General features: G+C 67.0%; 52 protein-coding genes and 1 tRNA gene (1 of these 53 cut by a window edge). 30 read left to right on the top strand and 23 right to left on the bottom strand.

Annotation, left to right across the window (positions count from 1 at the left end; translation table 11 throughout):
- From SB751_RS01555 to pbpG, 4 genes are all read left to right on the top strand, one after another.
- Positions 1-656, top strand: partial view of a histone deacetylase gene (locus SB751_RS01555; protein WP_144195813.1) — the 3' portion only. 280 nt of this gene lie to the left of the window's left edge; only the last 656 of its 936 coding nucleotides appear in the window; the start codon falls outside the window, past its left edge; it ends in the stop codon at positions 654-656.
- 35 nt (positions 657-691) lie between these two features.
- Positions 692-1,135, top strand: coding sequence for an acyl-CoA thioesterase (locus SB751_RS01550; protein ID WP_144195811.1), 444 nt, complete (start codon positions 692-694; stop codon positions 1,133-1,135).
- A gap of 34 nt (positions 1,136-1,169) precedes the next feature.
- A complete protein-coding gene (locus tag SB751_RS01545; protein WP_244844770.1) occupies positions 1,170-1,925 on the top strand; it encodes a nitroreductase in 756 nt (251 codons plus the stop codon).
- A 289-nt stretch (positions 1,926-2,214) separates the two neighbouring features.
- Complete coding sequence (pbpG, locus tag SB751_RS01540; protein ID WP_144195809.1) at positions 2,215-3,405, top strand: D-alanyl-D-alanine endopeptidase; 1,191 nt, start codon at positions 2,215-2,217, stop codon at positions 3,403-3,405.
- Between the two features lie 133 nt (positions 3,406-3,538).
- On the opposite strand, the gene SB751_RS01535 is transcribed toward pbpG, so the two are convergent.
- Entirely contained in the window at positions 3,539-4,327 is a 789-nt protein-coding gene (locus SB751_RS01535; protein ID WP_144195807.1) for an IclR family transcriptional regulator, read from the bottom strand.
- A 229-nt stretch (positions 4,328-4,556) separates the two neighbouring features.
- On the opposite strand from SB751_RS01535, the gene SB751_RS01530 reads away from it, so the two are divergent.
- The 3 genes from SB751_RS01530 to SB751_RS01520 are packed head-to-tail and all read left to right on the top strand — an operon-like array spanning position 4,557 to position 6,991.
- Entirely contained in the window at positions 4,557-5,282 is a 726-nt protein-coding gene (locus SB751_RS01530; protein WP_144195805.1) for a (Fe-S)-binding protein, read from the top strand.
- Positions 5,283-5,306: 24 nt separating this feature from the next.
- Positions 5,307-6,719, top strand: coding sequence for a LutB/LldF family L-lactate oxidation iron-sulfur protein (locus tag SB751_RS01525; RefSeq protein WP_410747739.1), 1,413 nt, complete (start codon positions 5,307-5,309; stop codon positions 6,717-6,719).
- Positions 6,716-6,991, top strand: a complete 276-nt coding sequence (locus SB751_RS01520) for a hypothetical protein (protein WP_144195801.1) — start codon at positions 6,716-6,718, stop codon at positions 6,989-6,991. Before SB751_RS01525 ends, SB751_RS01520 begins: the two co-directional genes overlap by 4 nt.
- A gap of 76 nt (positions 6,992-7,067) precedes the next feature.
- On the opposite strand, the gene SB751_RS01515 is transcribed toward SB751_RS01520, so the two are convergent.
- The 9 genes from SB751_RS01515 to SB751_RS01475 form a co-directional block, all read right to left on the bottom strand.
- Positions 7,068-7,862: an ABC transporter ATP-binding protein gene (locus SB751_RS01515; protein WP_144195799.1), complete on the bottom strand. Its 795-nt coding sequence runs from the start codon at positions 7,860-7,862 to the stop codon at positions 7,068-7,070.
- Position 7,863: 1 nt separating this feature from the next.
- Entirely contained in the window at positions 7,864-8,760 is an 897-nt protein-coding gene (locus SB751_RS01510; RefSeq protein ID WP_250025190.1) for an ABC transporter permease, read from the bottom strand.
- 160 nt (positions 8,761-8,920) lie between these two features.
- Complete coding sequence (locus SB751_RS01505; RefSeq protein WP_211943339.1) at positions 8,921-9,904, bottom strand: ABC transporter substrate-binding protein; 984 nt, start codon at positions 9,902-9,904, stop codon at positions 8,921-8,923.
- A gap of 189 nt (positions 9,905-10,093) precedes the next feature.
- Entirely contained in the window at positions 10,094-11,140 is a 1,047-nt protein-coding gene (locus SB751_RS01500; protein WP_144195793.1) for a quinone-dependent dihydroorotate dehydrogenase, read from the bottom strand.
- A 68-nt stretch (positions 11,141-11,208) separates the two neighbouring features.
- On the bottom strand, positions 11,209-12,048 hold the full coding sequence (locus SB751_RS01495; RefSeq protein WP_244844772.1) for an arginyltransferase: 840 nt from the start codon (positions 12,046-12,048) through the stop codon (positions 11,209-11,211).
- Between the two features lie 202 nt (positions 12,049-12,250).
- Positions 12,251-12,763 carry a hypothetical protein gene (locus SB751_RS01490; protein ID WP_144195792.1) on the bottom strand — a complete coding sequence of 171 codons (513 nt, stop codon included), beginning with the start codon at positions 12,761-12,763 and terminating at the stop codon, positions 12,251-12,253.
- 73 nt (positions 12,764-12,836) lie between these two features.
- On the bottom strand, positions 12,837-13,574 hold the full coding sequence (aat, locus tag SB751_RS01485) for a leucyl/phenylalanyl-tRNA--protein transferase (RefSeq protein WP_211943341.1): 738 nt from the start codon (positions 13,572-13,574) through the stop codon (positions 12,837-12,839).
- Positions 13,575-13,598: 24 nt separating this feature from the next.
- Positions 13,599-14,240, bottom strand: coding sequence for an NUDIX hydrolase (locus tag SB751_RS01480; protein ID WP_144195788.1), 642 nt, complete (start codon positions 14,238-14,240; stop codon positions 13,599-13,601).
- Positions 14,241-14,348: 108 nt separating this feature from the next.
- Complete coding sequence (locus tag SB751_RS01475; protein ID WP_410747738.1) at positions 14,349-14,651, bottom strand: hypothetical protein; 303 nt, start codon at positions 14,649-14,651, stop codon at positions 14,349-14,351.
- 212 nt (positions 14,652-14,863) lie between these two features.
- On the opposite strand from SB751_RS01475, the gene SB751_RS01470 reads away from it, so the two are divergent.
- Complete coding sequence (locus tag SB751_RS01470; protein WP_244844774.1) at positions 14,864-16,498, top strand: hypothetical protein; 1,635 nt, start codon at positions 14,864-14,866, stop codon at positions 16,496-16,498.
- 73 nt (positions 16,499-16,571) lie between these two features.
- Here SB751_RS01470 and SB751_RS01465 read toward each other — a convergent pair.
- From SB751_RS01465 to SB751_RS01435, 7 genes are all read right to left on the bottom strand, one after another.
- Positions 16,572-16,648: transfer RNA gene (locus tag SB751_RS01465), tRNA-Met, on the bottom strand.
- Between the two features lie 124 nt (positions 16,649-16,772).
- Entirely contained in the window at positions 16,773-17,522 is a 750-nt protein-coding gene (locus SB751_RS01460) for an RES family NAD+ phosphorylase (RefSeq protein ID WP_250025191.1), read from the bottom strand.
- Positions 17,482-17,871: an MbcA/ParS/Xre antitoxin family protein gene (locus SB751_RS01455; protein WP_144195784.1), complete on the bottom strand. Its 390-nt coding sequence runs from the start codon at positions 17,869-17,871 to the stop codon at positions 17,482-17,484. Before SB751_RS01455 ends, SB751_RS01460 begins: the two co-directional genes overlap by 41 nt.
- Before the next feature lie 78 nt (positions 17,872-17,949).
- Positions 17,950-19,218: a benzoyl-CoA 2,3-epoxidase subunit BoxA gene (gene boxA, locus SB751_RS01450; protein WP_144195782.1), complete on the bottom strand. Its 1,269-nt coding sequence runs from the start codon at positions 19,216-19,218 to the stop codon at positions 17,950-17,952.
- A 21-nt stretch (positions 19,219-19,239) separates the two neighbouring features.
- Positions 19,240-20,664 carry a benzoyl-CoA 2,3-epoxidase subunit BoxB gene (gene boxB / locus SB751_RS01445; protein WP_092292894.1) on the bottom strand — a complete coding sequence of 475 codons (1,425 nt, stop codon included), beginning with the start codon at positions 20,662-20,664 and terminating at the stop codon, positions 19,240-19,242.
- Positions 20,665-20,711: 47 nt separating this feature from the next.
- Entirely contained in the window at positions 20,712-22,370 is a 1,659-nt protein-coding gene (gene boxC, locus SB751_RS01440) for a 2,3-epoxybenzoyl-CoA dihydrolase (RefSeq protein ID WP_144195780.1), read from the bottom strand.
- Between the two features lie 119 nt (positions 22,371-22,489).
- Positions 22,490-23,458 (bottom strand): helix-turn-helix transcriptional regulator, encoded by a 969-nt coding sequence (locus tag SB751_RS01435; protein ID WP_144195778.1) that lies wholly within the window; start codon positions 23,456-23,458, stop codon positions 22,490-22,492.
- Between the two features lie 245 nt (positions 23,459-23,703).
- Between SB751_RS01435 and SB751_RS01430 the strand changes: the two genes are divergently transcribed.
- The 9 genes from SB751_RS01430 (at position 23,704) to SB751_RS01390 (ending at position 34,814) form a co-directional block, all read left to right on the top strand.
- Positions 23,704-25,305, top strand: coding sequence for a benzoate-CoA ligase family protein (locus tag SB751_RS01430; RefSeq protein ID WP_410747737.1), 1,602 nt, complete (start codon positions 23,704-23,706; stop codon positions 25,303-25,305).
- Between the two features lie 10 nt (positions 25,306-25,315).
- The gene (locus SB751_RS01425) at positions 25,316-26,143 is read left to right on the top strand and encodes an alpha/beta fold hydrolase (RefSeq protein WP_144195775.1); all 828 of its coding nucleotides are present in this window, start codon (positions 25,316-25,318) and stop codon (positions 26,141-26,143) included.
- Positions 26,144-26,166: 23 nt separating this feature from the next.
- Positions 26,167-27,384 (top strand): ABC transporter substrate-binding protein, encoded by a 1,218-nt coding sequence (locus SB751_RS01420; RefSeq protein WP_144195773.1) that lies wholly within the window; start codon positions 26,167-26,169, stop codon positions 27,382-27,384.
- Between the two features lie 36 nt (positions 27,385-27,420).
- Positions 27,421-28,287 carry a branched-chain amino acid ABC transporter permease gene (locus SB751_RS01415; protein WP_144195771.1) on the top strand — a complete coding sequence of 289 codons (867 nt, stop codon included), beginning with the start codon at positions 27,421-27,423 and terminating at the stop codon, positions 28,285-28,287.
- A 16-nt stretch (positions 28,288-28,303) separates the two neighbouring features.
- Positions 28,304-29,389, top strand: a complete 1,086-nt coding sequence (locus SB751_RS01410; protein WP_144195769.1) for a branched-chain amino acid ABC transporter permease — start codon at positions 28,304-28,306, stop codon at positions 29,387-29,389.
- The gene (locus SB751_RS01405) at positions 29,386-30,153 is read left to right on the top strand and encodes an ABC transporter ATP-binding protein (RefSeq protein WP_144195767.1); all 768 of its coding nucleotides are present in this window, start codon (positions 29,386-29,388) and stop codon (positions 30,151-30,153) included. Before SB751_RS01410 ends, SB751_RS01405 begins: the two co-directional genes overlap by 4 nt.
- The gene (locus SB751_RS01400) at positions 30,150-30,872 is read left to right on the top strand and encodes an ABC transporter ATP-binding protein (RefSeq protein WP_144195766.1); all 723 of its coding nucleotides are present in this window, start codon (positions 30,150-30,152) and stop codon (positions 30,870-30,872) included. Before SB751_RS01405 ends, SB751_RS01400 begins: the two co-directional genes overlap by 4 nt.
- A gap of 357 nt (positions 30,873-31,229) precedes the next feature.
- On the top strand, positions 31,230-33,128 hold the full coding sequence (locus SB751_RS01395; RefSeq protein ID WP_144195764.1) for a potassium transporter Kup: 1,899 nt from the start codon (positions 31,230-31,232) through the stop codon (positions 33,126-33,128).
- Positions 33,129-33,221: 93 nt separating this feature from the next.
- Complete coding sequence (locus tag SB751_RS01390) at positions 33,222-34,814, top strand: hypothetical protein (protein WP_144195762.1); 1,593 nt, start codon at positions 33,222-33,224, stop codon at positions 34,812-34,814.
- A gap of 73 nt (positions 34,815-34,887) precedes the next feature.
- Here SB751_RS01390 and SB751_RS01385 read toward each other — a convergent pair whose 3' ends face one another.
- The gene (locus tag SB751_RS01385) at positions 34,888-37,269 is read right to left on the bottom strand and encodes a Tex family protein (RefSeq protein WP_144195760.1); all 2,382 of its coding nucleotides are present in this window, start codon (positions 37,267-37,269) and stop codon (positions 34,888-34,890) included.
- A gap of 233 nt (positions 37,270-37,502) precedes the next feature.
- Here SB751_RS01385 and SB751_RS01380 point away from each other — a divergent pair, with 233 nt between their 5' ends.
- Genes SB751_RS01380 through SB751_RS01370 form a run of 3 tightly spaced genes read left to right on the top strand, consistent with a single transcriptional unit; the run spans position 37,503 to position 40,769 of the window.
- Positions 37,503-38,222 carry a hypothetical protein gene (locus SB751_RS01380; RefSeq protein ID WP_144195758.1) on the top strand — a complete coding sequence of 240 codons (720 nt, stop codon included), beginning with the start codon at positions 37,503-37,505 and terminating at the stop codon, positions 38,220-38,222.
- 57 nt (positions 38,223-38,279) lie between these two features.
- Positions 38,280-38,483 (top strand): DUF465 domain-containing protein, encoded by a 204-nt coding sequence (locus SB751_RS01375; RefSeq protein WP_092292923.1) that lies wholly within the window; start codon positions 38,280-38,282, stop codon positions 38,481-38,483.
- 48 nt (positions 38,484-38,531) lie between these two features.
- Positions 38,532-40,769: an ATP-dependent DNA helicase gene (locus SB751_RS01370; protein ID WP_410747736.1), complete on the top strand. Its 2,238-nt coding sequence runs from the start codon at positions 38,532-38,534 to the stop codon at positions 40,767-40,769.
- Positions 40,770-40,824: 55 nt separating this feature from the next.
- On the opposite strand, the gene SB751_RS01365 is transcribed toward SB751_RS01370, so the two are convergent.
- Entirely contained in the window at positions 40,825-41,655 is an 831-nt protein-coding gene (locus tag SB751_RS01365; protein ID WP_144195754.1) for an outer membrane protein assembly factor BamD, read from the bottom strand.
- 17 nt (positions 41,656-41,672) lie between these two features.
- Here SB751_RS01365 and SB751_RS01360 point away from each other — a divergent pair, with 17 nt between their 5' ends.
- Together SB751_RS01360 and pgeF are read left to right on the top strand one after the other, a co-directional pair.
- Positions 41,673-42,908: an RluA family pseudouridine synthase gene (locus SB751_RS01360; protein WP_144195752.1), complete on the top strand. Its 1,236-nt coding sequence runs from the start codon at positions 41,673-41,675 to the stop codon at positions 42,906-42,908.
- Positions 42,898-43,698: a peptidoglycan editing factor PgeF gene (gene pgeF, locus SB751_RS01355; protein WP_144196273.1), complete on the top strand. Its 801-nt coding sequence runs from the start codon at positions 42,898-42,900 to the stop codon at positions 43,696-43,698. Before SB751_RS01360 ends, pgeF begins: the two co-directional genes overlap by 11 nt.
- Here pgeF and SB751_RS01350 read toward each other — a convergent pair.
- Positions 43,687-43,950, bottom strand: coding sequence for a hypothetical protein (locus SB751_RS01350; protein ID WP_144195750.1), 264 nt, complete (start codon positions 43,948-43,950; stop codon positions 43,687-43,689). The two genes, pgeF and SB751_RS01350, sit on opposite strands and share 12 nt — an antisense overlap.
- A 378-nt stretch (positions 43,951-44,328) precedes the next feature.
- Between SB751_RS01350 and phaC the strand changes: the two genes are divergently transcribed.
- The 8 genes from phaC (at position 44,329) to SB751_RS01310 (ending at position 54,088) form a co-directional block, all read left to right on the top strand.
- The gene (gene phaC / locus SB751_RS01345; RefSeq protein ID WP_144195748.1) at positions 44,329-46,215 is read left to right on the top strand and encodes a class I poly(R)-hydroxyalkanoic acid synthase; all 1,887 of its coding nucleotides are present in this window, start codon (positions 44,329-44,331) and stop codon (positions 46,213-46,215) included.
- 83 nt (positions 46,216-46,298) lie between these two features.
- On the top strand, positions 46,299-47,480 hold the full coding sequence (locus SB751_RS01340) for an acetyl-CoA C-acetyltransferase (protein WP_092292934.1): 1,182 nt from the start codon (positions 46,299-46,301) through the stop codon (positions 47,478-47,480).
- A gap of 138 nt (positions 47,481-47,618) precedes the next feature.
- Positions 47,619-48,359 carry a 3-ketoacyl-ACP reductase gene (locus tag SB751_RS01335; RefSeq protein WP_144195744.1) on the top strand — a complete coding sequence of 247 codons (741 nt, stop codon included), beginning with the start codon at positions 47,619-47,621 and terminating at the stop codon, positions 48,357-48,359.
- A gap of 331 nt (positions 48,360-48,690) precedes the next feature.
- Positions 48,691-49,242 (top strand): polyhydroxyalkanoate synthesis repressor PhaR, encoded by a 552-nt coding sequence (gene phaR / locus SB751_RS01330; protein WP_144195742.1) that lies wholly within the window; start codon positions 48,691-48,693, stop codon positions 49,240-49,242.
- A gap of 212 nt (positions 49,243-49,454) precedes the next feature.
- Positions 49,455-50,846 carry a 30S ribosomal protein S12 methylthiotransferase RimO gene (gene rimO / locus SB751_RS01325; protein ID WP_313816700.1) on the top strand — a complete coding sequence of 464 codons (1,392 nt, stop codon included), beginning with the start codon at positions 49,455-49,457 and terminating at the stop codon, positions 50,844-50,846.
- A gap of 103 nt (positions 50,847-50,949) precedes the next feature.
- Positions 50,950-52,134, top strand: coding sequence for a beta-ketothiolase BktB (gene bktB, locus SB751_RS01320; protein WP_211943347.1), 1,185 nt, complete (start codon positions 50,950-50,952; stop codon positions 52,132-52,134).
- Positions 52,135-52,166: 32 nt separating this feature from the next.
- Positions 52,167-52,778: a hypothetical protein gene (locus tag SB751_RS01315; protein WP_410747735.1), complete on the top strand. Its 612-nt coding sequence runs from the start codon at positions 52,167-52,169 to the stop codon at positions 52,776-52,778.
- 98 nt (positions 52,779-52,876) lie between these two features.
- The gene (locus tag SB751_RS01310) at positions 52,877-54,088 is read left to right on the top strand and encodes a cystathionine beta-lyase (RefSeq protein ID WP_144195736.1); all 1,212 of its coding nucleotides are present in this window, start codon (positions 52,877-52,879) and stop codon (positions 54,086-54,088) included.
- Between the two features lie 48 nt (positions 54,089-54,136).
- Here SB751_RS01310 and SB751_RS01305 read toward each other — a convergent pair whose 3' ends face one another.
- The 3 genes from SB751_RS01305 to SB751_RS01295 are packed head-to-tail and all read right to left on the bottom strand — an operon-like array spanning position 54,137 to position 56,374.
- Positions 54,137-55,768: a PepSY-associated TM helix domain-containing protein gene (locus SB751_RS01305; RefSeq protein WP_250025195.1), complete on the bottom strand. Its 1,632-nt coding sequence runs from the start codon at positions 55,766-55,768 to the stop codon at positions 54,137-54,139.
- A gap of 10 nt (positions 55,769-55,778) precedes the next feature.
- The gene (locus SB751_RS01300; RefSeq protein ID WP_144195732.1) at positions 55,779-56,069 is read right to left on the bottom strand and encodes a DUF4175 domain-containing protein; all 291 of its coding nucleotides are present in this window, start codon (positions 56,067-56,069) and stop codon (positions 55,779-55,781) included.
- Positions 56,066-56,374 carry a hypothetical protein gene (locus SB751_RS01295; RefSeq protein WP_144195730.1) on the bottom strand — a complete coding sequence of 103 codons (309 nt, stop codon included), beginning with the start codon at positions 56,372-56,374 and terminating at the stop codon, positions 56,066-56,068. Before SB751_RS01295 ends, SB751_RS01300 begins: the two co-directional genes overlap by 4 nt.
- Between the last annotated feature and the right edge of the window lie 37 nt (positions 56,375-56,411).

Here is a 56,411-nt window from a genome sequence, read left to right as displayed (position 1 = left end):
CGACGATGGCCGCCTGCCGTACGGCGATGACGGAAGGGATCGCGGTCAACCTCGCCGGCGGCACCCATCATGCCTATGCCGACAAGGGCGGCGGCTTCTGCGTGTTCAACGATGCCGCCATCGCCGCGCGCCAGATGCAGCGCGAAGGGCGCGTGCGCCGCGTGGCTGTGATCGACCTCGACGTGCATCAGGGCAACGGCACGGCGTCGATCCTGCGCGACGACCCCAGCGTGTTCACGCTGTCGCTCCATGGCGAGAAGAACTATCCGTTCCGGAAGGAGGCGAGTGACCTCGACGTCGGCCTGCCGGACGGCTGCGATGACGATACCTACGCGGCGGCGCTGGCTGGCGCGCTGGATACGCTCTACGCACGCTTCGATCCCGAACTGCTGATTTACCTCGCCGGCGCCGATCCCCATGAGGGCGACCGCCTGGGCCGGCTGCGCCTGACGCTGGCCGGCCTGGCCCGACGCGACACGCTGGTGTTCGAATCCGCCCTCGCACGGCGCCTGCCGATGGCCGTGGCCATGGCCGGCGGCTACGGCAACCAGATCGAGGACACCGTGGCCGTGCACACCCAGACCGTGCGGCTGGCCGCGCGCCACCACCAGCGCTACGGCGCCGGGGCGACCGCCGCTGCGGCGGCAGCTTATTGAGATCGCAACACATCACAACAAAAACGCCGATGCCGATGAAGCCACAACCGGACACCCGCAGCGCCTACGCGCATTTCCAGCCAATCACCACGCGCTGGATGGACAACGATGTCTATGGCCACGTGAACAACGTTGTTTACTACAGTTACTTCGATACCGTCGTGAACACCTACCTGATCCGGGCGGGCGTGCTGGACATCGAGGCGGGCGAGACCATCGGGCTGGTGATCGAGACGCAATGCAACTATTTCTCGTCGCTCTCGTTCCCGGACACCGTCGTGGCCGGTCTGCGCGTGGCCCGACTGGGCAACTCGAGCGTGCGCTACGAGGTGGGCCTGTTCCGCAACGACGACGAGGTGGCTGCCGCGCAGGGCCATTTCGTCCATGTCTATGTGGATCGTGCAACACGCCGCCCCGCAGCGCTGCCGCCCGCATTGCGTCTGGCGCTGACACCGCTGGTGCGGCCAAGTGCAGAGTGATCAATAACACACAATAACCCGGAGACCCCCAAGCATGTCCAAGCCCGGCGCCGCCCCCCGCGACACCCTTGAAGTCACTTCCGCCACCGGCGATACGAGCCTGACCGATTCCGCGGCGATCGTCGACCGCGCCATCACCACGCGCCGCTCGATCCGGGCGTTCCTGGATACCCCGGTCTCGCGCGAGACCATCGAGGACATCCTCGCCGTGGCCAGCCGCGCACCGTCCGGCACCAACACCCAGCCGTGGCGGGTCTACGTGCTCTCGGGCGACGCCAAGGCGCGGCTCTGCGCCGATGTGCTGGCCGCCTACCATGACCCCGAGCGCGACACCAAGTACCGCGAGGAATACCCGTACTATCCGCGCGAGTGGGTCAACCCGTACCTGGCGCGCCGCCGCAAGGTGGGCTGGGACCTGTACGGCCTGCTGGAGATCAGTCGCGAGGACAAGGCGCGCATGCACGAGCAGCACGCCCGCAACTTCCGCTTCTTCGATGCGCCGGTCGGCCTGATCTTCACGATCGACCGGATCATGGAGCAGGGCAGCTGGCTCGACTACGGCATGTTCCTGCAAAGCATCATGGTGGCAGCGCGGGCCCGCGGGCTCGATACCTGCCCCCAGGCGGCGTTCACGCAATTCCACAGCATCCTGGCCAGCCAGCTGCGGCTGACCGAGAACGAGATGGTGGTGTGCGGCATGTCGCTGGGCTACGCGGACCCGGAGGCGACGGCCAACCAATTGGTCACGGAGCGTGAACCGGTGAGCGAGTTCGCGCGTTTCCTCTCATGACTTTGCGCCGGATTGAGGTTTCCCCTGATGAGGATTTCACGAAAGCCGCCGATATTGTTGTTAGGGAAGCGGTTTCTTATATAGGTGCGAAGCATTGTGCGCAGTTGTCGACATACGAATGCGCACGACCATCACGGGCGCTAAAAATGGCGAATACGCCATATTTTCCGCAATATGGAATTGTTTGCGAATCGAACTTTAAAGAGCCTTCGTAAGTCTTTAATCTTGCTAACAATTTCTTTATTTCCTAAACTAGCGCCATTCCACCAAATGCCGCGCTGAACAGATCATGTTCCGGTCCAAATCCTTTATTTCCCGACTCTTCAGCATGCCCCTGACCGCCATCGCCACCTCGGCGCTGGTGTCGGTGTCCATGCTGGCCGCGCCGGTGACGTACGCAGCGACGAAGTCGACTGTGACGAAAGCCTCGGCTAAAAAGCAGGCAACTGCTACCAAATCCACTAAAAAGGTCGCTTCTGCGAAGGAGCGGTCATCGTCTTCGCGGAAGGTGATCGTGCTGCGGCACGGCAAGAAGGCCGTGATGGCCAGCCGTGCACAGCCGGTTCGCGCGGCCTTCGTACCGTCGAAACCGACGCTCGCCGAGGCCATGGGCCTGCGCGATACGGAAGATGCGCTCGCGCTGCGTTCCTCCGTGGCGCTGGTGTTGGACCAGAACACGAACGAAGTCCTGTTTCAGAAAAATCCGACGGCGGTGCTGCCGATCGCTTCGATCACCAAGCTGATGACCGCGCTGGTGGTCATGGATTCCCGCCTGCCGATGGACGAAGTGCTGACGGTGAGCGAGGAAGACCGCGACACCGAGAAGCACAGCAGCTCGCGCCTGCGCTTTGGCACGCAGCTGACCCGCCATGAAATGATGCTGCTGGCGCTGATGTCGTCGGAAAACCGTGCCGCTTCGGTGCTGGGCCGCAGCTATCCGGGCGGCCTGCCGGCGTTTGTGAGCGCGATGAACCGCAAGGCGCGCGAACTCGGCATGAACGACAGCCACTTTGTCGATTCGAGCGGTCTTTCCAGCAGCAATGTGTCGAGTGCGATGGACCTGGCCCGCCTGGTCAATGCCGCTTACCGCAACCCGACCATCCGCGAATTCTCGACCCAGACCGAGCATGAAGTGAACGTGCTGGGCCGTCCGCTCCATTACGTGAGCACCAACCGCCTCGTGCGCGGCGGCAACTGGGAGATCGGCCTGCAGAAGACCGGTTTCATCTCGGAAGCCGGCCAATGCCTGGTGATGCAGGCCCGCGTGAACGACCGCAACGTGGTGATGGTGTTCCTCGACTCCGTGGGCAAGCTGTCGCGCTTTGCCGATGCCACGCGCGTGCGCACGTGGCTTGAGCACCAGCCGTCGGTGCAGGGCCCGCAACGGCCGTTCCCGGCCTCCCCAAACCTTACGCAGGGTCCTAGCGCGCCGCACGCGGCGCACGCGATCCTGGCCTCGCAGCAGGCACGCGGCACCTGATCCAGGTAGCCGCCGCCAATTGAAAACGCGCCGCGGGGCAGCCCGTCGGCGCGTTTCTTTTTGGGGGGAGTGCGCGGGGGCGCTCAGGGGTGCTCAGGCCCAATCAGGCCCAATCAGGCCCAATCAGGCCCAATCAGGCCGACACGGCGTCCGCCACGTAGCCCATGCCGCGCGAAATCTGCAGCGCGGTGTCCTTGAGGTTCTGCAGCCAGCTGTCCTGCAGGCGGTCTGCCGGCGCGGACAGCGACAGCCCGGCCACCAGCCGGCGCGAGTCGTCGTAGATGCCAGCCGCAATGCAGCGCACGCCCAGCTCCAGTTCCTCGTTGTCGCGCGCATAGCCGTTGGTGCGCACCCAGCTCAGTTCGCGCTCCAGCTTGGCGATGTCCGTGATCGACGTCCCCGTATGCCCGGCCAGCCCGGTGCGCGTGGCATAGCTGCGCACGCGCCCGGCCTCGTCGGCGGCCAGGAACAGCTTGCCGACCGAGGTCAGGTGCAGGGGGGCGCGGCCACCGATGGCGCGCACCACCTGCATGCCCGAGCGCTCGCTGTAGGCGCGCTCGATATAGACGATTTCATCGCCCTGACGCACCGAGAGGTTCACGGTCTGCCCGGTGACGCGGTGCAGCGCACGCATCGGTGCGAGTGCCGCATCGCGCACGGACAGCCGTGCCTTCACGAGGTTGCCGAGTTCCAGCAGCCGCATGCCGAGCCGATAGCTGCCAGGGTCCGAGCGATCCACGAAACGGCACGCCACCATGTCATTGAGAATGCGGTGTGCCGTGGACGGATGCAGGCCGGTGGCCAGCGACAACTCCTTGAGACTGACGGGGTCCGCGTGCTGGGCGAGCGCATCCAGCAGCGTCATCATGCGTTCGATGACCTGGATGGAGGTCTTGCCGGGTGACTTGTCTGCTTCTGCCATAGGAGGAAATGTTGCCATGCGGCAAATTAAGCGTTTGCCTGATTCTATCTCGCATTGTGAAAATTTCAATAGGTGAAATGCAATTACCGGGATTCCCATCCAATGACGGGGCCGCTTTCGCATGAGCGGCATTGTGCGCGGGGATGAACAAGTTTGCGGCGCGCGCTGCCCGCAGCGGCGCGGCGGGGGCGCATAATTGCGAGGTTTCGGGTCTGGATAAAAGGAAGCGATGCGAATCGGACTGTTCGCCACCTGTCTGGTGGACCTCATGCGCCCGGAGATCGGGTTTTCGGTGCTGAAGCTGCTGGAATCGGCGGGTTACGAGGTCATGGTGCCCGAGGCGCAGACCTGCTGCGGCCAGCCCGCCTACAACTCGGGCGAGCGCGCCGTCTCGCGCGACCTCGCCGAAAAATTCCTGCGTGAGTTCGAGATGTTCGACTACGTGGTGATCCCCTCGGGCTCCTGCGGCGGCATGGTCCGCGCGCACTACCAGGACCTGCTGCGCGACGACCCCGAACTCCACGGCCGCTACGAGCGCCTGCGCGAGCGTGTCTACGAACTGACCGATTTCCTGGCCAACGTGGCCAAGATCGAGACCGTCGACTCGGCGTTTTCCGGCCACGTCACCTATCACGACTCCTGCTCCGGCCTGCGCGAACTCGGCGTCAAGCAGCAGCCGCGCGCGCTGCTCGGCAAGCTGCCCGGCGTGCAGCTGACCGAGATGAAGGATTGCGAGGCCTGCTGCGGCTTCGGCGGTACGTTCTCGGTAAAGTACGGCAATATCTCGACGGCCATCGTCGACGAGAAATGCGCCAACATCCAGGCCAGCGGCGCCGACGCCGTGGTGCTGGGCGACCTTGGCTGCATGCTCAATATCGAAGGCCGGCTGCGCCGGTCCGGCGATACGCGCACCCGCGTGCTGCACATTGCGCAGGTCCTGGCGGGCGACGCCTGATCGATCGAACCTCGGCAAAATACGATGCAAGTCCACAGCATGGAATTCAAGGCGCGGGCCGGGCAGAAGCTCGCCGACCAGCGCCTGCAGCAGAACCTCAAGAAACTGTCGACCAAGTTCGTGACGGCGCGGGCCGATGCGATCCGCGACATCGACTTCGACGCCACGCGCGCCGCGCTCAAGGAGCGCCGCAACCGCGCGCTGGAAAACCTCGACGTCTGGCTCGCCAAGTTTGAAGAAAATGCGACCAGGCGCGGCGCCACGGTGCTGTTCGCCGAGACCACCGCCGACGCAGCCCGCCTGGTGGCCGAGATCGCGCAGAAGCATGGCGTGAAGAAGGTCATCAAGAGCAAGTCGATGGTGACCGAGGAGATGCGCCTGAACCAGGTGCTGGGCGAGATGGGCGTGCAGAGCATCGAGACCGATCTGGGCGAGTACATCCTCCAGATCAACGATGCCGAGCCGCCGTCGCACATCATCGCGCCCGTGATCCACAAGGACAAGGACGAGATTGCCGACCTGTTCGCGCGGGTCCACCACAAGCCGCGCCTGACCGACATCCCGCAGATGACCCGTGAGGCGCGCGAGGTGCTGCGGCCCGAGTTCCTGTCCGCCGACATGGGCGTGACGGGGGGTAACTTCATCATTGCCGAGACGGGCTCGGTGGCCGTGGTGACCAACGAGGGCAACGAGGGCATGTGCACCGTCATGCCGCGCGTGCACGTGGCCGTTACCGGCATCGAGAAGGTGTTGCCGACACTGGAAGACCTGGCCACGGTGATGCGGCTGCTGCCGCGCTCGGCTACCGGGCAGGCGATTTCCAACTATTTCTCGCTGCTGACCGGCCCGCGCGCCGAGGGCGAGCGCGACGGCCCCGAGCATATGTACTTCGTGCTTGTGGATGGCGGCCGGACCGGCCTGATCGGCGGCGAATTCCAGGAGATGCTGCGCTGCATCCGCTGCGGCGCCTGCATGAACCACTGCCCGGTGTACCAGAAGATCGGCGGCCATGCCTATGGCTGGGTCTACCCGGGACCGATGGGCAGCGTGCTGACGCCAAGTTATGTCGGCCTCGCCAATGCCATCGATCTGCCCCAGGCCGCCACACTTTGCGGCGAGTGCAACAGAGTGTGTCCCGCCTCGATCCCGCTGTCCGACCTGTTGCGCAAGCTGCGCGAGAAGCAGATGGAACGCGGCCTGCGCCCGTGGCAGGAGCGCCTGTCGCTGCAGGTCTGGGGCTATGTGGCGCGCCGCCCGGCGCTCTACGCCTTCGCCACGCGCATGGGCGCGCGCCTGCTGGCGCGGATGGGCGGCCGGAATCGGCTGATTGCCAGCCTGCCGATGGCGGGCAAGGGCTGGACCGACACGCGCGACATGCCCGCGCCGAGCGGCCGGACCTTCCGCGAGTTGTACAAGGAGAGGAGGGCGCGCGCATGAGTACGCACCAGGACAACCAGCGCGCACTGAACGCGATGCGCGAGGCATTGGCGAGCCATGTGGCCGGTACGATGCCGGTGGCGGATCTCGTCGGCGCGTGGCGCGCGGCGGCCACGTCTTTGACGCTGCCGCCGGTTTTCAGCCAGGCGATGGAGGAATTGCTACGCCGCCTGGAGATGTCGGCGGTGTTCGCCCAGGACAGCTGCTCGTTCTCGAGCACGGCCGTCACGGACCAGCTCAAGCGCTGGCTGGACAGGGCCGAGACGGCGTAACGGGCGTCAGCCACGTAAACGACAACGGCCGGGGAGCACCCCCGGCCGTCTTTCTTCCCTTTCGATTCAGCTCAGTTCAGCTCAGCAGCAGCGCGTCGTCATCCAGCTGCTCATGCCGGGTCTGCTCGAACATCCGCAGCAGGTCGGGCACGTCGAGGCCCTTGCGCTGGTCGCCTGACACATCCAGTACCACCTGCCCCTGGTGCAGCATCACCGTGCGCTCCCCGTAGTCCAGCGCCTGCCGCATCGAGTGCGTCACCATCATCGTCGTGAGCTTGCTTTCCGAGACGATCCGCGCGGTCAACTCCAGCACAAAGGCGGCGGTTTTCGGGTCCAGCGCGGCCGTGTGCTCGTCGAGTAGCAGGATGCGCGACGGCTGGAGCGATGCCATCAGCAGGCTCACCGCCTGCCGCTGGCCGCCGGACAGCAGGCCGATCCGGTCCGTCAGACGATTCTCAAGCCCGAGGTTCAGCAGCCGCAGCTTGTCGCGGAACAGCTCGCGCGACGCCTTGTTCAGCGCCGGGCGGAAGCCGCGCCGTGAGCCGCGCGCCATGGCCAGCGCCATGTTTTCCTCGATGGTCAGCGCCTCGCAGGTGCCGGCCATCGGGTCCTGGAACACGCGGGCCACCAGATGGGCGCGGTCCCAGGCGGGCTGCCGGGTCACGTCGATGTCGTCGATGGTGATGCGGCCGCTATCCACCATCTGGTCGCCGCTGACGGCGTTCAGGAAGGTGGACTTGCCCGCGCCGTTGGAGCCGATCACGGCCACGAACTGGCCGCTCGGGATCTCCAGGTTCAGGCCGCGCAGCGCGCGGTTCTCGATCGGCGTGCCGGGGTTGAAGGTCAGCTTCAGGTCTTGTGCGCGCAGCATCTCAGGCACCTCCGTTCTTGCGGCCAAACAGCTTCTTGCGCGTGGCCGGCAGCACCAGCGCCAGCGTCACCAGCGCCGCCGTCACCAGGTTCAGATCCTGCGCCTTGAGGCCGATGAACTCCGTGTTCAGCGCCAGCGCGATAAAGAAGCGGTACAGGATGGCGCCCAGCACCACGGCCAGCGTCACGTACACCAGACGCCGCGCCGGCAGGATGGTCTCGCCGATGATCACGGCGGCCAGGCCGATCACGATGGTGCCGATGCCCATCGAGATATCGGACCCGCCCTGGGTCTGCGCGAACAGCGCGCCGGCCAGCGCCACCAGCCCGTTGGAGAGCGCCATGCCAGCCAGCGTGGCCCGGCCCGTGGGCACGCCCTGCGCCCGCGCCATGCGCGGATTGGCGCCGGTGGCGCGCATCGCCAGGCCCAGTTGCGAGGAGAAGAACCAGTCCAGGCCGACCTTCGCCACGATGACCACCACCAGCAGCACCAGCGGACGCAGCAGGTAGTCTGGCAGCCACTCGGGCTGGAGCACCGTGAACAGGGTCGGCTCGGTAATCAGCGGCACGTTCGGGCGGCCCATGATGCGCAGGTTGACCGAGTACAGCGCGATCATCATCAGGATACTGGCCAGCAGATCCATGATCTTGAGCCGCACGTTGAGCCAGCCGGTGATCCATCCGGCCACCCCGCCGGCCGCGATGGCGGCGAATGTGGCCAGGAAGGGGTCCTGGCCAGCGGCGATCAGCGTGGCCGCCACGGCGCCGCCGAGCGGAAAGCTGCCATCGACGGTGAGATCGGGGAAATTGAGGATGCGGAACGAGATCAGCACCCCGAGGGCCACGAGGCTGAAGATCAGGCCGATCTCCAGGGCGCCCATAAGGGAAAAGAGGGACATGGGGAAATCCTGTTGCGGGGGGCCGGCCGGGCTGTCGCGCGCCGGGTAGGCGACGAGCGCGCTGCGGTCCGGAGGCCCCGGCCGGCCGGATAGGCCGGGCCGGGGCCGGAGAGCGTCAGGCCGCGCAACCCCTCGGGGGCGGCGCGGTCCGTTGCGGGTCTTACTTGATGACGGTCTTGGCTTCCTTGACCAGTTCCGGCGCCAGCGTCACGCCCTGCTTGGCGGCGGCGCTGGTGTTCACGAACAGTTCGAGGTTGTCCGAGGTCTGCGAGGCAATCGCGCCGGGCTTCTCGCCCTTCAGGATGCGCACGACAACCTTGCCGGTCTGGTGGCCCAGGTCGCTGTAGTTGATGCCCAGCGCGGCCACGGCGCCACGCTTCACGCTGTCCGTGTCAGCGGCCACCAGCGGAATCTTCGACTCGTTGGCCACCTTCACCAGCGCCTCGTAGGCCGAGACCACGTTGTTGTCGGTGTTCGTATAGATCACATCGACCTTGCCGATCAGGCTCTTGGCAGCCGGGCCGATATCCACGGTACGCGGCGCGGCGGCTTCCTTCAGCGTCAGGCCCTGCTTGGCCAGCAGTTCCTTCAGTTCCTTGACCACCACCACCGAGTTGGCTTCGCCGGGGTTGTAGACCATGCCGACGGTCTTGACCTTGGGCACCACGCGCTGGATCAGGGCGACCTGCTTGTCCAGCGGCAGCTTGTCCGAGACGCCGGTCACGTTGGTGCCGGTGGCGCCCCAGCCCTTGACCAGTTGGGCAGCCACGGGGTCCGTCACGCCCGAGTACACCACCGGCACGGTCTTGGTGGCGGCCACCACGGCCTGCGCGGACGGCGTGGCGATGGCGACAATCGCGTTCGGCTGGTCGCCGACGAACTTGCGGGCGATCTGGGCGGCGGTGCCGGTGTTGCCCTGCGCGCTCTGGTATTCCCACTTCAGGTTCTTGTCGGCGTCATAGCCGGCAGCCTTCAGTTCGGCGCGCACGCCGTCGCGGATGGCGTCGAGCGCCGGGTGATCGACGATCGACAGCACTTTCACGGTCTGGGCCTGCACGGCGCCGCCGTACAGCACCGACAGCGCGACCACGCCGCCGAGAATGGTTTGGGTGGATGCCTTGAGGCGCGACTGAAGACGCAGCATGTAATGGTTCTCCCCCGAGGGTTCGGTACTTTTGAAGCCTGCGAGGATACCATTTTCGGGCCTCCCGCGGCTCTCTTTTAGTGCACCGGTCGGCCATATCCTGCTGTTAAACGCCTCGGCGGGCGAGGCGTGCCGCAAATTATTGCGCCAGGAAGCCGATTTTCGTGAATGTGTTGCGGTGCAACATCCTCAACCGGCAACGGGGTGGCGCAAGGCGGCGGCGCAGTCCCGCACCAGGGCGGGGCCGCGGTAGATCAGGCCGCTGTAGACCTGGACCAGTTGCGCGCCGGCATCGATCTTCGCGCGCGCGTCGGCGCCGCTGAAGATGCCGCCCACGCCGACGATCGGCAGGGCATCGCCCACCACGGCGCGCAAGGCGCGCACCACGCGGGTGGAGGATTCGAACACCGGGCGCCCGGAGAGGCCGCCCGCTTCCTCGGCATGCGGCAGGCCCTGGACCGCCTCGCGCGAGATCGTGGTGTTGGTGGCAATCACCCCGTCGATGCCGTGCCGCACCAGCGCATCGCCGATATTGCGGATCTGGTCGTCGTCCAGGTCCGGCGCAATCTTCAGCGCCAGCGGCACATAGCGCTTGTGCTGGTCGGCCAGGCGCTGCTGGGCGGTTTTCAGCGTGGAGAGCAGGCTGTCCAGCTCGCTCGCGCCCTGCAGCTGGCGCAGGTTCTTGGTATTCGGCGACGAGATGTTCACCGTCACGTAGCTCGCGTGCGGATAGACGCGCTCGAGGCAGTAGAGGTAGTCGTCAGCCGCGCGCTCGATCGGGGTGTCGGCGTTCTTGCCGATATTCAGGCCCAGCACGCCGCCCTCGGCCTTCCAGCGCGACGCCTGCACGTTGGCCACGAAGGCATCCACGCCGCCATTGTTGAAGCCCATGCGGTTGATCAGCGCATCGGCCTGCGGCAGCCGGAACATGCGCGGACGCGGGTTGCCGGGCTGGGCGCGCGGCGTGACCGTGCCCACCTCGATAAAGCCGAAGCCGAACGCGGCAAGACCGTCGATGTACGCGCCGTCCTTGTCGAGACCGGCCGCCAGCCCCACGGGGTTCGGGAAGCGCACGCCCATGACGGTGCGCGGATCGGCGGCGATGGTGTTGCCAAGGCAACCGGCCAGGCCCATGCGCTGGGCGCGCATGAGGTTGTTCAGCGTGAAATGGTGGGCATCCTCCGCATCCATGGAGAACAGGGCGGGGCGAAACAGGGGATAGAGCGCGTTGAGCACGGGGAGGGGGCGCGGCCGCGGCCGGCGTGAAGTCGGTACCAGGGCGGCATTGTAGCGTGCGGCAGGCGCTACGCCTGGGCGGGCCCCGGTTGGGGTGCCGCGGCCGGCGTGGTGGCCGGTGCGGCGTTGGGTGCGGGCTTCGGTGCGGGGTTGGGTACAACAGCATCGTCATCGAACGGATGCCACTGGTTGCCCGTGAGTACCTGGAGCGGCCGGAAGCGCGCCTTGTAGGCCATCTTGCGGCTGTCGGCGATCCAGTAGCCCAGATAGAGGTGCGGCAGGCCCAGCTCGCGGGTCTGGTTGATCTGCCAGAGGATGTTGTAGGTGCCGTAGCTCGCGCCGACGGCCATCGGGTCATAGAAGGTGTAGACCGACGACAGGCCGTCGTCGAGCACATCGATCATGCTGACCATGCGCAGGCGGCCCGCCTCGGGCGAGCCCGGCGGTTCGCGGAACTCCACCAGCCGCGAGTTCACGCGGCTTTGCAGCAGGAACTGCTCGTACTGGTCCCGGCTGTCCTGGTCCATGCCGCCGCCGGCGTGGCGCATCGACTGATAGAGCAGATACAGCGCGTAATGCTCCTCGACGTAGGTCAGCGGCGCCACCAGCGCCTGCAGGCCCTCGTGCTGGCGCCAGGCGCGGCGCTGGCTGCGGTCCGGGTGGAACTGGTCCACCAGCACGCGGCACGGCGTGCAGGCGCGGCATTCGTCGCAATAGGGGCGATAGGTGAAGATGCCGCTGCGGCGGAAGCCGGCGCGCACCAGCCGGGAGTAGACATCGGCATTGATCAGGTGCGCGGGCGTGGCCACCTGCGAGCGCGCCATGCGGCCATCGAGATAGCTGCAAGCGTAGGGCGCCGTTGCGTAAAACTGCAACGCGGAGAGCGGAAGTTCCTTCAGCTTGCTCATGGCTCGCTCATGACGAAAAGACGGAGGCGGCGGACACCGCGTGGCGGCATCCTGTCTGGCAGTCTATCAGAGCAAACCGGGCGGCGTGTGCAACGCGGTGCAGATCCGCTGGCGTTGCAATGATGGGGCGAAGGTCATATACTGGCCAGACCGCTTGAGAGGCGTCCCACTTATGGCAATCAGAGCCGGACAGTCGTGTCTCTCAGGCGGTTTTTCTTTTGTGCGCCACCGTCATGGTGGGCATGTCGCCACGTTCGCTGGCCCCCTCCCAAAGCAGTAGCCCCTTGGCGCGCCACACGCGCTCGAAATCCCTGTCTTCCTTCGCATAGATGCTCGCGAGCTCGTTGCAACGGGCGCGGCCGATTTGCTTGTCCGCATGCAGGATGGCAACGAGCGGGCCCAGATGAATGGTGTCGAAGGACAGCACTACCGCGTTCACATCATGCGGACAGGTGTGTGACCTGAAGATCGCCTTGGGTGCCAGCAGGGTGCCATAGATCCCTTCCAGAAATCGCCGCGGCACGTTGCGCCGGAACAGCATTTTCTCGACATTGGCGACCTTCACGGCCAGTGGAAGGTCGGGAAAACCAAGTTCCAGATAGCGGCGCGGCGTGGTGCCGAGCCGGATGGCGAGCCCCATCACCGTGTTGGCCTTGTCGGTCAGCAGCGTGGCACAGGTGGTCTTGAGAACGAGATCGTAGTTGGGGTCTTTCATCCGGCAGGTGAACGGCACGACACGCGAAGTAGCGAGTGTCTGCCCACCTGCCTTCAGGCGGATTTGCGCTGCGTCAAACAGCTGGCGCCCAGCGTGCCAGCACAGACTTGTCGAACTGCCACGGCACGATGTCGGGCTGGGCGGTGGCGGCCCGGACGTGGGCGACGAAGTCTGCGCGGGGGATGGGGCGGGCGCCGAGGGAGGCCAGGTGGTCGGTTTCCTGCTGGCAGTCGATCATCGTCACACCGTGTTGGTCGAGGAAGGCGCAGAGCGCGGCCAGGGCGATCTTGGAGGCGTCGGTGCGCTGCGCGAACATCGACTCGCCATAGAACATGCGGCCCAGCGCCACGCCGTAGAGGCCGCCCACGCGCTCGCCCCGATACCAGCTTTCCACGGAGTGGGCGCGGCCGGCGCGGTGCAGCGCGCCGTAGGCGCTGACGATGTCGTCGGTGATCCACGTGCCGAACTGGCCGTCGCGGGCGGTCATGGCGCATGAGCGCATCACGGCGATGAAATCATCGTCGACACGGATTTCCCAGTCGGGGTCGCGTAGCGTGCGGCGTAGTGTCTTGCGCAGCGTGGCGGAGACCTTGAGCGCCTGCGGCGTCAGCACCATGCGCGGGTCGGTGCTCCACCAGAGCACCGGCTGGCCTTCGGAATACCACGGGAAGATACCTTGCCGGTAGGCCAGCAGCAGCCGTTGCGGCGAGAGGTCGCGGCTGGCCGCGAGCAGGCCGGGTGCATCGCTGGCCGGGCCGAGCGCCCGCTCGACAGGCGGAAACGGGTCCTGTGGGTCCAGCCAGGTGATCATGGGGCGGCGGGGCGTCGCCCGGGTTCAGGGGGTGACGGGCGGCGAGGCGGGCGACGTGGCCTGGGACGCCTCGGCCGCCGACAGCGGCGTCACCGTGGCACGGCTGGTCAGCGGCCGCATCGGCTTGTCGATGTCGAGGCTGTGCAGGCGGAAGCTGCCATCGGCGATCCGGCCTGCCGCGCGGTCGGCGAAGAAGCAGCGCAGCGTGTGGATGACGGTGGGAAAGGCCAGGTCGTCCCAGGGCACATCGGCTTCATCGACCAGCTTGACCTCGAGGCTTTCCTCGCCCGGGGCGATGTCCAGGTCCTGCATCGTCGCCAGGTAGAACAGATGCACCTGGTGCACGTGCGGCACGTTGAGGATCGAGAACAGTTCGCCCACTTCCACGCGGGCGCCGGCTTCCTCGAGGGTCTCGCGCGAGGCGGCCTGGGCCGTGGTCTCGCCAATCTCCATGAAGCCGGCCGGCAGCGTCCAGAACCCGTAGCGGGGCTCGATGGCGCGCTTGCAGATCAGGATCTTGTCTTCCCAGACCGGGATCGTGCCCACGACGTTGCGGGGATTGACATAGTGGATGGTGCCGCAGCCGTCGCATACGCTGCGCGGGCGATTGTCGCCTTCGGGTACGCGCAGGACAACCGCATGACCACAGTTCGAGCAGAATTTCATGAGGGGCGTCCGGGAGGAATGGCGCCAAGTGTATCACCGCGCCGCCCGGCCGCTGTGGGCGCGATGTGCGCTCCTGGGGTGCACATCGCGCTGTCTCGGGGAGGCGGGTTACTTGCGCTGGGTTGCCTTCGCGCCGCCTGCCGCGCCCGGGCCGGCAGTCGGCACCCAGTCCTCGGGGCGGTCTGGCGGCACGATGTCCGCCTTGCCCTTGCGGGGGTCTGGCAGGTTGACCGGCGCGGGCCGGTCGTTGCGGTGACCCTTTGCGCCGTGGGCCGGCTTCTGGGCCGTCGGCTTGGCCTGGGTATGGCTGCCGCCGCTGCCTTGGGCGAAGGCCGCGCCGCCCGCCAGCGCGGCACAAACCGTGCAAGCCGCCGCCCTGATCGCCATCGATTTCGTGCTACGCATGGTCATGTTGGTTTCTCCTTCAGTGACGTGTGAGATGAACCCTACGGACCTCGGGCGTCTACCGCCATGGATTGACCTTGGAAAGTGATGCATGTTGCATCCCCGGCGTCTTGAACATGACCCGCATCAAGTCTGTGGCGATTACGTTCCCTGCGCCCTCGCCTGAATGGACGGCGATGCCTACCATCGGCCGCTTCATTCCAACGCGGAGCAGAAAGATGAAAACAAGACACGTGGTGCGGTTCAGTGGAACCGCCCTGGCAATGGCCATGCTGCTGGGCGCGAGCGTCCCGGCGATGGCCGTGACGGCGAAGGAGGGCGGCGCCGCCGTCAGCAAGCCTCGCCCCAATCCCTTCCTTGCCGCGGAAGCGTACGCGCTCACCCATTTCGACCCCGCTCAGACCGACGTGATGCCTTATGCGCTCCCGCGCGGCACCTTCCATGTCGATCTGCGCAAGGCGCCGCGTGTGCAGGCCGGGCCGATCAGCATCATGACGCTGGCCACGCCCTCACCGCGCTATATGTGGGCGGCCTCCACGGGCGGTGTCTCCTATGTGGATGTCAGCAATGGCGGCTGGCGCGAGGTAGCCCGGCTGCCGGACCCGGACGCCAAGCCGCTGCCCGCCGGTCTGCTCGACAAGATCCTCGCCGAGCCGCTGGACGATGTCGCGCGCGTGGAGAAGGCGGTCAAGACCGACCTGGCGCTGGACCGCAAGCGGATCAGCGCCAATATCTACGTGGTGTCGGGCAAGGATGGCGTGCTGTATGCGACCAATCGCTCCGCGGTCCGCGCCTATGGGCTGATCGATCCGAAGCGCCCGGAAGCCGGCATCAAGCTATTGCGGACGATCGATCTCAAGGACCGCCTGACCGCGCTCGAGAATGCCGGCGGCGTGATGCTGAATATGACGTATGACGGGAATTTGGTGGTGGCCGCCGCGCAGTCCATCCGCGTGCTCGACCGCGATTTCAAGCCCGTCGGCGACGCTTTCCAGTTCCCGGAAGGGGAGATCGTCTCCAACGCGATGGCCGTCGATGAGAAGAACGGGATCTATATCGCTTCCGACAAGATGATGCGCAAGCTGGTGTGGACCGGGAAGACGCTGTCCCGCGACGCCGCCCACGGCGCCTGGGAATCGGCCTATGACTCGGGCCAGACGCCGATGCCGAGCGTGAAGTTCGGCAACGGCACGGGCTCCACGCCGACCCTGATGGGCTTTGGCGACGATGCGGACAAGCTGGTGGTCATCACCGACGGCTCGGACCGCATGAAGCTGGTGGCGTTCTGGCGCGATGAGATCCCGGCCGGCTTCACGCAGCGGCCCGGCACGAAGTCGAGCCGCATTGCCGATCAGATCCAGGTCACCTGCGGGCTGCCGGCCAGCACGCCCTACGTCCAGTCCGAGCAATCGGTGGTGGCACTGGGCTACGGCGCCTTCGTGGTGAACAATATCCGGCCGAAGGGCGTGGCCGATCGGCTGGTCGATGTTCTCGCGGGCGGCCCGGCGCTGACGCCGGCCACCGGGGCGGAGCGCTTCGAGTGGGATACGAAGACCAAGGGGTGGCGCTCGGTGTGGACGCGCAATGATGTGGTGTCCACGAGCATGGTCCCGACCGTGAGCGGGCCATCGCGGATCGTGTTCGTGAATGGCTACGCCAAGAAGGATGGCTGGGAAGTGACCGGGATGGACTGGGAAACCGGCAAGACGGTCCATCGCTCGATCTTCGGGCAGGACAATCTGGGCAACGGCGCCTATGCGCTGATCCAGTCGTTGCCGAATGGCGACCTGCTGTTCAACAGCGTTGGTGGCCCGACGCGCGTGAGGTACGGGGCGACCGCCAAATCCAAATAAGTGATCGGATAGAAAACAAAAAACCCGCCTGAATGGGCGGGTTTTCTTGTTGCTGCTTGTTCGTTCCGGCGGTTGGTTGCGGGGGCAGGATTTGAACCTGCGACCTTCGGGTTATGAGCCCGACGAGCTGCCAGACTGCTCCACCCCGCGTCCGTCGAAGCTGAGAGTATATGGCAACCGTTTGCGCAATGCAACACCTTTGTCTCTCGGCTTCTGATGAGTACCGTGCAAGCGGCACCCGTCTTCCTGTTAGAGCGTTTCGCAGGGGGCGCGTTCAGGTCGATTTCGGGGTTTCGCTTGTGCGCTGCCACAGCGTCGCTTCGAACTCGAAACTGTCGCGCTGCTGCAGGTCGTCGCGTTGCCAGATCACGCGGTCCGGCCGAACGGTCAGCATCCACGTGGTGGTGGCGAGCGGGTTGGGCTGGTCGAAGGCGCGTGGCGTCAGCACCGCCGCACACGGGCCGCGCTCGGGGTCGCGTACGGAGGTGTAGCGGATCAGGCCCAGCCCGGCTTCGCGCGCCAGACGGCCAAAGGCCTGGCAGGGCGCGTGGTCGTCCGGGTCGATCCAGCGGGGGTCTTCATGGAATGGGGCGGCGTCCAGCGCCACGCCATCGGTCTTCACGCTGACCTGGAACAGTGTCTGCGCGCGGGCGTCGATGCGGGGCAGCGCGGGGCTGTCGAGCAAGAAGCGCCAGCGCCAGTAGCCCAGTTCGGCACAGGCCGTGCGGATGGCGTCGGCGCCATAGAACACGCCCGGGTCTTGCCCGCCGCGAAAGCGCGAGCCCCAGGGCGAGGGCGGATAGCGGAAGGGCGTGAAGATCAGGTAATGGAGGTGGCGTGCGTCGGCAGGCACGGCAGGCTTGCCGGCGTCGAGCACGGCTTCGAGCACGGCCTGTTCCTCGAGGCTGTCCACCAGGGGCATGGTCGAGACCACATGCTGGGCCTCCACCGCCCGCCACAGTTTGAGCGCATACGGCTTGCGCTCAGATGCGACCGCGGGTGGCGTCCAGGTAGTGAACGACACGTACGAGTCCTTCCGTGGTGCGAATCAGTTCGAGCGGCTTGCCGCCGAGCGCGAGGTTGTCATGGGTGAGCCACAGCCGCGCCTGCTCGTCGTGGCCGAGGATGGCATCGAGCGAGCGGAACAGGCGCACGAACAGCACGCCGAATTCCCACTCCTTGCGGTGCGCATCAAGCACATAGCCGCCGGACGCCATGCGCGAGACCGACGCGGTGCTGATGCCCAGCACGCTGGCCACGATGGCCTGGCTGATGCCAAGAAAGCCTGCCGCGCGCATCACGGCCTTGGTGAGCGTGGCGCCGGGGTTCACGCCGCCGGCGGGCTCGGTCTCCGGAATCTGATGAGATTGCATCGCCTATGCTCCTTTCTTGGGAAACATTATAGGCGGTGTATTTCAGAAGGAAAGGCCGTGACATAGGCCGATAGGTGCCTAATACGTCTCAATATGAAGCCGGCCCTCGGCGCGCAGCGTGGCCTCCAGGTCCGGCCAGGACTGGCCTGCCGCCGCGCGGACCTCGGCGAACGCGGCCAGCACGCCTTCCTCCATCCCCTTCAGGCCGCAGATGTACACATGGCCATGCGGGTCGGCCAGCAGCGCGGCCACCTGCGGGCCCGCTTCGCGTATCGCATCCTGCACATAGCGGCGCGGCATCTCGGCATCGCGGGAGAAAGCGAAGTGAATGTCGAGGAAGTCCTTGGGCAGCTTCAGCAGCGGGCCGAAGTAGGGCAATTCGCGCTGGTTGCGTGCGCCGAAGAACAGCAGGCGGCGCCCATCGAAACTCGCCATGTTGCGACGCATGCGCTCGGTCATCGCCCGCATTGGCGCGGAGCCGGTGCCCGTGCAGATCATCATCACGCTGGCCTCGCGGTGGTTCGGCATCAGGAAAGTGCTACCGAAGGGGCCGACGACCTGCACCGTGTCGCCCTTGGCCAGGTCGCACAGGAAATTCGACGCCACGCCGCGTACCGGCTGCCCGTCGTGGTCCTGGTCCACGCGCTTCACGGTCAGCGCGAGGTTGTTGTAGCCGGGGCGCTCGCCGTCGCGCGGGCTGGCCACCGAGTACATGCGGATGTAGTGCGGCTTGCCCGACGCATCGGTACCGGGCGGCACGATGCCGATGGCCTGCCCCTCCAGCACCGGGAAGAACTGGTTGCCGAAGTCCAGCACGATGTGATGGATGTCGCTCGACGCGTCCTCGGCCGTCAGCCGGTAGTTGCCGGCCACCGTGGCCGACACCGGCGCGCGCACGCCATGCAGGTTGACATAGGGATGCGCGGCCGACCACGGCGCCTTGGGCGAGGTGTGGCGGCTGGTCTCCACGGCCTGCACGTCGCTGGCGGGCGCCGTGCCAGCCCCGGCGGCGGCCTGGGCGAGTGCCTCGGCGGCAGTCGCGGAGGCGGAGGTTGCCGCGTCGATCTCCGCCTCGGGCAGCGGCACCTCGGGCGGCAGCTCATCCCAGAGCAGTTGGGCGTCGATCGGATACGCCTCGCCGCGCAGCATCGTGCGCCAGTTGTCGATGGCGCCCGTCGGGCAGGGCGACAGGCACGCGTTGCAGCCGTTGCAGACCTCGGCCTTGACCACGTAGTTGCGGTCGTCGTGGGTGATGGCGTCGATCGGGCAGGTGTCTTCGCAGGTGTTGCAGCGAATGCAGATTTCCGGATCGATCAGGTGCTGCTTGATGATGTCGGGCGCGCCCATGTCTGCCTCTTATCCAGTGATCTAGTTGAAGCGCACGTATTCGAAGTCCACCGGCTGGCGGTTCACGCCCACCGCCGGCGGGGCGATCCAGTTGGCGTAGCGGCCCGGCTCCACCACGCGGCCCATCAGCGAGGCCACGAAGGCGCGGTCCGCGTCAGTGGCCAGCCAGGTGTCCGCGTTGGCCTGCCAGGCGGCCTCGCTCAGCACTTCGCCAGTGGGCGAGACATGCACATTGGCGAAGGTGCCGATCTTGCGGTTGAACGCCTTGTGCGGCACGGTCAGCCGGAACGGGATGCCGGCCTTCTCGATCACCTTGTTCCAGCGCGCCACGCCGCCGACCGAATCCTTGATGTAGTCGTCGCGCAGCACCTCGTTCAGGGCATTGAGCATCGGCACCTCGCGCTCGGCCAGCTTGCCGTCGCGCACGTCGAGAATGCGGTACACGTCGCCCTTGAGCACGTGGTCGTCGCCGCGCTTGCCTTCCTCGAAGCGGCCCTTCAGCCCGGCGCTGTAGAACGTGGCCGCGTTGGAGGACTGGTCGGCGCCGAACAGGTCGATCGTCACGCTGTAGTGGAAGTTCAGGTAGCGCTGGATGGTTTCCAGGTCGATTACCCCGGCGGCGCGCACGTCGGCCGGGTCCTGGATGTCGCGCTCGCGCATGACCTCGCAGGTACGCTGGATCACGCGCGAAACGCCGCTCTCGCCCACGAACATGTGGTGGGCTTCCTCGGTCAGCATGAAGCGCGTGGTGCGCGCCAGCGGGTCGAAGCCGGACTCGGCCAGCGCGCAGAGCTGGAACTTGCCGTCGCGGTCCGTGAAGTAGGTGAACATGAAGAAGGCGAGCCAGTCTGGCGTGCGCTCGTTGAACGCGCCCAGGATGCGCGGGTTGTCCTCGTCGCCCGAGCGGCGGCCCAGCAGCGCCTCGGCTTCCTCGCGGCCATCGCGGCCGAAGTGGCGGTGTAGCAGGTAGACCATCGCCCAGAGGTGGCGGCCTTCCTCCACATTCACCTGGAACAGGTTGCGCAGGTCATAGAGCGACGGCGCGGTCAGGCCCAGGTGGCGCTGCTGCTCCACGGACGCCGGCTCGGTATCGCCCTGCGTGACGATGATGCGGCGCAGGTTGGCGCGGTGTTCGCCCGGCACTTCCTGCCACGCGGCCTGCCCCTTGTGCTCACCGAAGTGGATCTTGCGCTCGGCGTCGGCCGGTTGCAGGAAGATGCCCCAGCGGTAGTCGGGCATCTTCACATGGTCGAAGTGGGCCCAGCCGGACGGGTCCACCGAGACCGCCGTGCGCAGGTAGACATCGTAGTTATGCGAGCCATCGGGGCCCATGTCGCGCCACCAGTCGAGGAAGGCGGGCTGCCAGTGCTCCAGCGCGCGCTGCAGGGCGCGGTCATCGGAGAGGTTCACGTTGTTCGGAATCTTCTGGCTGTAGTCGATGCTCATGGCCGGGGTCTCCTTGGGTCTGCTTGTCGATCGGTCGAAGGGGGCGGTCAGACCCGGTCCCAGTCGAAACGTGCCTTGTTGCCGGTGCCGAATACCTTGAGCGCGCCTTGCTCGCCCACGGCGTTGGGTCGATTGAAGATCCAGTTCTGCCAGGCAGTGAGCCGGCCGAAAATGCGCGTCTCCATGGTCTCGCGCGGGCCGAAGCGCAGGTTGGCTTCCAGGCCGGTGAGGGCGTCGGGGGAGAGGCTCGCGCGTTCCTCCAGCGCGATGCGGATCTCGTCTTCCCAGTCGATGTCGTCCGGCGCGGCCGTCACCAGCCCCAGCGCCTCGGCCTGCGCGCCGTCCAGCGGCTGGCCGACCTGGGCGCGTACAGCCTCGATGGCGGCGGCGTCTTCATAGAAGCGCGCGGCGAGCCGCGAGAGGCCGTTCGGCATCGGATATCGTCCGAAATTGGCCGCATGGGGGACCAGGCGCGGCGTCGTCTCCGGGTCATCCGGCAGTTGGAGCATGTAGCTGCGGTCGGCGGCCAGCGCCAGTTCGAGCAGGGTGCCGGCGAAGCAGGAGCTCGGCTCGATCAGCGCGAACAGGCTGCGCGACGAGACGTCCAGCCGCGCCAGCGTCCGGCGCAGCATGCCGATGGTCTCGCGCACGAACCAGTGGCTGGCGTGGGCATCCATCAGCGTATCGGCCGCCAGCACCTCGGCGGCATCGCCCTCGGTCTTGAGGATCCACATGCCGATATCGAGGTGATTGGTGCGCAGCGTGAGGATGGCGTCGTCGAGTTCGCGCGCCATCTTGAGCGGCCACCACTGGGCGCCGGCGGCCAGGATGGCGTCGAGGTCGCGGGGCTGGTCGGCGGCGGGTGCCGAGACCGTCAGCGTGGCGCGGCGCGCGGCGGTGTCGATCTCCACGCGCACGGTGTCGTAGCGGTAGCCATCGGCGGCGTCCTGTCTTGTTAGTGGCGTTAGCGGCACACCTTTGGCGTCGGCAGGGCGGTCGCTCAGGGCGGCCAGCGCCTGCGCCCGCTCGCGCACGTGTTCGGTGAAGCGCGCGGGTTTGACCACATCGTCCACCAGCTTCCAGTCCTTGGCGCGCTGGCCGCGCACGCCCTCGGTGGTCAGGCAGAAGATGTCGGCGTGGTCGCGGCGCACGCGGCGCTTGTCGGTCACGCGCGTCAGGCCGCCGGTGCCGGGCAGCACGCCGAGCAGCGGCACTTCGGGCAGGCTGACCGCGGAGGAGCGGTCATCCACCAGCAGGATTTCATCGCAGGCCAGCGCCAGTTCGTACCCGCCGCCGGCCGTGGTGCCGTTGCAGGCGGCGATGAACTTGATGCCGGAGTGGCGGCTGGCGTCCTCGATGCCGTTGCGTGTCTCGTTGGTGAACTTGCAGAAGTTCACCTTCCAGGCGTGGCTGGACTTGCCGAGCATGAAGATATTGGCGCCCGAGCAGAAAATGCGCTCGCGGGCGCTGGTCAGCACCACGGTGCGCACTTCGGGATGCTCGAAGCGGATGCGTTGCAGGGCGTCGTGCAGTTCGATATCGACGCCAAGATCGTAGGAATTCAGCTTCAGCGCGTAGCCGGGCCGCAGACCGCCTTCCTCGTCCACGTTCATGGACAGCGTGGCGACGGGACCGTCAAAGGTCAGCAGCCAGTGGCGATATTGGGACGGATGGCGCGCAAAGGTAACCGGGGCCGGGACCGACATGGGGCGTGTCTCCTTGATGCACTATAGTGCTTTCATCTTTGCGATGAAATATAGTGCATCATCGGGGGCGATGCAAGGGCCGATGCAGACCCGATGCAGACCCGATGCCCTATCGGGAATCAGCCGATAGCGGGCATCTGTGCGCGCAGGGCCTGAAGTGAGCTGTTGGCGTCCTGGCCGCTGGTATCGATCGACACATCGGCGCGCGCGTAGAGCGGCGTACGCGCCTGGAGGATGCGGCGCAGGTCGGTCATGGCCTCGCGGTTGCCCTCCATCGGCCGCATATCGCCCTGCGCCACCACGCGCGCCATGTGTTCCTCGGGCGAGGTGCGCACCCAGACCGTGTAGCAGCGCGCCAGCAGCAGGTTGAACGTGGCTGGCTCGGAGACCAGGCTGCCCGGCGTGGCCAGCACCATGGAGTCGTGCTCGCGCAGCACGCGTTCCAGCGCGCGCATCTCGTAGCGGCGGTAGGCGGCCTGGCCGTAGAGCGAGTGGATTTCGGAGAGGCTCGCGCCGGCTTCCTGCTCGATCGCCGCGTTCAGTTCGACGAAGGGGATGCCCTCGGCAGCCGCCAGCGCCCGGCCCAGCGTGGATTTGCCGGCGCCGCGCAGGCCGATCAGCGCGATGCGGCGATGCCGCGCATCGCGCGATTCCGCCGGGGACAAGGCGTGGCGGGCTGCTTCGCGCACGCGGGCGAGGTCGCCGGCAGGCAGCTGCGCCAGCCATTGCACCAACTGCGAGAACTCGGCGGCGCGCTGGCTGCCGGGCTGCTCCGTGCCGCCCGCCGGATCGGCGTGGCCATCTACCTCGGCCAGTACCACGGGCAGCGGCACGTCCAGCGCGCCGGCCACGTGGCGCAGCAGCAGCACGGAGGCGTTGCCGGTGCCGGTTTCCAGGTTGGCGAGGTAGCGTTCGGACACCCCCGCGCCACGCGCAAGATCCTTGCGGGACATGCCGCGCGCCGCGCGCAGCGAGCGGATGCGCTCCCCGAGGTGCGTCAGATAGGGATCGCGCTCGGCGGCGCGGTTGTCGGCGTTCGCTTCGGCATTCGCTTCGGCATTCAGTGACGGTTCGGGGTCGCGACGCATGGGAGAAAGTTCGGGATCAGGCCAGCCAGGGCGGCATTATACGTGCGACAAAGTGCCGGTCGGCGGGTGCTGCCTACTGTTATATAGTGCATACCCTCGCTTGCATAATAGTCGATGTGAAATAAAATGCATCGACATCGGCGGCAAAGACTGCCGGTCACGAGATATCCAGAACAAGACCATCGCTGTAGCCGATCCCGCCGCACCCGTCGAACCATCGCCGGGGCGGCCAGAGGAGTGGAGACATGACGCCCCCGACCCCCAGCGCCGAGACCGTTGTCGCCGCGCTGCCCGCCCGTTACAACGCGGCCGATGACCTGTTGTCGCGCCACCTCGCCGCCGGCCGTGGCGCCAAGGTGGCCTATATCGACGATACCGGCCCGACCACCTTTGCCGAACTCGACGCGCGCTGCCGCCGCTTTGCCGGCGCGCTGCGCCAGGCGGGCTTCCGGCGCGAGGAGCGCGTGCTGCTGTGCGCGCTCGATACCATCGATTTCCCGACCGTGTTCCTCGGCTGCCTGCTGGCCGGCGTGGTGCCGGTGGCGGTGAACACGCTGCTGACCGTGGATGACTACGCCTATATGCTCGACCACAGCAGCGCGCGGGCCGTGGTGGTGTCCGCGCCGCTGCTCGGGACCATGCAGGCCGCCATCGACAAAGCCGGCGCGCATTACGATGTGATCGTTGCCGCACCCTACGGGGAGGGCACCGGCCTGCCGACCGTGGCCGCGATGCTGGACAGCGCGCCGCCGCTGACGGAAGCCCTCGCCACCGGCCCGGACGACATGGCGTTCTGGCTCTATTCGTCCGGCTCCACGGGCCGCCCGAAGGGCACGGTGCACACGCACGGCAACCTGTTCCACACCGCCGACCTCTACGCGCGGCAGGTGCTGGGCCTGCGCGAGGACGACGTGGTCTTCTCGGCCGCCAAGCTGTTCTTCGCCTACGGGCTGGGCAATGCGCTGACGTTTCCGCTGTCGGTGGGCGCCACGACCGTGCTGATGGCCGAGCGGCCCACGCCGCAGGCGGTGTTCCAGCGGCTGACTACGCACCGTCCCACTGTCTTCTGCGGCGTGCCGACGCTGTTCGCGGGCCTGCTCGCCGCGCCGGACCTGCCGCCGCGCGCCGCCGTGGCGCTGCGCGTCTGCACCTCCGCCGGGGAGGCCCTGCCGCGCGACATCGGCGACCGCTTCCTGGCCCACTTCGGCTGCGACATCCTCGACGGCATCGGCTCCACCGAGATGCTCCATATCTTCCTGTCGAACCAGCCCGGCAAGGTCCGCTACGGCACCACGGGGCTGCCGGTGCCCGGCTACGAACTGAAGCTGCTCGACGAGCGCGGCGAGCCGTGCGCCACGGGCGAAATCGGCGACCTCTATATAAAAGGGCCCTCGGCGGCGCTGATGTACTGGTGCAATCGCGAGAAAAGCCGCGACACCTTCGTCGGCGCCTGGACCCGCAGCGGCGACAAGTACCTGCGCGATGACGCGGGCTACTACACCTACGCCGGCCGCAGCGACGACATGCTCAAGGTGGGCGGCATCTACGTCTCGCCGTTCGAGGTGGAGGCGGCGCTGGCCCAGCATCCGGCCGTGCTGGAGGCCGCCGTGATCGGCGTGGCCGATGCCGCCGAACTGGTCAAGCCGAAGGCGTTCGTGGTGATGCGCCCCGGCCACCAGTGGCACGACGGCATGGCGGCCGAGTTGCAGGCTTTCGTCAAGTCGCGGCTGGCGCCTTACAAATATCCGCGCCAGATCGAGTGCGTGGACGAACTGCCCAAGACCGCCACGGGCAAGATCCAGCGATTCCGGCTGCGCCAGCGTGAAGACGCCGCGCGGCACGCCTGAGGGAGCCGCCATGGAGACCACCGTGGACACTGCGCTGGTAAAGGTGCCGTTCGATGGCCGCACTATCGACATCGAATACCAGTGGATCGGCGCGCGACGGCGGCACCGCCCACTCGTGGTCTTCCTGCACGAGGGGCTCGGGTCGGTCAGCATGTGGCGCGACTTTCCGCGCAAGCTGTGCGAGGCGGGCGATTTCCGCGGGCTGGTCTTCTCGCGCTACGGCTACGGCCGCTCCACGCCGCGCCCGCCGGACGAGCAGTGGGGCGTGGACTTCATGCACCGCCAGGCGCGCGAGGCGCTGCCGGCCCTGTTCGATGCCCTGGAGATCGGCCCCGGCCGCCGCCATGGCAAGCCCTGGCTGCTGGGCCACAGCGACGGCGGCTCCATCGCCCTGATCCACGCGGCCAGCTTCCCGGACGATGTGGATGGCCTGACCGTGCTCGCCCCCCACATCATGGTGGAAGACATTTCGGTGCGCAGCATCGCCGCCACGCGCGAGACCTACCTCCACACCGACCTGCGCGCCCGGCTGGCGCGCCACCACGCCCACGTGGATTCCGCCTTCTGGGGCTGGAACGATATCTGGCTCAACGCCGATTTCCGCCACTGGGACCTGCGCCCGATGCTCGACCATATCCGCTGCCCGGTGCTGGCCGTGCAGGGCGAGGATGACGAGTACGGGACCATGGCGCAGATCGAGGGTATCCATCGATATGCCCCGCAGACCGTGCTGCTTAAACTCGCGCGCTGTGGACACTCGCCCCACCGCGACCAGACGGGGGCGTTGACGGCGGCCTCGGCGGCGTTTATAACGGCACATACTTCAACCTTAAAATAATTCGACCCCGGGGAGGAGAACCCATGCAACGCACCGCTTTGCGCAGGCCGCTGTTTTCATCGCTGCACACCACGCTCGTCGCTTCGATTTCCGCCACGCTGCTGGCCACCGGGGGCAGCGCGCTGGCGCAGTCAGCCCAACCCGCCCCGGGCGCCAAGATCAAGGTGGGCTTCATGCTGCCGTACACCGGCACCTACGCGGCGCTGGGCTCGGCCATCGAGAACGGGTTCCGCATGTATGTGCAGCAGCAGGGCGGCAAGCTGGGCGGGCGCGACATCGAATACTTCAAGGTGGATGACGAATCGGACCCGGCCAAGGCCCCCGAGAACGCCACCAAGCTGATCAAGCGGGACCAGGTGGACGTGGTGGTGGGCACGGTGCATTCGGGCGTGCAGATGGGCATCGTCAAGGTGGCCAAGGAAAACAACACGCTGCTGATCATCCCGAACGCCGGCGCCGATGAGGCCACCGGGCCGCTGTGCGGGGCCAACATCTTCCGTACCTCGTTCTCGAACTGGCAGCCCGGCTACGCCATGGGGCAGGTGCTGGCCGAGCGCGGCATGAAGAAGGTGGTGACGCTGACGTGGAAGTACGCGGCGGGCGAGCAGTCCGTGAAGGGCTTCAAGGAAGCCTTCGAGGCCAAGGGCGGCAAGGTGGTGAAGGAGCTGAGCCTGCCGTTCCCGAACGTGGAGTTCCAGGCGCTGATCACCGAGGTGGCCTCGCTGAAGCCGGACGCCGTGTTCGTGTTCTTCGCCGGCGGCGGGGCGGTCAAGTTCGTCAAGGACTGGCAGGCGGCCGGGCTCAAGGACAAGATTCCGCTGTACGGCTCCGGCTTCCTGACCGACGGCACGCTGGAGGCGCAGGGCACGGCGGCGCAGGGGCTGGAAACCACGCTGCACTATGCCGATGGCCTGACCAACGCCCGCGACAAGACCTTCCGCACCGACTACGCCAAGACCTACAAGCTCCAGCCGGATGTGTATGCGGTGCAGGGCTATGACGCCGCGCAGCTGCTGGCCGCTGGCGCCAATGCCGTGAAGGGCGATATGTCGCGCAAGCCGGAGGTCATCAAGGCCATGGAAGCCGCCAAGGTCGACAGCCCGCGCGGCGTGTTCACGCTCTCCAAAGCCCACAACCCGGTGCAGGACTTCTACCTGCGCAAGGTGGATGGCCGCGAGAACAAGGTCAGCGGCGTGGCGGTGAAGGCCCTGGCCGATCCCGCGCGCGGCTGCCGCCTGTAAGAGATGGCGTCTCATAGATAGGACAGCCCGCGCAGCATGGACATCGTTTCCTTCCTCATCCAGTGCCTGAACAGCGTGCAGTACGGGCTGCTGCTGTTCCTGGTCGCCAGCGGGCTGACGCTGATCTTCGGCATCATGGGCGTGATCAACCTCGCCCATGGCAGCTTCTACATGCTGGGCGCCTACCTGGCGTTCACGCTGGCCAGTCTCACCGGCAACCTGTTCATCGCGCTGCCGCTCGGCATCGTGCTGGCCGTGGCGTTTGGCTACGTGCTCGAATGGGCGTTCTTCAGCTACCTCTACCAGCGCGACCACCTGCAGCAGGTGCTGATGACCTACGGCCTGATCCTCGTGTTCGAGGAGCTGCGCAGCATCCTGGTGGGCGATGACGTGCACGGCGTGCCGATTCCCGGCCTGCTCGACGGCGCGCTGCCGATCGGCAACGACATGACGTATCCGGTCTACCGGCTGTTCATCTCGGCCGTCTGCCTGCTGGTGGCAGCGGCGATGTACTGGGTCATCCGCCGCACCCGGCTGGGCATGATGATCCGCGCCGGGGCCACCAACCGCGAGATGGTGCAGTCGCTCGGCATCAACGTGAACGTGCTGTACCGGCTGGTGTTCGCGCTGGGCGTGGCGCTGGCGGTGCTGGCGGGGATGATTGCCGCGCCGGTGTCGTCGGTCTACCCGGGCATGGGGGGGCAGGTGCTGATTGTCTGCTTCGTGGTGGTGGTGATTGGCGGGATCGGGTCGGTCAAGGGGGCGCTGGTGGCTTCGCTGCTGCTCGGTTTCGTCGATACCTTCGGCAAGGTGTTCTGGCAGGACGCCGCCGGCGTGCTGATCTACGTCTTGATGGCCTTGATCCTGCTGTGGAAGCCCCAGGGGCTGTTCCGGGCCGGCTGACCTGCGTGCTCCATCGATGAAACCGACTCTCTCCGCTCCCCCGCTGCAAGACGTGCGCCGGCCGCCCTGGCTGGCGGCGCTGGGCTGGCTCGTGGCGCTGGCCGTGCTGGCCGTGGCGCCGCTGCTGCTGACCGCCGACAGCCACAAGTTCTATATCGAGCTGCTGAGCAAGGTGATGATCATGGCGATCTTCGCGCTCTCGCTCCAGCTGCTGATTGGCTACACCGGGCTGGTGAGCCTGGGCCATGCCGCCTACTTCGCCATGGCCGCCTATGCCACGGCCATGCTGGCACCCGAGGGCGGGGCCGGCAACGGCTGGCTGCTGCTGCTGGGCGCGCTGGGCGCGGCGGGGGCACTAGCGCTGGTGGTGGGGGCGCTGGTGCTGCGCACGCGCGGCGTGTACTTCATCATGGTCACGCTGGCCTTCGCCCAGATGGTCTATTTCGTGTTCCACGATACAAAGATCGCCGGCGGCAGCGACGGCACCTATATCTACTTCCGGCCCGAGTTCAGCCTGCTGCGGGACCGCCCGCTGACCGTCAACGACCCGGTGAACTTCTACTGGCTGGTGCTGGTGGCGCTGGTGCTGACGGTGGTGGCACTGGCGGTGCTGCTGCGCTCGCGCTTCGGCCACGCGCTGGTCGGCATCCGCCATAACGAGCAGCGCATGCGGGCGGCCGGCTATGCCACCTATCGCTACCAGCTCGGCGCGTTCGTTGCCGGCGGCGTGTTCGCGGGGCTGGCGGGCTATCTCTATGCCATCCAGTTCGGCTTCGTGAACCCGGAAATCGCCTCCTGGCACCAGTCGGGCAATGCCATGCTGATGGTGATCCTGGGCGGCGTGGGCAGCCTGGCCGGCGCGGTGCTGGGCGCGTTCTCGTTCGTGCTGCTGGCCGAATGGTTCAGCACGCTGACCAAGCACTGGCAACTGCTGATGGGCGGCTTCATCATCGTGGCCGTGGCGCTGCTGCCGCGTGGGCTGGTCAGCGTGCCGGCGGTGCTGCGCCAGCGGTCGCCGCGCCGGCGCGGCAATGGCGCGGATGCAGGAAACGCCGGCGAGGCCGCCGCGGACAGCCACGCCCGCAGCCGGGAGGCCGTATGACGCAAGCCATCCCCGTATTGCAGGCCGAGGGCCTGACGCGCCGCTTCGGCGGGCTGACTGCCGTGGACAGCGTGAACCTGACCTTGCGCCTGCACGAGATCCACGCGGTCATCGGCACCAACGGCGCCGGCAAGTCGACCCTGATCAATATGCTCTCCGGCGAACTGCCGCCGTCCACCGGCCGCCTGCGGCTGCAGGGCGAGGATGTGACCGGCTGGAGCCAGCCCCGGCTGGCGCGGCAAGGTATCGGCCGCAGCTACCAGCGCAACAACATCTTCCTGCCGCTGACCGTGCGCGAGAACTGCCGGTTGGCGGCGCAATCGCGCGCGCAGCGGGCCTGGCGGCTGTGGGAGCCGGCGCAGGCCTGCCGCACCAGCCGCGCGCTGGCCGACGAAGCCATGGAACGCGCCGGCCTGGCCGCGCATGCCGGGCGCCTCGCCAGCGAACTCGCCCATGGCCAGAAGCGCCAGCTGGAAGTGGCGATGTGCCTGGCCACGCAGCCCGTGGCGCTGCTGCTGGACGAGCCGCTGGCCGGCATGGGTGCCGAGGAATCCGCGCGGATGCTGGATCTGCTGCGCGGCCTGCGCGACGGCCACGCGATCCTGCTGGTCGAGCACGACATGGAGGCGGTCTTCGCCGTGGCCGACCGCATCACGGTAATGGTCAACGGCGCAGTCATCGCCACCGGCGATCCGGCCGCGATCCGCGCCAACGAGGCGGTGCAGCTGGCCTACCTCGGGGAAGAAGAAGGGGCCCACGCATGAGCGCCGCATCGCCGGACATCATCGACGCCATTGGCGTGAACGCCTGGTACGGCTCCAGCCACGTGCTGCGCGGCGTGGATTTCCGCGTGGGCGCGGGCGAGACCGTGGGCCTGCTGGGCCGCAACGGCATGGGCAAGAGCACGCTGCTGCGGACCCTGCTGGGCCATGTGCGCCAGCGCGAGGGCGATATCCGCGTGGCCGGCCGGGATGTGTCCCGCGCCCAGCCGCACGAGGTGGCGCGGCTCGGCATCGCCTACGTCCCGGAAGGGCGTGGCATTTTTCCGAATTTGTCGGTCCGGGAGAATTTGCTGATGGCGGCGCGGGTAGGCTGCCACGGCCGCAAGGACTGGGATGAGGCGCGCGTGCTGGACCTCTTCCCCCGGCTCAAGGAGCGGCTGTCCCATGGCGGGCAGCAGCTGTCGGGCGGGGAGCAGCAGATGCTGTCCATCGGCCGCGCGCTGATGACCAATCCGGACTGCCTGGTGCTGGACGAAGCCACCGAGGGGCTGGCCCCGAAGATCGTGCGCGAGATCTGGCACGTGATCGAGACGGTACGGGCCACCGGCATCGCCTCGGTGGTGGTGGACCGCAACTACCGCGCCGTGCTGGCCCACGCGGACCGCGTGGTGGTGCTGGAGAAGGGGCAGGTAGTGCTGGCCGGCCCGGCCGCCGACCTGGCCGCCGCGCCGGCGGCGCTCGACCGTTACCTGGGTGTTTGAACTGCTCTCCATAAAGTAACGTATCGATCTCTTTTGTGGCCATGCCGCAACGCCTTTGCGCGGTGCTGCGCACCCTTCGGCACCCAATCCGCCCGAATCCGCTCGAATCCGCCTTGACCCGCCGCCGCTTCTTTCCCATCCTTGATCGGGCACCCAGCCCACGATGGGCATCTTCCACAGTGGTCGTATCAGTTCACTTCATCTAGAATGCGCCCGTTTGTGCAATGCAATAGAGGCCAATAAGCCCCGTCGCGGCCGGAGCCGCTTGCGCGAGAGAACCCGTGCCCAGGACGTCACATTGCCTGGGATGCCAACCATGGCCGGGGAGGCGCGAGCCGGTCCACCAGACCCAAATCCATGACTCAATCCACAACCAGTCACTATTTCGTCGAAAGTCCGAGTACCCGGGCCCTCGTCATCGCCGCCATTGGGGTCGTCTTTGGCGACATCGGCACCAGCCCCCTCTATGCGCTCAAGGAGTGCTTCAGCAAGGAGCACGGCATTCCGTTCACGCCGGAAGCGGCGCTGGGCATCATCTCGCTGCTGTTCTGGGCGATGATCATCGTGGTCTCGCTGAAGTACGTGGTCTTCATCATGCGCGCGGACAACGACGGCGAAGGCGGCGTGCTGGCGCTGATGGCGCTGGTGCTGCGCACCGCCGCGCCGCGCTCGCGCAAGGCGCGCATGCTGATGATGATGGGCATCTTCGGCGCGTGCATGTTCTACGGGGATGCGGTCATCACGCCGGCCATTTCGGTGCTCTCGGCCGTGGAGGGCCTGGAGATCGCCGCGCCGCAGCTGGGGCACTTCGTGATCCCGATCACGCTGGTGATCCTGACCGTCCTGTTCCTGATCCAGCGGCACGGCACGGCCACCGTGGGCAAGTTCTTCGGCCCGATCATGACGCTGTGGTTCGTCACGCTCGGCGCGCTGGGCATCTACAACCTGATCCAGGCGCCTGGCATCCTGGCGGCGGTGAACCCGCTCTACGGCGTCAATTTCCTGATCGACCACTCGCTGCAGGCGTTCATCGTGCTGGGCGCGGTGTTCCTGGTGCTGACCGGGGCGGAGGCGCTCTACGTGGACATGGGCCACTTCGGCGCGCGGCCCATCCGCATCGGCTGGTTCATCCTGGTCATGCCGTGCCTGATGCTGAACTATTTTGGCCAGGGCGCGATGCTGCTCCAGAACCCGGCCGCTTCCGTCAACCCGTTCTACCTGATGGTGCCGGAGCCGCTGCTGATTCCGATGGTGCTGCTCGCCACCTGCGCCACGGTGATTGCCTCGCAGGCGGTGATCTCCGGCGCGTTCTCGCTGACCAGCCAGGCGATCCAGCTCGGCTTCGTGCCGCGCATGCGCATCCGCTACACCTCGGCGGCGGAAATCGGCCAGATCTACCTGCCGGTGATCAACTGGACCCTGCTGGCGCTGGTGATTGCGGTGGTGATCTCGTTCAAGAAATCGGAAAACCTGGCTGCGGCCTACGGCATTGCCGTGACCACGACGATGCTGATCACCTCGTTCCTGGCCGCCTTCATGATGCGCAGCGTCTGGAAGTGGAACCCGGTGCTGGTGGCCCTGCTCGCCGGTGGCTTCCTGCTGGTGGACCTGACCTTCTTCGCCGCCAACCTGCTCAAGGTGGCCGAAGGCGGTTGGTTCCCGCTGCTGATGGGCAGCGCGGCGTTCTTCCTGCTGATGACGTGGTACAGCGGCCGCAAGCTGCTGCGCGCGCGCAGCCTGGAGGACGGCATTCCGCTGGAGCCGTTCATCGCTGGCCTGCTGGCGCACCCGCCGCACCGCGTGGAAGGCACGGCCGTGTTCCTGACCGGCAACACCGAGTCGGTGCCGGTGTCCCTGCTGCACAACCTCAAGCACAACCGGGTGCTGCACGAGCGCGTGGTGTTCCTGAGCTTTGTCACGCGCGACATCCCGTTCGTGGATGACGACCATCGCCTGACCTGCAAGGACCTCGGCGGCGGCGTGTTCATCCTCAAGTCCGAGTACGGCTTCAAGGAGACCCCGGACGTGCAGCGCGTGCTGGACCTCGCGCAGCGCAAGCTGGGCATGTCGTTCGAGCTGATGGAGACGTCGTTCTTCATCGCGCGCGAGTCGGTCATCCCCTCCAAGCTGCCGGGCATGTCGATGTGGCGGGAAAATCTCTTTGCGTGGATGCATCAGAACGGCGCCAAGCCGTCTGACTTCTTCTCGATCCCGGCGAACCGGGTGGTGGAGTTGGGCACCAAGGTCGAAATCTGACCGCTCCGGGGCGGCGCTTCGCCTATACATGAGAACCCGGCCAGCGGAGTAGGGCCCGCTGGCCGGGTTTCTTTTTGCCCCCGGGAGCCTCTCATGTTCAGATTCTGCACGGTACGCACCTGGCGCCGGATGGCCGTCGCCATCGGCTTGATGACCGGCGCCAGCCAGTTCGCCAGCGCGGGCACGCCTGTGCCCAACCCGTTCCTGGCTGCCCCCACCTACGCCATCACCCATTTCGATTCGTCCCAGAGCGACACCTTCCCCTATGCCGTGACCGGCGGCTCGCGCACCGTGGCGCCCCCGCCGCCGTTGCAGCTCTCCCAGGCGACCAACGGGCCGGTCAACATCATGACCTTCGCGTCGACATCGCCCAACTACATGTGGGGCGTGTCGCCGACGGGCGTGACCTATATCTCGGTGGCCAACGACGCCTTCACGCCCGTGGCGCGGGCGCTCCTGCCGGGCGCGACGGCCACGCTGCAGACCACCTTGCTCGGCCTGCTGACCAATCCGATCGGCACGGTCGCGCAGGCCCAGGCCATCGTGGCGCAGTTGCTGCCCACCGGCGGCATTCCCAGCGCCTACGGCGTGGTGGACAACAACAACGTCCTCTATATCAATAGCGGCAACCAGATCCTGGCCCTCGCGCTGAACGTGCCGGCCGTGCCGCTGTTGGGGATCAGCGTGGTGCGGTCGCTGAACGCCGCCACGTTTCTCCAGCCCGGCGAGAACCTGGCCGGGGTGGTGATGACCTATGACGGCAAGCTGGTGGTGCTGGGCACGCGGTCTGTGTCGATTGTCGACCGGTCGTTCACGGGGCCGGTGCATACGGTCACGCTCGGCGCGGACGAGAGCGTCAGCAATTCCGCCGCCGTCGACGAGAACAACGGGATTTATGTCGTTTCCGACAAGATTCTGAGGAAACTCGTCTGGACAGGCAGCGCGCTGTCCCAGAACGCGGCGGACGGCGCGTGGAGCAGCCCCTATCCCAGCGGCGACACCTTCCCGACCGTCTTCGGCTCAGGCTCGGGCAGCACGCCTACGCTGATGGGCTTCGGCACCGATCCCGACAAACTCGTGGTCATCACCGACGGCCTCACGCGCATGAGCCTGCTGGCGTTCTGGCGCGACCAGATTCCCGCCGGCTTCACCAACCGCCTGGCGGGACAGATCCAGGTGAATTGCGGCTTGCCGGCCGCGTACCCCATCCAGTCCGACCAGTCGGTCGCGGTGAACGGCTACGGCGCGTTCGTCGTCAACAACGTGTCTGCGGCGGATGGGAGTACCGGAAGCGGGACGAGTGCGATCGTGGATGGGCTGATCCGGGGGCCGCTGCTGCCATCGCCGATCGGGGTCGAGCGCTTCGCGTGGAACCCGCAGACCCATGCGTGGACCTCGACCTGGGCGCGCAGCGATATTTCGTCGAACTCGATGGTGCCCGCCGTCAGCGCGGGCTCGAACCTCGTGTTCACGAACGGGTACTACCAGAATGGCTGGGGATGGGTGGTCACCGGGCTGGACTGGAACACCGGCGCCACTGTGCACCAGACCATCCTGGGAACCGGGATCTGGGGCAACGGCTTCTACGCGGTGGTGCAGTTCCTGCCGGATGGCGACCTGCTGTTCAACAGCATCATCGGACCCACGCGGGTCCAGCAGCCGAGCGGGATCATCAATCCGCTCTGAAGGAGTGGGGCGGGGCGGGGCGGGGCGGCCGGCCCGGTGTGCCGGGTGGCCGCCCGAGGGCGAGGGGTGGGGATCAGCGCTTGAGCTTGGCGAACGCGGCGGCCATGGCGCCGGCCACCTCGGGTTCGCGCTTGCCGCCGCCGAATCCCTTGCCGCCACCACCGCCACCGCCATGGCCACCGTGGCGCTGGCCGCCCCGGTGCTCGCCGCTCCGGTCGCCACCGGCGCGTGGCGCAGCCTGGCCCGGCTCGTCGTCCAGACGCATGGTCAGGCCGATGCGGTTGCGCTTGACGTCCACCTCCATCACCTTGACCTTGACGATCTGGCCAGCCTTGACCACCTCGTGCGCGTCCTTCACGAACTTGGTGGAAAGCGCCGAGATGTGGACCAGACCGTCCTGGTGCACGCCGATGTCCACGAAGGCGCCGAAGGCGGCCACGTTGGTCACCACGCCTTCGAGCACCATGCCCGGCTGGAGATGCTTGATGTCCTCCACGCCGTCCTGGAACGTCGCGGTCTTGAACTCAGGGCGCGGGTCGCGGCCCGGCTTCTCGAGTTCGGTCAGGATGTCACGCACGGTCGGCAGGCCGAACGTCTCGTCGGTGAACTGCTGGGCGGTCACGCCGCGCAGGGCGTCGCGGTTGCCCATCACGTCGGACAGGCCCTTCTTGATGTGATCGAGAATGCGCTGCACCACCGGATACGCTTCCGGGTGGACCGACGAGCGATCCAGCGGGTTGTCGCCCGTGTTGATGCGCAGGAAGCCGGCGGCCTGCTCGAAGGTCTTGTCGCCCAGGCGCGGCACCTTCTTGAGCGCATCGCGGTTCGGGAACGCGCCGTTGGCATCGCGGAATTCGACGATATTGCGCGCCAGCACCGTGTTCAGGCCCGATACGCGGGCCAGCAGCGGGGCGGAGGCGGTGTTCACGTCCACGCCCACGGCGTTCACGCAGTCTTCCACCACGGCGTCCAGCGCACGTGCCAGCTCGCGCTGGTTCACGTCGTGCTGGTACTGGCCCACGCCGATCGACTTCGGATCGATCTTCACGAGTTCAGCCAGCGGGTCCTGCAGGCGGCGGGCGATCGACACCGCGCCGCGCAGCGACACGTCAAGCTCCGGGAACTCCTTGGCGGCCAGCTCGGAAGCCGAGTAGACCGAGGCGCCGGCCTCGCTGACCACGATCTTGGTCAGCTTCAGTTCCGGGGCGCGCTTCATCAGGTCCTGCACCAGCTTGTCGGTCTCGCGGCTGGCCGTGCCGTTGCCGATGGAGGCCAGCGCCACGTTGTGCTGTTTCGCCAGGCGGGCCAGTGTGGCCAGCGAGCCTTCCCAGTCGCGGCGCGGCTCGTGCGGGTAGATCGTGGCGGTGTCCAGCAGCTTGCCGGTATGGTCGACCACGGCGATCTTGCAGCCGGTGCGGATGCCCGGGTCGATGCCCATCACTGACTTCGGGCCGGCCGGCGCCGCCAGCAGCAGCTCATGGAGGTTGCGGCCGAAGATCTTGATGGCCTCGTTTTCGGCGGTTTCGCGCAGCTGCGTCAGCAGTTCGGTCTCGATATGCGGCTGCACCTTCACGCGCCAGCACCAGCGGCACACATCGCCCAGCCACTTGTCAGCCGGGCGGTTCCGGTTCTCGATGCCCACATGGCGCGCGATCATGCCTTCGCACGGGTGCGGCACCATCGCGTCCTGTTCCTCGCCCAGGCCCAGCTTCACCATCAGCACGCCCGCGTTGCGGCCGCGGAACAGCGCCAGCGCCCGGTGCGACGGCACGGTGCGGATGGTCTCGCTATAAGCGTAGTAATCGCGGAATTTCTCTTCCTCGGCGCCTTCCTTGCCTTCCATCACCGTGGAGGCGACCACACCGTGGTTCCACAGGTGCTCGCGCAGCTTGCCTAGCAATTCAGCGGTTTCGCCAAACTGTTCGGAGAGGATGTCGCGCGCGCCGTCCAGCGCGGCCTTGACGTCGGGCACGCCGCCGTCGGCGGTGGGGTTGCCGTTGACGAACTTGGCGGCCTCGGCCTGCGGGTCCAGCGTAGGATCGGCCAGCAGCGCCTGGGCCAGCGGCTCCAGGCCGCATTCGCGGGCGATCTGGGCGCGCGTGCGGCGCTTGGGCTTGTACGGCAGGTACAGGTCTTCCAGCGTCTGCTTGGTGTCGGCGGCCTCGATGGCGGCGCGCAGCGCGTCGGTCATCTTGCCTTGTTCCTCGATCGACGCCAGGATCGTCGCGCGGCGGTCTTCCATGTCGCGCAGGTACAGCAGGCGCTCCTCGAGGTTACGCAGTTGCGTATCGTCCAGGTTGTCCGTCACTTCCTTGCGGTAGCGGGCGATGAACGGCACGGTGGCGCCTTCGTCCAGCAGCGCGACGGCCGCCGCCACCTGGCGCGGTTGCACGGACAGTTCTGCCGCGATGAGCGACACAATCTTTTGCGAGACGGAAGCAGGCAAGTTGGACATCGGGAAACTAGTCGGTCGAAAGCGGGGCATTTTGCCACAAGCGCAGGGCACTGCCGGTGACGGGAAGACGGCTTTTCACGTGCCTGTTCCGCGACACCGCCCCCGCGCACCCCGCCAGCCCCGTGCCAGCCTGGCTTCGGCCCCACCCCAGCCCCACCCCAGCCCCGGATCGGACACATGTTGCAACGTTTGCCGGTGGGGCTGACAAGCCCCCCGGATGCTAGAATTCGGCCATGATCGTCAAGCCCCGTTCGGCCGCCGTGGCCCATCTCGTCTCCACCCCCGTCCTTGCCGCAATGTGCGCCGCCTGCTTGCTGGCCGCGCCGGCCCTTGCGCAGACCAGGAACCCGCCCCCGCGCGACTTCGAGGCCGAGCGCAAGGCGATTGGCGACTCCCGCGCGTGGACCAATTACCGCTTCGCCGAGGCCGAACGTGCCTGCTACAGCAAGTTCCTCGTGAACCGCTGCATCGACCAGGCCAAGGACGTGCAGCGCGATGAACTCCACGTGCTGCGCGCCAAGGAACTGGAAGTGGGCGATGCCGAGCGTGCCTGGAAGGCCGCCGAGCGCGACCGCGAGCAGGCGCTGCGCCAGGCCGAGTACGAGGCCGGCCAGCCGGGCCGCGCCGCCAACGAGGCCGCCAGCCGTGCCTCCTACGACCGCAAGCAGCAGGAACAGGCGCTGCGCGACGCCCAGCAGGGCGCCGACGCGCCCCAGCGCGCCGCCAACGCCGAGAAGTACAACCAGAAGCAGTCCGACTTCGACGCCAAGATGAACGAGGCGCGCCAGAAGGGCGCCGACCAGGCCCGCCAGCGACAGGAAAACACGCGGGCCTACCAGCAGAAGCAGGCGGACGCCGCCCAGCGCCAGAAGGACCTCGACGAGCGCCGCGCCAATGCCGAGGAAAAGAAAAAGCAGGGCCAGGGTTCCACCCCGAGCCCGTTCGGGTTCTGACCGGCGTGACAGCGCAGGCTGTCGGCGCCGGCCGGACGATCCACGGGGAGCCGCTACATGGATGAGAATCTCAACACACTGGCGCGGCAGATCATCGAACTGCAAATCGAGCATCGCGATCTCGATTTCCTGATCGATCACCTGTCCGAGGACGCCGCCCACGACGAACTTCAGCTGCGCCGACTCAAGAAGCGCCGGCTCAAGCTCAAGGACGCCATCACGCTGTTGCAGCTTCAGCTCGAGCCGGACGTACCGGCCTGATTTCCCGCAGGCGCGCCCCACGCGCCACGCCTTTGCAGAAAGCCCATTTTGTCTGAACCGACCGACGACGCGCTTCCCGAATCCGCCGAAACGCCATCCCCTGAAGCGCTGCCGCAGGACGACCACACCTCGCTGAACGAGGCGGTGGCGGCGGCATCGGCCAACCAGGCGGCCACGCAGGCGGCGCAGCTGGCGACAATCTTCGCCGATACCGGCACGCTGGCCACCGGCATCCCCGGCTACCGGCCGCGCGCGTCCCAGCAGAAGATGGCCGAGGCCGTGGCGGGCGCTATCGCCCAGAACGACTCGGTGATCGTCGAGGCGGGCACGGGTACGGGCAAGACCTTTGCCTACCTCGTCCCGGCGATGCTGTGGGGTGGCAAGGTGATCCTGTCCACGGGCACCAAGAACCTCCAGGACCAGCTGTTCTTGCGCGACATTCCCACGGTGCGCAAGGCGCTGAACGTGCCGATTTCGGTCTCGCTGCTCAAGGGGCGTTCCAACTACCTGTGCCACTACCACCTCGAGCGCGCGCAGGCCAACGGCCGTCTGGCGTCGAAGCAGGACGCGGCGTGGCTGCGTGACATCGGCCGCTTCGCCAAGACCACCACCTCGGGCGACAAGGCCGAACTGGCCGCCGTGCCCGAGAACGCGCCGGTCTGGCAGCTCGTGACGTCCACGCGCGACAACTGCCTCGGCAGCGAGTGCCCGCAGTACAAGGAGTGCTTTGTGATGCGCGCCCGCAAGGAGGCGCAGCAGGCCGACGTGGTGGTGGTGAACCATCACCTGTTCTTTGCCGATGTGGTGCTGCGCGACACCGGCATGGCCGAATTGCTACCCGCCGCCAACACGGTGATCTTTGACGAAGCCCACCAGTTGCCGGAAACCGCGACGCTGTTCTTCGGCGAGACGCTCTCCACCAGCCAGTTGCTGGAACTGGCGCGCGACACCGTGGCGGAAGGGCTCTCCCATGCGCGCGATGCCGTGGACTGGGTGGCGCTCGGTGGTCCGCTGGAACGCGCCGCGCGCGACCTGCGGCTGGCCTTCGGCAAGGACAACCTGCGGCTGGCGCTGGGCCAGATCGAATCCGACCCGCGCACGCGCGAGCCGTTCTTCGAGACGCTCGACGCGCTGGACAGCGCGCTGTCGGATTTTGTCGAGGCGCTGGAAAGCCAGGCCGAACGCGCGGAGTCGCTCGAACAGTGCCACCGCCGGGCGGTGGAACTGGCCCAGCGGCTGGCGGCCTGGCGCGACGACCGCGTGGCGCCGGCGCCCGCCCCGGCCGCGCCGGCAGACGCCAGTGGGGAAGGTGAGGGCGATGGCGGGGACGATGGCGGGGACGATGGAAAGCCGCCGCCGGTACCCGTGTCACTGGGCCCGGAGACTGTGCGCTGGGTCGAGGTGTTCTCGCACACCGTGCAACTGCATCGCACGCCGCTGTCCATCGCACCGATCTTCACGCGCCAGCGCGAGGGCCAGCCGCGCGCCTGGGTTTTCACCTCGGCCACGCTGTCCGTGAAGGGCAACTTCACCCACTACGCGGCCCAGCTCGGTCTGGACAAGGACCGCTCGCTGACGCTGCCTAGCCCGTTCGACTACGCGAAGCAGGGCCTGCTCTACGTGCCGCGCAACATGCCGGCGCCGCAGTCGCCCCAGTTCACCGAGGCGGTGGTCCATGAGGCCCTGCCACTGATCGAGGCCGCCGGCGGACGCACCTTCCTGCTCTGCACCACGCTGCGCGCGGTGCAGAAGGCATCGGACATGCTGTACGACCTGTTTGCCGAGCGCGGGCTGAACCTGCCGCTGCTGGTGCAGGGCCAGGCGAGCCGGACCGAGCTGCTGGATCGCTTCCGGCAACTCGGCAACGCGGTGCTGGTCGGCAGCCAGAGCTTCTGGGAAGGGGTGGATGTACGGGGCGAGGCGCTGTCGCTGGTCATCATCGACAAGCTGCCCTTCGCCCCGCCCGACGACCCGGTGCTGGCCGCCCGGATGGAGGTGCTGCAGAAGAAGGGCCTCAGTCCATTCGCGGTGCACCAGTTGCCGCACGCGGTCATCACGCTGAAGCAGGGCGCGGGGCGACTGATCCGCTCCGAGTCCGACCGGGGCGTGCTGGCGATCTGCGACACCCGGCTCGTGGAAAAGCCCTATGGCCGCCAGATCTGGCAGAGCCTGCCGCCGTTCACGCGCACCCGGGAGGCAGACACCGTGATCCGCTTCCTGGAGGGATTGCGGAAGGCGGGGCCAGAGTCAGAGCCGGAGCCAGAGCAGGCGCCGGCGGACGAATAAGGGCAATAAAAAACCCGACGGGATCGTCGGGTTTTTTATTGGCTGCGGGCGCGTCTCAGAACACTTCCCACCAGGACTTGTCTTTCCGGCGCGCGCCGTACTTCACGAAGTCGCTGTCCGGATAGTTGCGCTCCATCACACGGGCTGCGTCATCGCGCAGATCCTTCATGCCCAGCGAATCGTACGAGCGCACCATGATGTACAGCGCTTCCTCGTTGGCCGGCGCGCCGTCGTAGTCCTTCAGCGCCTGCTGGGCCCGGTTCACGGCCGCCAGGTAGGCGCCGCGGCGATAGTAATAGCGGGCGGCATGCACTTCATGCTGCGCCAGCGCATTGACGATGTACTGCATCCGCAGCGTCGCGTCCGGCGCGTACTTGCTGTCCGGGTAGCGCGTGATCAGGATCTGGAAAGCGTCGTAGGCGGCACGCGCGGCCTTCGGGTCGCGTTCGCTCAGGTCCTGGCCGGAGAAGCGGCCCAGCCAGCCCAGGTTGTCGTTGAAGTTGATCAGGCCCTTGAGGTAGTAGGCGTAATCAATGTTGGGATGGCTCGGGTGCAGCTGGATGAAGCGGTCGACGGCGGCCAGCGCGGCGGCAGTCTCGCCATCCTTGTAGTTGGCGAACGCGGTGTCGATTTGCGCCTGCTGGGCGTAGCGGCCGAACGGGTAGCGGCCTTCCAGCTTTTCATAGAGCTTGACGGCGCGTGTATAGTCGCCGCCATCCAGCGCATCCTTGGCTTCCGAATATAATTTGTTCGCCGACCAGCCGGCCGTTTCGTCGGGCTGGTCGCCAAGCAGGCCGCATGCAGACAGCATGACGCAGCCGCCTGCGAGCAAAATCGCTCCAAATCTCGCGCGCCAGTTCGCGCGTTTCATGCTCTGCAATTGCATTGGGCAACCTGTTCCGGATGAAAAATAGCGTCAAGCATTATAGCCCAAGCCCTAAGGCCGAAAACGGTCCGGCGAACGATTCCCCGGCGGATCTCGATTCCCCGCTGGATGCCGACGATTTCAATGACGATCTCGGCGATGTCAGCGATCTCGGCGAAACCGGTGGCGCGGTGATGGCCACGCCCGCCACCGCCGTGGATCAGCCGCCTTTAACTCTAGAAGTGGATAGTGCATCACATGGCGAGCGGCTCGACAAACTGCTCGCGCGGCATTTCAGTGAATTCTCGCGCAGCCGCATCCAGCAATGGATCGAGGAAGGCGCCGTGCGGGTGGATGGCGAGCCGAGCCGCGCCAAGGCTTCGGTCCAGATGGGCCAGCAGATCGAGATCCAGCCGCAGGTTGCGCCGGAGTCCCTCGCCTTCACGGCGGAGGACGTGCCGCTGGACGTGGTGTTCGAGGACGCCACGCTGCTCGTCATCAACAAGTCGGCCGGGCTGGTCGTGCATCCGGCCGCCGGTAACTGGAGCGGTACGGTGCTCAACGGCCTGCTGCACCGCGACCCGGCCGCGCGCCAACTGCCGCGCGCCGGTATCGTGCATCGGCTGGACAAGGAAACCTCGGGCCTGATGGTCGTCGCCCGTACGCTTACCGCGCAGACCGACCTCGTCCGCCAGCTGGCCGCCCGGACCGTCAAGCGCACCTACCTCGCGCTGGTCTGGGGCGAGACGCCGGACGAGGGCACCATCGACGCGCCGATCGGCCGCGACCCGCGCGAGCGTACCCGCATGGCCATCGTCCATACCAATAGCGGCAAGCCGTCGCGCACGCACTTCAAGACGCTGGGCACGGTGCCGCTGGGCCGCGGCAAGGTGTCGATGGTGATGTGCCAGCTCGAAACCGGCCGCACGCACCAGATCCGCGTGCATTTCGAGTCGATCGGCCATCCGCTGGTGGGCGACCCGGTCTACCACAAGGCCACCAAGCGCGGCCAGCGCCCGGCCATCCGCGTGACGCTGCCGGTGCCGTTCGAGCGCCAGGCACTGCATGCGTACAAGCTGGGACTGGTGCATCCGGAGACCGGGCGCAAGGTGTCCTGGGAGGCCGAGCCGCCCGAGGACATGCAGGACCTGATCGAGGCGCTCGACTTCGAAGGCTACGCGGCGCGGCAGCTCGAGGACGACGATGACGACTTCGATGACGATGACGACCACGACGTCGAGATCATCTACGTGAAGGATGACGATGACGATTGAGCGGCAATCCGGCTGGATCGTGCCGGACTGGCCGGCGCCGGCCCGCGTGCGGGCGCTGTCCACGACCCGCCAGGGCGGCGTGAGCGTCGGCCCCTACGGGCTGGCCGATGGCAGCCCGGGCGGGCTCAATCTCGGTACGCATGTGGGGGACGATCCGTCCGCGGTGGCGGAGAACCGTCGTCGGCTGGCAGCGCATTTGCCTGCCATGCCGCGCTGGCTGGAGCAGGTTCACGGCTGCGCCGTGGCGACCGCCGATGGGATGGAAGGCGGGGAGGGCGGCGTGCCGCGTGCCGACGCCAGCATCGCCACCACCCCCGGCCATGTCTGCGCGATCATGACGGCAGACTGCCTGCCGGTGTTGCTGTGCGATGCGGCGGGCACGGTGGTCGGTGCCGCCCATGCCGGCTGGCGCGGGCTCTGCGACGGCGTGATCGAGGCCACCCTGGCACGCATGGCCGCGCAGGCAGGCCCTGGTTCGGAGTGGCTGGCTTGGCTGGGCCCGGCTATCGGCCCATCGGCGTTCGAAGTGGGCGTCGAGGTCCGGGAAGCATTCCTGGCCCAGGCCCGCGAGGCGGAGCGGCCGGCTGTCGAGGCGGCATTCCGCCCTGGCGCGCCGGGCAAGTATTGGGCCGACCTGTACGCGCTGGCCCGTACCCGGCTGGCGCGCGCCGGCTGCACGCGCGTCTACGGCGGCGATGCCTGCACCGTGGCCGACGCGGCGCGTTTCTATTCCTATCGCCGCGACCGTATCACGGGCCGCATGGCCACGCTGGTCTGGCTAGCGGCCTGACGCGTCAGCTTCCTCCACGGGCTTCGGCCCGGCCTGCCCGGCGGGTGGTTTGGCTGCCCGTTCTGCTGCACGTTCGGCGGCCTCGCGCGCCTGGCGCCTGCGCCGCCGGCCGGGCGTTCCCATGATGTAGACGACGATCGATACCGGCGCCACGCCGTAGCACAGGAACGTGGCCACCCCGGCCACGAGGTTCGTCTCGGTAATCGACATCATCAGGGCTACGTAGATCCAGCCGATTGCGACGATATACATCAGGCGTTCATCTCTTTCTGTTAAAAGTACGGTGCCGTCACGTGGCGGCCGGAAACGGCCCCCGGACTGCCCGCGAACCCGCCTCAGGCTTACCGTCCGGTAGGTCGGGGATGCGTTTCCCGCACGCGCGTTCGCAATGCGGAATTCCGCATTGACAGCGTCTACATTGCAAGGCAACAATGCCTTCAAATGTATCGGAACCGAGGAAGTTCTCCAGGGTTTCGCCGGCAAGCATAGCGTATGACCTGGCGCCGCCGATGCGGCGTCCCGGTCTGGGTGACCAGATTACCCAGAGGCGCAACCCGGATTCGGGGCGGGTCGGGAGACAGTTACCCCGAGCCCGTCTTCACATCACGACGGCAGAGAGACGAATACATCATGGCGACCGGCAAAGGTGCGGCAGCTTCCAGCGCGGAAGACAAGTCCCAACCGTTTCAGTTTGCGCCGGGGCCATTCGATCCAGCTGCATGGCTGGAGTGGTCCCGTCAGTGGGCTCCCGAAATCAACGGCAAGCTGCCGCCCGGTTTTCCGTCAGGCATGCCGAACGGCGTGCCGGGCGCGTTTCCGGGCTTTCCCGGCGGCGATGCGTTTGCCAGGGCGTTCCAGGGCGCATTCCAGGGCCCGGCCGGCGCCGGTCTGAAGATCCCGCCCACGTTGCTGGCCCAGATCCAGGAACGTTACCTGAAGGATTTCTCCGAACTCTGGCGTGAAATGGGCGCGGCTGCCGTGCCGAACGGCGCTGCCGGCAATGGCAACGGCGATGCCGAGGCCGCCAGCCAGCGCCTGTCCGATCGCCGCTTCGCCAGCGCGGCCTGGCGCAACAACGCGCCGTACCGCTACGCCGCCGCGTTCTACCTGCTGACCGCCCGCACGATGACCGAGCTGGCCGACGCCGTGGAGGCCGACGCCAAGACCCGCCAGCGCATCCGCTTCGCGGTGTCGCAGTGGGTGGACGCGATGTCGCCCGCCAACTTCCTCGCCACCAATCCCGACGCCCAGCAGCGCCTGATCGAATCGGGCGGCGAATCGCTGCGCACCGGCATGCGCAACATGCTCGGGGACCTGACCCGGGGCAAGATCTCCCAGACCGACGAAACCGCCTTCGAGGTGGGCCGCAACGTGGCCGTGACCGAAGGCGCGGTGGTCTATGAGAACGAATACTTCCAGCTGCTCCAGTACAAGCCGCTGACCGACAAGGTCCACGCCCGGCCGCTGCTGCTGGTGCCGCCGTGCATCAACAAGTTCTACATCCTTGACCTGCAGCCCGAAAGCTCGCTGGTCCGCTACGTGGTGGAGCAGGGCCACACGGTCTTCCTGGTGTCGTGGCGCAACCCCGATGCGTCGATGGCCGAGCGCACCTGGGACGACTACATCGAGCACGCGGCCATCCGCGCGATCGAGGTGGCACGGGACATCAGCGGGCAGGACAAGATCAACGTGCTCGGCTTCTGCGTGGGCGGCACCATCGTCGCCACGGCGCTGGCCGTGCTGGCCGCGCGCGGCGAGCGCCCGGTGGCCAGCCTGACGCTGCTGACCGCGCTGCTCGATTTCACCGACACCGGCATCCTGGATGTATTCGTCGACGAACCGCATGTGCAACTGCGCGAGGCCACCATCGGCGGCGCCGCCGGGGCCCCATGCGCGCTGCTGCGCGGCGTGGAGCTGGCCAACACGTTCTCGTTCCTGCGGCCGAACGACCTGGTCTGGAACTACGTGGTCGACAACTACCTCAAGGGCAACACGCCGGTACCGTTCGACCTGCTGTTCTGGAACGGCGACGCCACCAACCTGCCGGGGCCGTGGTACTGCTGGTACCTGCGCCATATGTATCTGCAGGACGAACTGAAGGTGCCCGGCAAGCTGAGCGTCTGCAACGCGCCGCTGGACCTGGGTGACATCGACGTGCCTACCTATATCTATGGCTCGCGCGAGGACCACATCGTGCCGTGGACGTCCGCGTACGCTTCCACCGGCCTGCTGAACAACAAGCTGCGCTTCGTGCTCGGCGCGTCCGGCCATATCGCCGGCGTGATCAACCCGCCGGCCAAGAAGAAGCGCAGCCACTGGATCAACGAGGCGCTGCCCGGTTCGGCCCAGGAATGGCTGGCCGGTGCCGAGGAGAAGCCCGGCAGCTGGTGGCCGGACTGGATGGCCTGGCTAGGCAAGCAGGCCGGCGCCAAGCGCGCTGCGCCGGCCGACTACGGCAACGCCCGCTACCGGGCCATCGAACCCGCACCGGGCCGCTACGTCAAGCAGCGCGCCTGAACGTTTTCCGCCGGGGCCGGTTCCGTGGGACTGGCCCGGGGTTTCGTACCGATTGGCTTCATGCTTTCTCGAAAGGACTTCAAATGACCGACATCGTCATCGTTTCCGCAGCCCGCACCGCAGTTGGCAAGTTTGGCGGCTCGCTGGCCAAGATTCCGGCGCCGGAGCTGGGCGCCCTCGTCATCAAGGCCGCGCTCGAGCGCGCCGGCGTGAAGCCGGACCAGGTGAGCGAGGTCATCATGGGCCAGGTGCTCACGGCTGCCGCCGGCCAGAACCCGGCGCGCCAGGCCTCGCGCAAGGCCGGCCTGCCGGACATGGTGCCGGCCATGACCATCAACAAGGTATGCGGCTCGGGCCTGAAGGCCGTGATGCTGGCCGCCAATGCGATCATCGCCGGCGAGGCGGAGATCGTCGTGGCCGGCGGCATGGAGAACATGAGCGCCGCGCCGCACGTGCTGCCGGGCTCGCGCGACGGCTTCCGCATGGGCGACACCAAGCTGGTCGACTCGATGATCGTCGATGGCCTGTGGGACGTGTACAACCAGTACCACATGGGCATCACGGCGGAGAACGTCGCCAAGGAGTACGGCATCACGCGCGAGGCGCAGGACGAGTTCGCCGTGGGCTCCCAGAACAAGGCCGAGGCGGCCCAGAAGGCTGGCCGCTTCGACGAGGAAATCGTGCCGGTGCTGATTCCGCAGCGCAAGGGCGACCCGGTGGCGTTCAAGACCGACGAATTCGTGCGCCAGGGCGCCACGCTGGACAGCCTGTCCGGCCTGAAGCCAGCCTTCGACAAGGCCGGCACGGTGACGGCCGCCAACGCCTCGGGCCTCAATGACGGCGCCGCCGCCGTGGTGGTGATGTCGGCCGCCAAGGCCAAGGAATTGGGCCTGACCCCGCTGGCCACCATCAAGGCTTACGCCAACGCCGGCGTGGACCCGGCCGTGATGGGCATGGGCCCGGTGCCGGCCAGCAAGCGCTGCCTGTCGCGCGCCGGCTGGGAAGTGAAGGATCTGGACCTGATGGAAATCAACGAAGCCTTCGCCGCGCAGGCGCTGGCCGTGCACCAGCAGATGGGCTGGGACCAGTCGAAGATCAACGTCAACGGCGGGGCCATCGCCATTGGTCATCCGATTGGCGCGTCCGGCTGCCGCATCCTGGTGACGCTGCTGCACGAAATGAAGCGCCGCGACGCCAAGAAGGGCCTGGCCTCGCTGTGCATCGGCGGCGGCATGGGCGTGGCGCTGGCCGTGGAACGGAACTAAGCGAGACTGATCCGGCCGAAAACGAGTATTTGAGTTGCACTGAGGGGTAGCCGGCGGCAGGAGACATGGATTTGTCCGCCGGCGTCTATAACAGAGATCGGTGCCATTGCATCGATCAGCGAGCCAACAGGAGTGAATATGACTCAGCGCATTGCATATGTGACCGGCGGCATGGGCGGCATCGGAACCGCCATTTGCCAGCGCCTGGCCCGTGACGGCTACAAGGTGGTGGCGGGCTGCGGCCCGAATTCGCCGCGCCGCGAGAAGTGGCTCGAACAGCAGCGCGCGCTCGGCTTCGAGTTCGTGGCGTCCGAGGGCAACGTGGCCGACTGGGATTCGACCAAATCCGCCTTCGACAAGGTCAAGGCCGATGTCGGCGAGGTGGACGTGCTGATCAACAACGCCGGTATCACCCGCGACGTGGTGTTCCGCAAGATGACGCGGGCCGACTGGGACGCGGTGATCGACACCAACCTGACGTCGCTGTTCAACGTGACCAAGCAGGTCATCGACGGCATGGCGGACCGCGGCTGGGGCCGCATCGTCAATATCTCGTCGGTGAACGGGCAGAAGGGCCAGTTCGGCCAGACCAACTACTCGACGGCCAAGGCCGGCCTGCACGGCTTCACCATGGCGCTGGCGCAGGAAGTAGCCACCAAGGGCGTGACGGTCAACACGGTGTCGCCGGGCTATATCGCCACGGACATGGTCAAGTCCATCCGCCAGGATGTGCTGGACAAGATCGTGGCGACGATTCCGGTCAAGCGCCTGGGCCTGCCGGAGGAAATCGCGTCGATCTGCGCATGGCTGGCTTCGGACGAATCGGGCTTCTCCACGGGCGCCGACTTCTCGCTCAACGGCGGCCTGCACATGGGCTGACCGGCCGCTGGCTGCGCGACGCGCGGCCGGCCTGCTGCGGCGCACCGAGCGCGCTGCAGCAGGCCGGAAGCGTGCCGCGGCGCACCTCGCAAAACGGGCCGCCTGGCTGCCAGGACGGCCCGTTTTGCATACGATGCTGCGGGTTTTCCTTAATCGGGGTGGCTTTTCTTAGTGCTTTCTTGAGCATAGAATCAGGTCAGCGGCGCCCCCGGCACCAAACTAGAGCGCGGCGCGGGCGCCCCCGATTGCGCAGTGCATCGCATGCGGTGCAGCAGCGCGCAGCAGCAGATGCGCACCCCATGCATCAGCGACGACAAAGGATAGAGCACCGATGGCCACGACCAAAAAAGGCGCAGAGCGACTGATCAAGAAATACCCGAATCGCCGGCTCTACGACACGCAGACCAGCACCTACATTACGCTCGCGGACGTCAAGCAGCTGGTCATGGATTCCGAGGAATTCAAGGTCGTGGACGCCAAGTCCGGCGACGAACTGACGCGCAGCATCCTGCTGCAGATCATCCTGGAAGAGGAAACCGGCGGCGTGCCGATGTTCTCGAGCGCCATGCTGTCGCAGATCATCCGCTTCTACGGCCATGCCATGCAGGGCATGATGGGCACCTACCTGGAAAAGAACATCCAGGCGTTCATCGACATCCAGAACAAGCTGGCCGAGAACTCGAAGGGCCTCTACTCGGGCGAGGCGTTCAGCCCGGACATGTGGTCGCAGTTCATGAACATGCAGGGCCCGATGATGCAGGGCATGATGAGCAACTACATCGAGCAGAGCAAGAACCTGTTCGTGCAGATGCAGGAACAGATGCAGAACCAGGCCAAGAACATGTTCGGCACGTTCCCGTTCAACCAGCAGGAAAAGAAGTAAGCCACCGAGGCACACCCAGGCCGGCCCGCCGGTCGTCCGGATTCCCCCATCGCCGCGCGCGCCTGGAATGAGGCGCGCGCGGCGATGTCGTTTGTCATGAAGCGAGTGGCTCCCGCTTCTGCATCACGACGCCCAATCGCCCGCCCTGGGTTAGAATTCGCCCCACCTTCGGCCTTGCGCCGGCCCCCACAAGACGCAGTCAGGAAGTACAAGTGAAAAGTGACGAAAAATCAACGGCTTACGCGGCCGGCGTAGCCAATTTGCCCCGCGTGGGGTTTGTCAGCCTGGGCTGTCCGAAGGCGCTGGTGGATTCCGAGCAGATCCTGACCCAGTTGCGCGCCGAAGGCTACGCGATCAGCGGTACCTATAACGATGCCGATCTGGTCGTGGTGAACACCTGCGGCTTCATCGACGAAGCCGTGCAAGAGAGCCTGGACGCCATCGGCGAGGCCCTGGCCGAGAACGGCAAGGTCATCGTCACGGGTTGCCTGGGCGCCAAGAAGGATGCGGCCGGGCACGACATCGTCTCGTCGGTTCACCCGAAGGTGCTGGCCGTGACCGGCCCGCATGCGCTGGGGGAGGTCATGCAGGCCGTCCACACGCACCTGCCCAAGCCGCACGATCCGTTCACGGACCTCGTGCCGCCGGCCGGCATCAAGCTCACGCCCAAGCATTACGCCTACCTGAAGATTTCCGAAGGCTGCAATCACCGCTGCTCGTTCTGCATCATCCCGTCGATGCGGGGTGATCTGGTCTCGCGTCCGGTGGCGGAAGTGATGCTGGAGGCTGAAAACCTGTTCAAGTCGGGCGTTAAGGAACTGCTGGTGATCTCGCAGGACACCAGCGCCTATGGCGTGGACGTGAAGTACCGCACCGGCTTCTGGAATGGCCGCCCGCTCAAGACCCGCATGACCGAACTGGTCGGCGCGCTGGGCGAACTGGCCAGCCAGTACGGCGCCTGGGTGCGCCTGCACTACGTGTACCCGTACCCGCACGTGGATGAGATTATTCCGCTGATGTCGCAGGGCAACGTGCTGCCGTACCTCGACGTGCCGCTCCAGCACGCCCACCCGGACGTGCTCAAGCGCATGAAGCGCCCGGCCAATGCCGAAAAGACGCTGGATCGCATTCGCGCCTGGCGCGAGATGTGCCCCGAGCTGACCATCCGCAGCACGTTCATCGCCGGGTTCCCGGGCGAGACCGAGGAAGAGTTCCAGACGCTGCTCGACTTCATCGCCGAAGCCGAGCTGGACCGCGTGGGCTGCTTCGCCTATTCGCCCGTGGACGGCGCCACCGCGAACGACCTGCCCGGCGCGCTGCCGGACGAGGTACGTGACGAGCGCCGCGCGCGGTTCATGGAGGTGGCCGAGGAAGTTTCCGCGCGCCGCCTGCAACGCAAGGTCGGCCAGACGCTGCGCGTGCTGGTGGACGAGGTGAACCAGGATGGCGGCGTGGGCCGGTCGTCCGCCGATGCGCCCGAGATCGACGGTCTGGTCTATATCGACCCGGCCGCGAAGCCGTCGCAACGCTACAAGACCGGCGACTTCGTCCACGTGAAGATTACCGGCGCCGATGGCCACGATCTGTGGGGTGAAGTGGTTTAAACGTCACTGCCGGGCCCGGGACATTAGGTAAAAGTACGGTCGTTCGTTTTGGGGTGGCCGGGACTATACTGTGCGCCGCAACATGAACTCATGGAGACAAGACATGACGCGTGAAGTGGTGGTTGTCAGCGGTGTGCGCACCGCAATCGGCACCTTCGGCGGCAGCCTGAAGGACGTGGCCCCGACCGATCTGGGCGCGCTGGTCGTGCGCGAGGCACTGGCCCGCGCCAACGTGTCCGGCGACGACGTCGGCCACGTGGTATTCGGCAATGTGATCCAGACCGAACCTAAAGACATGTACCTGGGCCGCGTGGCGGCCGTGAACGGCGGGGTGTCGATCAACGCCCCCGCACTGACTGTGAACCGTCTCTGCGGTTCGGGCCTCCAGGCCATCGTCAGCGCCGCCCAGTCCATCCTGCTCGGCGATGCCGACGTGGCCATCGGCGGTGGCGCGGAGAGCATGAGCCGCGCGCCGTACCTGGCGCCGATGGCGCGCTGGGGCGCGCGCATGGGCGATGCCAAGCTCGTCGACATGATGCTCGGCGCGCTGCACGACCCGTTCCACGCCATCCACATGGGCGTGACGGCCGAGAACGTGGCCAAGGAGTACGACATCTCGCGCGCCCAGCAGGACGAGGCTGCGCTGGAGTCGCACCGCCGCGCGTCGGCTGCCATCAAGGCCGGTCATTTCAAGGACCAGATCGTTCCCGTCACGCTGAAGTCCCGCAAGGGCGATGTCGTGTTCGACACCGACGAGCACGTTCGCCACGACGCCACCATCGACGACATGACCAAGCTCAAGCCGGTCTTCGTCAAGGAAAACGGCACGGTGACGGCGGGCAATGCGTCGGGTCTGAACGACGCGGCGGCCGCCGTGGTGCTGATGGAGCGCGCCGAAGCCGAGCGCCGTGGCCTGAAGCCGCTGGCGCGCCTGGTGTCCTACGGCCACGCCGGCGTGGACCCTAAGACCATGGGTATCGGCCCGGTGCCGGCCACCAGGATCGCGCTCGAACGCGCCGGCCTGTCGGTCAAGGATCTCGATGTGATCGAGGCCAACGAGGCCTTCGCTGCCCAGGCGTGTGCCGTGACCAAGGCGCTCGGCCTCGATCCGGCCAAGGTCAACCCGAACGGCTCGGGGATCTCGCTGGGCCATCCGATTGGTGCGACCGGCGCGCTGATTACCGTCAAGGCTGTGCACGAACTGCAACGCGTGCAGGGCCGCTATGCGCTCGTGACGATGTGCATTGGCGGTGGCCAGGGCATTGCTGCTATCTTTGAGCGTATCTGAGTCCTGATCCGGGGTTTGCCTTGCTGCGTCCGATGCCTTTCCGCCTGACCGTTGTTGCCGCGTTCGTGGTGTTCGTTCCGCTGGTCGCCCAGGCGGCTGGCAGCGAGTCGTTGTCAACAGGTGGGCAGGGCGGGCAGGGCAGTCTCGGCATCAACGAGGCCATCCGCGCTGGGGAAGCCCGGCGCGGGACGTCGCTGTCCTCGGGCCCGGTCGGCTCGCTGGCGCCGCGCTCCGAGTACGCGAAGTTCCCGGTCTACGTCGGCAATGTCGGCGACAAACAAGTGCGGCTGCGCGTCGGCCCCAAGACCGATACCCGCGACAGCCTGCAGGGCGAGTACGCCTCCGGCGACGGCAAGGGCGGTGTGCGCCTGTTGTCTGGCGAATGGAACGAAGGCGCCTTCCTGATGGAAGAGTCCGATGACGGCACGCGCGTCTCGGGCAACTGGGAAGGCCGCATCGACCAGAGCGGCGCGGTGAGCGGCACCTGGACCGACGCCTTCAACCCGGCCATCGTGCTGCCGTTCTTCATCCGCCCGCTTGGCGGCTACCTCGTTATTCCGCCATTCGACATGCGGCCCAGCAGCGGCGTCACCTATGCGCCGCCCGTGCCGAAATCCTCGATCTCGATCGGCAACTCGCGCTGAGCCAGATCAGGCGCGGTGACGGTGGCCTCTCGGCCAGCCCGGCATTTGCTGGTAAGCTCGGACGTCTGATCCGACCTTCCGCAAACGAGGATTTCGCCGTGTCCGACCGTTCCCAATCCGACGCCTCCCGCTACCTCCAGACGCTGGCTGTCCAGCCCGAACTCGACATCGCGCCGGGCTTCGACTCGTTTTCCACGCCGACCTATCGCGGCTCGACCGTGGTCTTCCGCAATCTGGACGAATTGCGCGCCTATGGCGACCCCACGAAGACCTACTGGCGCTACGGCCTGCACGCCACGCCCACCAGCGAGGCGCTGTGCCAGCAGCTTGCCCAGATCGAAGGGGGCCGGCATACCCTGCTGCTGCCGTCCGGCATGGGCGCCATCTCGCTGGTCTATTTCGCGTTCCTGAAATCCGGCGACGACGTGCTCGTGCCGGACAACGTCTACGGCCCCAATCGCGACCATGGCGAATGGCTGGCCCGCGAATTCGGCGTGAGCGTGCGCTACTACCACCCCATGGCGGGTGCCAGCATCGCGTCGATGATCCGGCCCAACACCAAGCTGATCTGGCTCGAGGCGCCGGGCTCGGTGACGATGGAAGTGCCCGATACCGAGGCCATTGTCGCGGCCGCCAAGGCGCGCGGCGTGCTCACGGCCATCGACAATACCTGGTCGGCGGGCGTCTACTTCCAGCCGTTCGCGAAGGGTATCGACATCTCGGTGCAGGCACTGACCAAATACCAGTCGGGCGGCAGCGACGTGCTGATGGGCGCCGTGATCACGGCCGACGAATCGCTCCACAACCGCCTCAAGCGCACGCGCATGGTGATGGGCTGGGGCGTGTCCGCCGATGACTGCTTCCTGGTCCTGCGCGGCATGGCAAGCATGCCGGTGCGGCTGGCCGCGCATGACCGGTCCGCGCGCGAGATTGCCGAATGGCTGACCAAGCGGCCCGAGGTGACGCGCGTGCTCCATCCCGCGCTGCCCGATTGCCCCGGCCATGCCGAATGGCGGCGCGACTTCACCGGTGCGAGCGGGCTGTTCTCGATCATCCTGCACAGCCGTTTTGGGCGCGAGCAGGTGGACGCCTTCGTCGAGGCCCTGAAGCTGTATGCGATTGGCTGGTCGTGGGGCGGGGCGCACAGCCTGGCCGTGCCGTACCACGTGGACACCATGCGTCCGGCGGGCACGTGGCCGCCGGCTGGCTGGGAGAATGCGGGGGAACTGGTGCGGCTCTACATCGGCCTGGAAGACTCACGCGACCTGATCGCGGACTTGAAGCAGGCGATGGAGCAGCACTTGCGCTGAGGGGAAAGCAGAAGGCGTCTCTCCCCGATGGAGAGAGACGCCGGCACATCAAGACGCGTCGGCCTTGCGCAGGGCCGGTTGCGCGGCCTGCTCGGGTGTGGCCGGACGCAGCGCCCAGACCGATTCCGCCGGGCCGTTGTGCGCACGCCGCTGCGTGGCACGGGCCAGCACCACGTAGCCCACCGCCAGCGCGATGGCGCCGATATCGAAGCCAGCCACGCCCCAGCGCCCGTGCAGCGCGGCCACGATGAAGTGGTCGCCGGTCAGCAGGGCATTGGCGAGCGGCACGGTCAGCGAGGCCAGTGCTGCCACATAGAGCAGCTCGACGGCCGCCCGCACGGGCGGACGCACCAGCGACCAGCCCACCGCCAGCAGGAACACCGGCCAGAACACATAGCTCACGGCGCGCTCGGGCCACAGCAGCGCGGCCGGGAAGCACAGCGCCACGCCGATACAGGTGCCGATGCACACGCCCACCGTGGCCTGCGCCAGCAGGCGATGCACGCGCGGCTGCTCGGCCTGGCGCGTCTTGCGGCGCGACTCGATCCACAGCAGGTTGCCCGAGTAGAACAGGAACGCACCCGCCAGGCCCGCCAGCAGGTAGACGATCCGCACGGGCAGGTCGCCGTAGGTGCCGTAGTGCAGTGCGAAGATGCCGCTATACAGCGTGTGATTGGTGTCACGCGCGCCTGGGGTCTGGTTGGCGATCAGCTTGCCGGCGTTCGGCTCGTTGGCCGCCGCGTGGATGCCCACGGAGCCGCCATTGCCCAGCGCCCGCTCGCTATCGCCCCGCACTTCGGCCACGGCATTGGCATCGCCATAGCGCTGGAAGCGGATGGCCTCCGGCGTGAAGCGCTCGCCGGCGTGCTCGCGTGCGATCGCCAGCAGCTGCGCCGCCGGCATGGTCGGCGAGGCCCGGCCGGCGGCCGTCATTTCCGGCGTGGCCGCAATCGCGGTGGGCACCTGTTCCATCAGCTTGCCGTTGAAGGTGAGCATGTTGAACACCATCACCATGACCAGCGACAGGCACAGGAACGCGCCCGTGACCGCGAACACCATGTGGAACGGCAGGCTGAACAGGCCGACCACGTTGTGCGCGTCCATCCAGAACCGTTTCAGGTTGCGGCCCGGCCGCACCGCGAACAGGTCCTTCTTGAGGCGCGGCAGGTGCAGCAGCACGCCGGACACCAGCGCCAGCCCGTACAGCACCGAGATGATGCCCATGAAGTACGTGCCGTTCAGGCCCAGGCCGAGCGAGTAGTGCAGCGAGTTCAGGAACGCCGACAGCTCCCCGGTGACACGGTCGAGCGAGGTGTCGCGCTGTGCGGCGGCGTCGCCGTTCAGGGCCGTGCCGTTCATGGTGTGCCACGCGCCGGTCTTGTCCTGCCAGTAGGCGTTGAAGTCCGGCTCTTCCTTGCTCGGCAGCGACACGTAGACGCTGGCGGCGGCATCCGGATGCACGGCCACCAGTTTCTGGACGAAGGCGTCGACGGCCGGGCCATCGACGTGCACCTCGGTGGCGTTGCGGCCTTCCAGGCGGGCCGGGTTCTGCCAGATGTGCAGCTCGTGGTGGAAAACCGTGATGGCGCCCGCGAAGAAGGCGATGAACAGCGCCCAGCCGGCCATCAGGCCAACCCAGGTATGCAGCGTCTGGTAGAGGCGGAGGGTATTGGGTTTCATGGGGAGGTCCTCACGACCCGGCCAGCGCGGACGCGGCGGGCATGGTGTTCGTCAGGCGCAGCGCCCACAGGACGCCGAAGCAGATCAGGTTGGCGCCGCCCAGCCAGAGCCACGCGGCCGCGCTGGTGCGGAACAGCAGGCTCAGGCTGATCAGCGTTACCCAGCCGACGAAGCTGAGCAGCACCGCCGCTACCACGCCGCCATGCCAGCCGCCTGGCAGCCAGAGGATGCCCAGCGTGCACAGCGCGATGGCCAGGGGCAGGCCCAGCAGTGTCCCGGCAAGCCATTTCGTGCCCATCATGCTGCGCTCCCTTCCCGGCGGTGCAGCCCGCGGCGATGGTGGGCCCAGGTGCCGATGAACGGCCACAGGGACAGGCTGCAGGTCAACGTGACCAGCGTGGCCGCGATGGCCACAGGCCAGCCCTCGGGCACGCTCATGGTCCAGGCGCTGGCGATGGTCAGCAGCACGCCGAGCCAGCCCAGCAGCCGGGGCGGCAGGGGTGCGCGGCCTTCACCGCCGGCGGTGACAAAGAGAACCTGGTTCGGCGCGGCGAGATACAGGCACGCAGCCGCCGCCAGTCCTAGCAATACAGCGAACGCTTGCATGCGAGCGACATCGGAATGGTTGGAATACCGAATAGTA

This window comes from Cupriavidus sp. SIMBA_020, from assembly GCF_046535395.1.
In the GTDB taxonomy this organism is placed as follows: domain Bacteria; phylum Pseudomonadota; class Gammaproteobacteria; order Burkholderiales; family Burkholderiaceae; genus Cupriavidus; species Cupriavidus campinensis.
The sequence above is the reverse complement of the archived record's forward strand: the minus strand, read 5'-3'. Positions and strand labels throughout refer to the sequence as shown.

What these genes read in the sequence shown, in the direction of transcription:
- SB751_RS01550 (WP_144195811.1), top strand. Translation starts at nt 692, where the DNA reads ATGAAGCCACAACCGGACACCCGCAGCGCCTACGCGCATTTCCAGCCA.
- SB751_RS01545 (WP_244844770.1), top strand. Translation starts at nt 1,170, where the DNA reads ATGTCCAAGCCCGGCGCCGCCCCCCGCGACACCCTTGAAGTCACTTCC.
- pbpG (WP_144195809.1), top strand. Translation starts at nt 2,215, where the DNA reads ATGTTCCGGTCCAAATCCTTTATTTCCCGACTCTTCAGCATGCCCCTG.
- SB751_RS01535 (WP_144195807.1), bottom strand. Translation starts at nt 4,327, where the DNA reads ATGGCAGAAGCAGACAAGTCACCCGGCAAGACCTCCATCCAGGTCATC.
- SB751_RS01530 (WP_144195805.1), top strand. Translation starts at nt 4,557, where the DNA reads ATGCGAATCGGACTGTTCGCCACCTGTCTGGTGGACCTCATGCGCCCG.
- SB751_RS01525 (WP_410747739.1), top strand. Translation starts at nt 5,307, where the DNA reads ATGCAAGTCCACAGCATGGAATTCAAGGCGCGGGCCGGGCAGAAGCTC.
- SB751_RS01520 (WP_144195801.1), top strand. Translation starts at nt 6,716, where the DNA reads ATGAGTACGCACCAGGACAACCAGCGCGCACTGAACGCGATGCGCGAG.
- SB751_RS01515 (WP_144195799.1), bottom strand. Translation starts at nt 7,862, where the DNA reads ATGCTGCGCGCACAAGACCTGAAGCTGACCTTCAACCCCGGCACGCCG.
- SB751_RS01510 (WP_250025190.1), bottom strand. Translation starts at nt 8,760, where the DNA reads ATGTCCCTCTTTTCCCTTATGGGCGCCCTGGAGATCGGCCTGATCTTC.
- SB751_RS01505 (WP_211943339.1), bottom strand. Translation starts at nt 9,904, where the DNA reads ATGCTGCGTCTTCAGTCGCGCCTCAAGGCATCCACCCAAACCATTCTC.
- SB751_RS01495 (WP_244844772.1), bottom strand. Translation starts at nt 12,048, where the DNA reads ATGAGCAAGCTGAAGGAACTTCCGCTCTCCGCGTTGCAGTTTTACGCA.
- SB751_RS01490 (WP_144195792.1), bottom strand. Translation starts at nt 12,763, where the DNA reads ATGAAAGACCCCAACTACGATCTCGTTCTCAAGACCACCTGTGCCACG.
- aat (WP_211943341.1), bottom strand. Translation starts at nt 13,574, where the DNA reads ATGATCACCTGGCTGGACCCACAGGACCCGTTTCCGCCTGTCGAGCGG.
- SB751_RS01480 (WP_144195788.1), bottom strand. Translation starts at nt 14,240, where the DNA reads ATGAAATTCTGCTCGAACTGTGGTCATGCGGTTGTCCTGCGCGTACCC.
- SB751_RS01475 (WP_410747738.1), bottom strand. Translation starts at nt 14,651, where the DNA reads ATGACCATGCGTAGCACGAAATCGATGGCGATCAGGGCGGCGGCTTGC.
- SB751_RS01470 (WP_244844774.1), top strand. Translation starts at nt 14,864, where the DNA reads ATGAAAACAAGACACGTGGTGCGGTTCAGTGGAACCGCCCTGGCAATG.
- SB751_RS01455 (WP_144195784.1), bottom strand. Translation starts at nt 17,871, where the DNA reads ATGCAATCTCATCAGATTCCGGAGACCGAGCCCGCCGGCGGCGTGAAC.
- boxA (WP_144195782.1), bottom strand. Translation starts at nt 19,218, where the DNA reads ATGGGCGCGCCCGACATCATCAAGCAGCACCTGATCGATCCGGAAATC.
- boxB (WP_092292894.1), bottom strand. Translation starts at nt 20,664, where the DNA reads ATGAGCATCGACTACAGCCAGAAGATTCCGAACAACGTGAACCTCTCC.
- boxC (WP_144195780.1), bottom strand. Translation starts at nt 22,370, where the DNA reads ATGTCGGTCCCGGCCCCGGTTACCTTTGCGCGCCATCCGTCCCAATAT.
- SB751_RS01435 (WP_144195778.1), bottom strand. Translation starts at nt 23,458, where the DNA reads ATGCGTCGCGACCCCGAACCGTCACTGAATGCCGAAGCGAATGCCGAA.
- SB751_RS01430 (WP_410747737.1), top strand. Translation starts at nt 23,704, where the DNA reads ATGACGCCCCCGACCCCCAGCGCCGAGACCGTTGTCGCCGCGCTGCCC.
- SB751_RS01425 (WP_144195775.1), top strand. Translation starts at nt 25,316, where the DNA reads ATGGAGACCACCGTGGACACTGCGCTGGTAAAGGTGCCGTTCGATGGC.
- SB751_RS01420 (WP_144195773.1), top strand. Translation starts at nt 26,167, where the DNA reads ATGCAACGCACCGCTTTGCGCAGGCCGCTGTTTTCATCGCTGCACACC.
- SB751_RS01415 (WP_144195771.1), top strand. Translation starts at nt 27,421, where the DNA reads ATGGACATCGTTTCCTTCCTCATCCAGTGCCTGAACAGCGTGCAGTAC.
- SB751_RS01410 (WP_144195769.1), top strand. Translation starts at nt 28,304, where the DNA reads ATGAAACCGACTCTCTCCGCTCCCCCGCTGCAAGACGTGCGCCGGCCG.
- SB751_RS01405 (WP_144195767.1), top strand. Translation starts at nt 29,386, where the DNA reads ATGACGCAAGCCATCCCCGTATTGCAGGCCGAGGGCCTGACGCGCCGC.
- SB751_RS01400 (WP_144195766.1), top strand. Translation starts at nt 30,150, where the DNA reads ATGAGCGCCGCATCGCCGGACATCATCGACGCCATTGGCGTGAACGCC.
- SB751_RS01395 (WP_144195764.1), top strand. Translation starts at nt 31,230, where the DNA reads ATGACTCAATCCACAACCAGTCACTATTTCGTCGAAAGTCCGAGTACC.
- SB751_RS01390 (WP_144195762.1), top strand. Translation starts at nt 33,222, where the DNA reads ATGTTCAGATTCTGCACGGTACGCACCTGGCGCCGGATGGCCGTCGCC.
- SB751_RS01385 (WP_144195760.1), bottom strand. Translation starts at nt 37,269, where the DNA reads ATGTCCAACTTGCCTGCTTCCGTCTCGCAAAAGATTGTGTCGCTCATC.
- SB751_RS01380 (WP_144195758.1), top strand. Translation starts at nt 37,503, where the DNA reads ATGATCGTCAAGCCCCGTTCGGCCGCCGTGGCCCATCTCGTCTCCACC.
- SB751_RS01375 (WP_092292923.1), top strand. Translation starts at nt 38,280, where the DNA reads ATGGATGAGAATCTCAACACACTGGCGCGGCAGATCATCGAACTGCAA.
- SB751_RS01365 (WP_144195754.1), bottom strand. Translation starts at nt 41,655, where the DNA reads ATGCAATTGCAGAGCATGAAACGCGCGAACTGGCGCGCGAGATTTGGA.
- SB751_RS01360 (WP_144195752.1), top strand. Translation starts at nt 41,673, where the DNA reads ATGAAAAATAGCGTCAAGCATTATAGCCCAAGCCCTAAGGCCGAAAAC.
- pgeF (WP_144196273.1), top strand. Translation starts at nt 42,898, where the DNA reads ATGACGATTGAGCGGCAATCCGGCTGGATCGTGCCGGACTGGCCGGCG.
- SB751_RS01350 (WP_144195750.1), bottom strand. Translation starts at nt 43,950, where the DNA reads ATGTATATCGTCGCAATCGGCTGGATCTACGTAGCCCTGATGATGTCG.
- phaC (WP_144195748.1), top strand. Translation starts at nt 44,329, where the DNA reads ATGGCGACCGGCAAAGGTGCGGCAGCTTCCAGCGCGGAAGACAAGTCC.
- SB751_RS01340 (WP_092292934.1), top strand. Translation starts at nt 46,299, where the DNA reads ATGACCGACATCGTCATCGTTTCCGCAGCCCGCACCGCAGTTGGCAAG.
- SB751_RS01335 (WP_144195744.1), top strand. Translation starts at nt 47,619, where the DNA reads ATGACTCAGCGCATTGCATATGTGACCGGCGGCATGGGCGGCATCGGA.
- phaR (WP_144195742.1), top strand. Translation starts at nt 48,691, where the DNA reads ATGGCCACGACCAAAAAAGGCGCAGAGCGACTGATCAAGAAATACCCG.
- bktB (WP_211943347.1), top strand. Translation starts at nt 50,950, where the DNA reads ATGACGCGTGAAGTGGTGGTTGTCAGCGGTGTGCGCACCGCAATCGGC.
- SB751_RS01315 (WP_410747735.1), top strand. Translation starts at nt 52,167, where the DNA reads ATGCCTTTCCGCCTGACCGTTGTTGCCGCGTTCGTGGTGTTCGTTCCG.
- SB751_RS01305 (WP_250025195.1), bottom strand. Translation starts at nt 55,768, where the DNA reads ATGAAACCCAATACCCTCCGCCTCTACCAGACGCTGCATACCTGGGTT.
- SB751_RS01300 (WP_144195732.1), bottom strand. Translation starts at nt 56,069, where the DNA reads ATGATGGGCACGAAATGGCTTGCCGGGACACTGCTGGGCCTGCCCCTG.
- SB751_RS01295 (WP_144195730.1), bottom strand. Translation starts at nt 56,374, where the DNA reads ATGCAAGCGTTCGCTGTATTGCTAGGACTGGCGGCGGCTGCGTGCCTG.